The organism is Chryseobacterium sp. Y16C, assembly GCF_022488405.1.
Lineage (GTDB): Bacteria > Bacteroidota > Bacteroidia > Flavobacteriales > Weeksellaceae > Chryseobacterium > Chryseobacterium geocarposphaerae.
The window spans coordinates 979,336-1,037,006 of sequence record NZ_CP092711.1 but is presented as its reverse complement, the minus strand read 5'-3'; the positions used below and the strand labels follow the sequence as shown (position 1 = coordinate 1,037,006).

The window sequence follows — 57,671 nt, the reverse complement described above, 5'->3', positions numbered from 1 at the left end:
AGAATTGAAAGATATGGAACTGAATAAATTGGTAAAACGAACCGTTTACCCGGAAACTCCTGTTTTAATTGAATATGAACCAACCGAATACTGCAGAACATTTGGAAACATCATTCAGGAAATGATCAATTGGGGAAGAGAGCATAGAAAAGTAATTGTGGGAGATAGGTAATAGGTAATAGGTAATAGGTAATAGGTAATAGGTAATAGGTAATAGGTAATAGGTAATAGGTAATAGGTAATAGGTAATAGGTGCCGAGTTAAAATCCACGTAGTTTTATTATAAAAAATCTCTATAATTCCCCTCCTTTGGAGGGGTGGCAAATCTTTGATTTGACGGGTGGTAAATAAATTAAAGTGTACAAATTCTAATTTCAAACAAAAAAGCCCCTTTAAAAAGGAGCTTTTCATTTTTATATCAAAACCGAAAATTAAATTCCGTCGATGATTTCATTTAAAACAGTACTCGGTCTCATGGCTGCATACGTTTTGTATGTATCCGTTTTGTAGTAACCGTCAATATTTTGTGGTTTACCTTGAGCACCAATTAATTCAGCGTTGATCACTTCTTCGTTTTCTTTCATTGCTTCAGCAACAGGAGCGAACTGAGCTGCTAATTCAGCATCAGCAGTTTGGTTTGCCAGTGCTTCTGCCCAATACATTGCCAAATAGAAGTGAGAACCTCTGTTATCGATTTGTCCGACTTTTCTAGCAGGAGATTTATCCGTAGCTAAGAATTTAGCGTTTGCTTCATCCAATGCATCCGCTAAAACCTGAGATTTTGTATTCCCCTGAGTTTGTGCTAAATGTTCTAAAGAAGCCTGAAGTGCTAAGAATTCTCCTAAAGAATCCCATCTTAAATAACCTTCTTCAAGGAACTGCTCAACGTGCTTCGGAGCAGAACCTCCTGCTCCTGTTTCAAATAAACCACCACCGTTCATCAATGGAACGATAGAAAGCATTTTAGCAGAAGTTCCAAGCTCCAGAATTGGGAAAAGGTCAGTAAGATAATCTCTCAATACATTTCCTGAAACAGAAATCGTATCTTTTCCTTCTCTTGCTCTTCTTAGCGTTTCTGTCATTGCATCTTTTACATCAAGAATTCTGATATCTAGCCCGTTTGTATCGTGATCTGCTAAGTATTTTTCAACTTTTTTAATGATTTCTCTATCGTGTGCTCTTCCTTTGTCTAACCAGAAAATAGCAGGAGTATCAGAAAGCCTAGCTCTGTTTACTGCTAATTTTACCCAATCCTGAATCGGAGCATCTTTAGTCTGGCACATTCTGAAAATATCTCCCTTTTCAACTTTTTGAGAAAGAAGAACGTTTCCGTTTTCGTCCTGAACTTCAATAGTTCCTTCAGCAGAAGCCTGGAAAGTTTTATCGTGAGAACCATATTCTTCAGCTTTTTGAGCCATTAGACCAACGTTCGGAACAGAACCCATTGTTGTTGGATCTAATTTCCCATGAGCTTTCATATCATCAATTACAGCCTGATAGAAGCCTGCGTAAGAACGATCCGGAATAATTGCTACAGTATCTTCTTCTTTTCCTTCTTTGTTCCACATTTTACCTCCGCCTCTTACTAAAGCAGCCATAGAAGCATCAACGATGATATCAGAAGGAACGTGGAAATTTGTAATTCCTTTGTCAGAATTTACCATTGCCACTCTTGGTCCGTTTGCCAAAGCAGCTTCAATATCAGCTTTGATTTCAGCTTCCTGAGCATTTCCTTTGATTTTTTCGAAAAGATCAGCAAGACCGTTGTTTGGATTAATATCTAAAGATTTGAACGTTTCGGCATATTTAGTGAAAACGTCTTTGAAGAAGGTTTCTACGACAGCTCCGAAAATAATAGGGTCAGAGATCTTCATCATCGTAGCTTTCAGGTGAGCAGAAAGAAGTACGTTTCTGTTTTTAGCTTCTTCGATAGCTTCCTGTACAAAAGCTTTCAAAGCATTTAAGTTCATCACAGAAGAATCAATAACTTCTCCGGCCTGAAGTGCGGCGAAATCTTTTAATTGAGTTTCGGCACCGTCATTTCCTTTGAAAACGATTCTATATTTTGTAGCATTTTCCAACGTTGTTGAAGTTTCAGTTCCGTAGAAATCACCTCCGTTCATGTGAGCTACGTCTGTTTTACTGTCAGAAGCCCAGTCACCCATTCTGTGAGGGTTTGCTTTTGCGTAGTTTTTAACAGCTTTGGGAGCACGTCTGTCAGAATTTCCTTCTCTTAACACAGGATTTACGGCACTTCCCAACACTTTAGCATATTTAGCCTTAATCGCTTTTTCTTCATCATTTTTAGGTTCTGAAGGGTAGTTGGGAACTGCAAAGCCTTTAGCCTGTAATTCAGCGATTGCTGCGTCCAACTGAGGAACGGATGCTGAAATATTTGGTAATTTGATAATGTTTGCATCAGGTTGAGTAGCTAATTGACCCAATTCAGCCAAAGCATCACCGATTTTCTGATCATCTTTCAAAAATTCAGGAAAGTTGGCTAAAATTCTTCCAGCCAAAGAAATATCCGGAACTGCAATCTCGATGTTTGCTGATTTTGTAAAAGCTTTTACAATCGGTAAAAACGAGTGTGTTGCCAACATTGGAGCCTCATCCGTAAGGGTGTAATAGATTTTTGATTTGTCTGACATTATACTGTTATTTATTATTTGATTTTTTAAGACTCACAAATTTAGTTAAAAATTAAATTTTTAAGACTAATCCTAAATAAGATTTTCCACTTTAAGATTAATTTAACCTTCTGTAAGATTAAAAAGCCCGTCATTTTGATTAAATTTGAAAAACTTAAAAAATAAATTTATGTCAACGACGATTACTTTAAAAGGAAATGAGATACACACAATAGGAAGTCTTCCATCGGTAGGAACAACCATCAGGGATTTTGCTCTGGTAGATTCCGGGCTGAACGTGAAAACTTTGGAAAATTTTGATGGAAAGAAAAAAGTATTCAATATTTTTCCGTCTATTGATACAGGAATTTGCGCGGCTTCTGCAAGAAAATTTAATGAAGAAGCTTCGAATTTAGAAAATACTGTTGTCATTAACGTTTCTAAGGACTTGCCTTTTGCTTTAGGCAGATTCTGTGCAGCTGAAGGTTTGAATAATGTAGAAACGCTTTCAGATTTCAGAGGGAGCTTTGGAGATGATTATGAAGTGACCATTACTGATTCTCCAATGCAGGGGCTTTTGAGCCGTGCTGTAATTGTTACCGATGAAAATAATAAAGTGATTTATACGGAGCAGGTTTCAGAAATTGCACATGAGCCAAATTATGAAGCAGCTTTAGCAGCTTTAAAATAAGATAAGAAATAAAATTTCTACGAAGGTCCTGTGAAAATTTTTCGCAGGACTTTTGTTTAAGCATAAATGATGAAACTGTCATTTCGATAAATGGAAAAATATACATCAACTTGACAATTGCTGACTCAAATCAATAAAAATTAAAAACAATACGCCTACCTTTACAGAATGAAACGTTCCGGAACAGCAGATTTACCTTTACATTACGGCAAAGTACCGCCTTGGCTGTATGAACGTATGTCGATTCTCGGACTTTCGATCGTTGAGGTTATCCTGATGGATTATGGCAAAGATGAGGTTATTCGTCGCCTTTCAGATCCGTTCTGGTTTCAAAGTTTTGGTGCTGTAATGGGGATGGATTGGCATTCTTCCGGAATTACAACCTCTGTAATGGGAGCTTTGAAAAGATCGGTTAACCCGAATTCTCAGTCTCTTGGACTTTATATTTGTGGAGGAAAAGGCAAATTCTCAAGAGATACTCCTTCGGAATTGATTCAAATTGCAGATAAGACAGGCTTAAACGGAAATGACCTGGTAAGAGCAAGTAAACTTTCTGCAAAAGTTGATAATACGGCTATTCAGGATGGCTATCAACTGTATCTGCATAATTTTATTTTATCCGATACCGGAAGCTGGAGTGTCGTTCAGCAGGGAATGCACGAATCTGACGGAACCGCAAGACGTTACCATTGGCATTCAGAAAACATAAAATCTTTTATTGAAGAACCTCATACGGGAATCAATGGAATTTCAAGAGGTCAGATCTTGAATTTAACCGCTTCTGAAGCTTCAGAAAACAGGAAAGGAATTTTGGAAATTTCCCATACCGACTCTGCTGAGGTTATGCAGGATTTTTCAAGACTAATTCTTCCTAATCATCATGATGTTCAGGCTTCTGATGTTGATTTGAAACGCCTTGGAGCCCTTTTGTATGTGACAAGAGAACAGCAGCCGCAAAATTTTGAAGACTTATTGATGTTGGAAGGAGTTGGTCCGCGAACAATGCAGTCTTTGGCTTTGGTAAGTGAAGTGATTCACGGATCGCCATCAAGATTCAAAGACCCTGCGATATTTTCCTTTGCGCATGGAGGAAAAGACGGTCATCCTTTTCCTGTTCCGACAAAAGTGTATGATGAAAGTCTTCAGATTATTAAGTCAGGAATTGAAAAATCAAAGCTTGGAAATTCCGATAAATTAAAAACGTTAAATAAGCTTCATCAAATTATTGAGGCCACAGAAAAAGATTTTACCCCGGATTTTGATATTCAACAGGTTATTGAGGAGGAAAGACAAAATTCATGGCGTTTCGGCGGGAAAACTGTTTTTGGAGACGCGCAGAAACCTTCTCCTCCAAAACCGATACAGCTTTCTTTATTTTGATTTTTGAACAAAATTTTTGGTTAAATTGTTTGAAGATGAAATCGTAAAAGTCTAAACATTTTTCTGTTGTAATGACATTGTAATATTCCAACTTTGCTAGTACAATTGGTATAAACATTAATAAAACAAAACTAAATTGAACCGAAGTGATGAGAAAGTTCCATCTTTATAATATGTTTTTCGTTCTTACGTTTTTAATGTGCTGTAAAAATAAATCCGTGGACTGTAATAATGCAGATATTGAAATAGAAAACAGATGGTATGAGTACAACGGCGGATTAGATAATTTGAAAATAACAGATGCGAGAGATTTGACATTTATTTGTGATAGAATTAATCAATTCTCTGAAGGAAAAGAAGTCACTACCAGTTATAATCAGGGCTATCTTACCATATTTCTTAATGGTAGAAAAATAAATATGATTTTTACAGTTAAGAATGGTGTTGTTTACAATGTTGGTATTGGAGAATATGTTTATGATGAGGAACTTACAAATTATATTATGAAACGAATGATGATAAATAGTAGATGTTGGAGTGAAAACTGTAATTAAAAGTAAATCCAGACATAGTTTCGTTAGTTAGACTTCTTTAAATCAATCTTTAGAATAGCAGTATATTACTAAACGTGTTTAATTAATTTATAACCATTATAAATAGCTTATGGTATTAAAATGTAATGGATTACATTTGTTTTTGTTGTCGTATTTATTGTTTTGTTTAATATTCTCTTCATCATCTCAGATAAAAATTCTAAATTTAAAACCTTATAAAAACATTCGATTTGATGAGCAATAAAGCCTTGGAAATCTGCTATGATTTCCCGTTTTTTCTACAAGAAGAACTTGAAGAGATATTTCAGTCTCATGAAAAAGTATTTTTTCAGAAAGGAGATTTCATCCTGGAAGAAGGAAAAACAGCCAATGAATATTATATTTTAGAGAAAGGTCTTGCTCGTTCATTTGTCAATGATTTTAACGGAAATGAAGTGACAACCCACTTTTTTGTGGAAAATGAAATAATTATTGAAGTTTCTTCATTGTTTCAAAGAATTCCGACACAGGAAAATATTGTATGTATTATGGATTGTGAATGCTGGAAATTTGATTTCGAAACTTTTCAGGAATTATTTCACAAAATCCCGAACCTCAGAGAGTGGGGAAGAGCATGGATGTCTCAACAGCTTTTTGTATACAAACAGCGTTCGGTAGAAATGTTTACTCTTTCCGCTACAAAACGGTACCTTAATTTATTAGAACAAAAACCTCACGTTATACAATTCGCTCCATTGAAGCAAATTGCTTCCTATTTAGGCGTCACAGACACTTCTTTAAGCCGTATCCGTAAGGAATTGGTTTCCCATCCTAAGAAAATTTAAATCTTGCCTTATGGCAAGTTGATTCTCATTGCGACTTGGTAATTTTGATTTAAAGTTTAACACTTAAAAAATTAAAAAATGAAAATCAATCAAATTTATGTAAACCTTCCGGTAAAAGATGTTCAGAAGACGAGAGAATTCTGGACTCAGCTTGGGTTTTCGATCAACGAGCAATTCTCAGATGAAAAAGCAATTTGTGTAATTATGAAGGAAGATCATATTTATGCAATGTTTTTAAAAGAAGAGTTTTTTCAGACCTTTACAGATAGACCTATTGCCAAAGGAGATACCACTCAGACACTCCTTGCTATTGGCGTAAACAGTCGTGAAGAAGTTGACAATATGGTTAAAACAGCTATTGAAAACGGAGGTTCAAAATACAGCGAGCCACAAGATCACGGTTGGATGTACCAGAATGCTTTCTCGGATTTGAATGGTCATCAGTGGGAGGTTATGTTTGCGGATATGTCTAAACTTCCGACAGAATAAATTTCAATTCAAGTAACCCTAAAAAATTACAAAATGAAAGTCAATCAGATTTATGTGAATCTTCCGGTAAAAGATATTGAGAAAACAAAAGAATTCTGGACAAATGTAGGATTCTCAATCAATGAACAAATTACTGATGAAAAAGCAGTTTGTGTGATGTTGAATGACAATATCCAGGTGATGTTTTTAACAGAAGAATTCTTTGAAACTTTTTCGGAAAGACCGGTTCCGAAAGGAGATACAACACAGGTATTGGTAGCTATCGGTTTAGACAGTCGTGAAGAAGTGGATCAGGTGGTGAATGCTGCAGTAGCCAACGGAGCTTACCAGCAAGAAGAACCGCAGGATCATGGCTGGATGTATCAGAATTCTTTCTGGGATATCAACGGGCATGGCTGGAACGTTATATATGCTGATCCATCTCAACTGCCTACAGTATAAATTAATCTCACTCAGAATTATTGAAAGTACTCCCAATTCCCCTCCAATGGAGGGGTAGCGAAAATTCAAAGAATTTTTGACGGGGTGGTTAAAACATATCAGTTAAAAAAATCTCACAATAAGCATAATTATTGCAAAAAACTGTGGGAAAATTTAGACACCAAAATCTAAAAATATGAAAAATGATATTGAAATTATCAAGATCCAAATATCGAGCAACTATAAAGTAATTTCGATGAATATTGAAGGGATTACCAATGAGGAAGCTATGATCTTTCCCAATGGTGAAGCCAATTGTCTGAACTGGGTTTTAGGACATTTAATCTACATCAGAAATCCATTGCTGAATATTTTAGGTGAAGAACCAGTTTGGAACAGTGAAAAATTTTCCTGCTACAACAGGGGTGAGATTCCTTTAGAAAGAAAAGATGAGTTTGTTTCTTTCGATGAACTTAAATCTTATTTAAAAGTATCCCAGGACAGATTGGAATCCAAGCTTAATACGATAGATAGCTTTAATTCTGAACACATTAAAGATATTTCTACTCTTTGCTTTCACGAGATTTATCACAGTGGGCAATTAGGATATTTAAGAAGAATTCTGGGAAAGCCAGGGGCGATCAAATAATACAGCAACTAATAAAAATCAAACAAAATGGATACTCTGAAATCTAAAAAATTAGATATTATAATTCCTGCCTATCGGGGGCACAGCCAGACTTTCTTGCTTGTTCTTGACGGGATTTCTGAAGAAAACGCTTTAAAAAGAATTGAAGGAAGAACCAATCATATTATCTGGATGGTTGGGAATTTTCTGGATATGCGTTATGGACTTGGATTTGTTCTCGGCCTTACCGAAGAATTTAAATATAAAGATTTTTTCTTTCAGGGGAAAGCACTGGATGAGAGCTTTAATTACCCGACTTTACAGGAATTGAAAGAAGAATTTCATAAAATTTCACCTTTAGTGTATCAAAAACTGTTGGAAGCAACAGATGAAGAATTAGATAAGACTTTTCCTATGGGAATGAATATCGATTTTTTCCCGGAAACAGTGTTGAATTTCGTAGGAATGTGCATTGGCCGCGAAGACTATTTATGCGGACAAATCGGATTAATGCGAAGAATTCTTGGATATGAAGGAATGAAATATGATTTTGACAAAGACTTGAAATATTAAATCAATGAAGCCTGTAGACAAAGGATATAAAAAAGTGAACGGAATCAGAATGTATTACGAAATATATGGTTCCGGAAAACCTTTGGTATTGATTCATGGCGGAGGTTCTTCAATTTTGTTCGATTATAAGGAAATTATTTTAAGGCTTAAAAATCAGTTTCAATTAATCGGAATTGATCTTCAAAATCACGGAATGACTGAGCATCGTGATATTCCTGAAACTTTTGAACAGGATGCACATGACGTTACAGCTCTTCTGAAAGAGATCAACATCGAAAAAGCTTCATTTTGGGGGTTCAGTAATGGCGGAAGCACAGTAATGCAAATTGCTCATCTTTATCCGGAAATAGTTGAAAAACTTATCGTAGCATCTGCACTTTTCAAAAGAAGTGGCATGATGGATGGTTTTTTCGAGAGTATGGAGGAGGTAACATTAGATTCGATGCCGGAACCTTTAAAAATTAATTTCCTGAACTTGAATCCTGACTTTTCAGCACTTGAAAATATGTTTAATAAGGACAGCGGAAGAATGAAATCTTTTCAAGACTGGAACGAAAATATTCTGAAAGGAATAACATCTCCGACTTTGTTTATATCGGGAGATAAAGACGTGATAAAGCCTGAACATGTGGTCGAAATGTGGCGTTTGGTGGAAGGCTCTAAGTTGATGATTCTCCCCGCTACTCACGGTTCCTATATGATGGCTGACTTTAGCGGAAATGTAGATGAGAAACTGATTGATTTTACAGTAAGTGAAGTTGAAAAATTTTTGAATTAAAAAATCATAATTATTTAATAAGATATAATTGTCGTACTGTCATTCTGAACGAAACGGAGTGAAGTGAAGAATCTCTTCTTGAATACTTAAGATTCTTCCTTCGTCAGAATGACAAAAAATATGAAAAAAGAAAATCTCAACACTTTTCTGAGTGAAACGCCTTTGCGAACAAAAAGTATTTTCAAAAATTTAAAGAAAAACCTTTGTGCTCTTTGCGTTAAGAACAAAATATGAAAGCAAAATAAGCCAATTACTTTGCTTACAACGATTAAAAAACTTTAAAAAATAGAAATCATGGCTAAATTAAATCCTTATCTAAATTTTGACGGGAAAGCGGAAGAAGCTTTCAATTTTTACAAATCTGTTTTCGGGGGTGAATTTCTAGGAGAAGTTCACAAAATGGGAAATGCTCCGGGAACTGAAAACCTGTCAGACGAAGAAAAAAACAGAGTAATGCACATTGCCCTTCCGATTGGAGGAGATCTGTTAATGGCATCAGATATTGTCCCGAGTTTCGGACAGAAGCTGAATGTAGGAAACAATAATTACGTTTCCATTTTCCCGGAATCCAGAGAAGAAGCGGACAGACTTTTCAAAGGACTTTCTGAAGGCGGAAATATTGAAATGCCTATTGAAGACCAGTTTTGGGGAGACTATTTCGGTAGCTTTCAGGATAAATATGGTGTTCATTGGATGGTGAATTATAGCGAAGGATACGCAAAATAACCTTATCTTTAAACTAAATTATATATAAGAGGGTAACTGTTTTGGGTTGCCCTTTTCCTGACCACAAAAAAATAAATTTATATGGAACCTATTAAAATTGATATTACTATTCTTGCCCCTGTACAGAAGGTTTGGAATTACTATAACGATCCTAAACATATCACCAAATGGAATTTTGCCCACGAATCCTGGCAATGTCCAAGCTCTGAAAATGATCTGAGAGTGGGTGGAAAATTCAAAAACAGAATGGAAGCGAAAGACGGAAGCTTCGGTTTTGATTTTGAAGGAGTTTATGATGAAGTTATACCTGATCAGAAAATAAAATACCACATGGAAGATGGGAGAAATGTTGATATAGCTTTCAATAAAATTGATGAAAACACAACGAAAGTTAACATTAGTTTTGATCCTGAAAAGCAGAATTCAGTGGAAATGCAGAGAGATGGTTGGTATGCAATTCTGGATAATTTCCACAAGTATGTAGAAAATCATTAACAAAAAACTTTTCAGAATCATGATAAATTTAGTAATAATGGCAAAATGTTTAAGCTCCATTTGCGCTGTTAATCATGTTGTGGAAAGTGATTTTTTAAAAGGAATTATTCCTGCGTCTGCAAGAAAAGCTTTAGGAAAAGAAAAAATAGATTCTCTGGAAAAACTTTCCGGCTATTCCGAGACAGAAATCATGCAGCTGCATGGTTTTGGGAAAAATTCAATGGAAAAGCTTAAGAATTATATGAAAGAAAACAATCTTTCTTTTAATGAGAATTAAAACCAACTTAAAATTTAAAATTATGAATAACGATATTTTTCCGTGTCTTTGGTACGACGGAGATGCAAAAGAATCTGCAGACTTTTATTGTAAAATTTTTGAAGGGAAAATTACGGCAGATACTCCTGTTGTTATGAATATAGAGATCTTCGGACAAAAATTAATGCTTTTAAATGGCGGACCTCATTTTACAAAAAATGCTTCCGTTTCTTTTATGGTCATTTGTGATACCGAAGCTGAAGTTCAAAAATACTGGGACCAACTTCTGGAAGGCGGAATGGCTTTGATGCCTTTAGACTCTTATTCATGGAGTAAAAAATATGGGTGGGTACGGGATAAATATGGAGTGACGTGGCAGATTTTCTTAGGTGAGAAAGCCAGCGAGCAAAAAGTGGTTCCTACCTTAATGTTCATCCATGAAAATAATGGAAAGGCCATGGAAGCTATGGAATTATATACAGGTATTTTCCCTAATTCTAAAATCGGAAATATCTTGAGGTACGAAGAAGGAAGTGAAGGACATCCGACCCCGGAACCTGCTGAAAATATTCAGCATGCTCACTTTGAAATTGACGGTTACAGCTTTTTCTGCATGGATAATTCTTACGATCACCAATTCGATTTTAATGAAGGCATTTCAATGGTTGTAATGACCGATGATCAGGAGCAGACAGATCAATACTGGAATTCTCTGATTGCTAACGGGGGAAGAGAAAGTATGTGTGGATGGCTGAAAGACCGGTTTGGTTTCAGCTGGCAGATTGTTCCTAAAAGGTTAATCCAGTTAATGAGCGATCCTGATCAGGAAAAAGCTCAGAAAGTTGTGCAGGCGATGATGAAAATGCAGAAAATCATTATTTCAGATTTAGAAAATGCTTATAATTCATAGAGAAATGCCTTTCAGTTTTCGGCTTGTTGTTTGATGTAATATAAAATGGATTTGTTACGAAATGGAGGTAAATTAATCTTAAAATATTTGAACAATGGAAAAACTGGTTTTTGAAATACAAATAAATGCATCTCCTGAAAAAGTATGGAGCGTACTTTGGGACGATATTTCGTATAGACAGTGGACGACAGCTTTTGCAGAAGGTTCCTTTTACCAGGGTACTTTAGAAGAGGGAAACATTATCAAATTCCTAGATCCCAATAACAACGGAATGTTTAGCCGTGTAGAAAAAAACATTCCCGCAAAAGAAATTAAATTCCTGCATCTTGGAGAAATTTATAGTGGAGTAGAAGCTCCTCAGGATTGGGGAGAAGCGACGGAAGCTTATATTCTGGAAGAAAATGATGAAGGGACCAAACTGAAAAGTGAAATTCAGACACCGGCAGAATTTAAAGGCTTCTTTGAAGAAAAATTTCCGAAAGCTTTAGGGATTGTGAAGAATCTTTCTGAAAATCAGCTTTAAAGTTTAATTATTTAAATTTAAAATATGGAAACTTTATCTTACGAAAAAATAATCGATGCCTCGAAAGAGAAAGTTTGGGATATTCTTTGGGGCGCAGAAACGTACAGCGAGTGGACCCGATTTTTCAGTCCGGGCAGTATCATGAAAACCGATTGGAAAGTAGGAGGAAAGACCTACTTTTTAAATTCAGAAGGAGAAGGAATGGTTTCTACAATCGACAGCCTTGAAAAACCAGACCAGATTATCTTTAAGCATTTGGGAATGGTGGATAAAGATGGAAACGAAGATATTCATAGTAAAGAAGTAATGGAGTGGAGCGGTTGTTTTGAGAAATATATTCTAATCGATTTTGGAGATAAAACCAAACTTCATGTTGAGGTTCAGGTAGAAAAAGAATGGCGGGATCATCTGAATACAGGATTTATAAAAGGACTGGAAGTAGTGAAAGATCTTGCTGAAAAATAAAGAAGTATGAAGCTGTTAACAATTCTTTTTACTACATTTCTTCTGGCTTTGCTGGGAACCAAGATCTTTCAGGGAAGCTTGAATTTTTTATTTTCCGGAAATCTGGGGATGGCTGTTTTTATCATCTTTACTGGGCTTTCCCATTTTAAATTTCAGAAAGGAATGGCGATGATGATTCCTAATTTTATTCCTGCTAAAATCTTTTGGGTATACTTTACCGGAATTATTGAAATTGCAGCCGGAGTTGGACTGATGATTCCTTCAATACGTGAAATTACGGCAGTTTTACTGATTGTTTTCTATGTATTGGTTTTCGTAGCCAATATCAATGCTTCAAAGAAAAAGATCAATATCTTTAAAGCCGATTACACAGGGCCGGGAATGAATTATCTATATCGAGAAAGAATCCTAATGCAGCTTATTTTAATAAGCTGGACCTGGTATTTTGGAATCTACCTGAATTAAACTTAAGATAACAAGAAAATAAACCCCGGAAGTTAGCTTCCGGGGTTTTATATAAATATTATTTTCACAAATATTTGAAAAATATGTAACTTTTTGATCAGTTTAACTGTCTTATTGTTTAGATATTTATTTGTATGCACAATGAATATCATAAACCTAACCAAAATATAAGTTATGAACCTCAATCACAAAATCCTAACCACCGCTCACATTATAATATCTACGATTATGATTAATGCACAAAGCTCGACCGCAAAATTACCCGGTGATCCTACATTAGTATCTTCCAAGGCCACTTTAGAAAAGCTTATTTCTTATGATAAAGGAAACTTTAAATACAAGGTTGAAGATTATTTTGCAAGACCTAAAGCTTCACAGTTTAAAATTTCTCCGGACGGACAATACCTTTCTTACAAAGAGAAAGATAAAGACATGAAAAATCATGTGTATGTAAAAGATTTAAAAACAGGAAAAATTACAAAAGCGCTTGTTGAAAAAGAAGATCTTATCAGGAGCTATGGCTGGCTCAATAAAAGCCGTCTCTTCTATACTCAGGATAAAGGAGGAAATGAAAATATTCATTTGTATGCGGCAGATATTGATGGTAAAAACCTTAAAGATTTAACACCTTTTGAAGGAATTACTTTAGGTACTGTCAGGTTAATTAAGGACACTGATTTTGTTGTTGTAACAATGAATAAAAACAACAAACAGATCTTTGAACCCTATAAAATCAATTTCAAGACAGGGGAGATAACCCAGCTGTATGAAAATAAGGATACTAAAAGTCCTATAGATGACTATCTTTTTGATAAGGACGGAAATTTGAGAGGCTACACTGTTCTTGAAAATGGTTTAACGACAAAAACGTACTATAAAGATTTACAAACGGAGAAATTTAATCTTTTAAAATCAACCGACTGGAAAGATACTTTCAGTGTGATTAGTTTTAATTATAATTCCAAAAACAAGGATGAGGCTTATGTGGTGACCAATTTGGACAGTGATAAGGCAAGAATCGTTTTATATGATTTAAAGAAAAATGTGATCATTAAAGAAGTATATTCAAATCCGACATTCGATGTAAGTTCAATAAGTACCGCTGAAAAAAACAGGAATTACGAACTGGACTATATTAGTTATAACGGAATTAAAGATGAGGTGATTCCTGTAAGCGCATTTTACAAAGAAGTATATGCAAAGCTGAAATCAGAATTTGGAGACAAACAATATTACGTTGTTTCTTCAGATGATAACGAAAATAAACTTCTGGTAGTCGTAAGCAGCGATAAATTGTACGGGAAATACTACGAGTACGATACCAAATCAAAAAGCTTAAAACTTCTTTTCGATCTAATGCCACAGCTGAAAGAAGAAGATATGGCAGAAATGAGACCGATTGAATTTAAAAGCCGTGACGGTTTGACGATTCACGGATATATCACATTACCCAAAGCAGCTTTACAAGGTCAAAAAGTTCCGTTAATTGTAAATCCTCACGGTGGTCCGCAGGGAATCAGAGATAGTTGGGGATTCAACCCGGAAACTCAATTATTTGCAAGCAGAGGATATGCAACTTTGCAGGTGAATTTCAGAATCTCGGGTGGATATGGAAAAGAATTCCAGACTTCAGGATACAAACAAATCGGAAGAAAAGCTATGGATGATGTAGAAGATGGTGTAAAATATGTTATTCAGCAGGGTTGGGCAGATAAAGATAAAGTGGCTATTTATGGTGGAAGCCATGGCGGTTACGCAACTTTAATGGGGCTGATTAAAACTCCGGATTTATATTCTTGCGGTGTTGATTATGTTGGAGTTTCCAACATCTTTACCTTCTTCGATTCTTTCCCTGAATATTGGAAACCTTATAAAGAAATGGTAAAACAGATCTGGTATGATCTTGATAATCCTGAAGAGGCAAAAATCGCCAAAGAAGTTTCCCCTGTTTTCCAGATCGATAAAATCAAGAAGCCGTTATTTGTTGTTCAGGGAGCCAATGACCCGAGAGTCAATATCAATGAATCAGACCAGATTGTAAAAGCTTTAAGAAACAAAGGTTTTGAAGTACCTTATATGGTAAAATATGATGAAGGACACGGATTTGGAAAAGAACCAAACAGGCTGGAGCTATATAAATCCATGCTTGGTTTCTTTGCCGAGAATTTCAACAAATAAAAACTAATACTTTATATAAATGAAACGGAGGGTGATTTTTCACTTTCCGTTTTTTTGTTTTCAGATTTCAATATAAAACAAACTGTTTTTAAATCCGATGAATAAAAGAAAAATTGGAAATTCCAAAAAATATTTTAAATTTATTAAAGTAAAACAAAAATTTCAATCGTCATAGCAATATGGAGGTTGTCGAAAAAGTAATAATGCCACAGAAGGAGAAGGAAAATATCATCTCGCAAACCGTTTCAAAGTACGGAGGAAAGCTGATGTCTTATATTCGTCCGAAAGTGAAAAATACGGAAGATGCGGAAGATATTCTGCAGGAAGTGTGGTATCAGTTCAGTAGTCTCACGAACTTGTCTGAGATTGTGAATGTCGGCGGTTGGTTGTACAGGGTTACGGCTAATAAAATCACAGACAAATACCGAAAAAAGAAAACCGAAAATTTAGAAGATTTCGTTTATGAAGATGAAGACGGAGACTTTTCCATCAAAGATATTTTATTGATGGATGAAAGCGCCGGACCCGAAGTGAAAATGTTTCAGGATGAAATCTGGAAAAAGCTTTTTGAAGCGTTGGAAGAATTGCCTGAAAAACAAAGACTGGTTTACGTAGAAAACGAACTCAACGACAAAACACTCCAGGAAATTGCTGATGAACACGGCGAAAACATAAAAACAATTATCAGTCGGAAAAACTATGCCGTAAAGCATTTGAGAAACAGATTGAGAAAATTATACGAAGATTTAAATAGTTAGTAAAAAGAAAGATATGAATCATAAACATAAAAAAGGGTGGATTTTTTTAATTCTATGTCCCCCGTTGATTTTTTTAGGAGTCACTTGGATTGTCATGGCTCTGTGGAACTGTCTTCTTCCGGAGATTTTGGGAGCAAAATCAATAACATATTGGCAGGCAATGGGAATATTGATTTTAAGTAAGATACTTTTCGGAGGCTTCCATTTCGGAAAAGGGATGAAAGATTTTAAGGAAAGAAAAATGAGAGAAAAAATGATGCATTTATCTCCCGAAGAAAGAGAAAAATTCAAAGAAGTATGGAGAAACAAATGTGAAGGCGGTTTCTTCAACAGACATAATAGAACAAACGAATAATTAAATTTTAGAAGTAGTAAAGTAAAATTAAAAATTTATTCGTCTATATAAAAAACAAAGTAGTAAAATTTAAAATTTTGAAAAAATGAAAAATTCAGTATTAAAAGGAGCTTTGGGAGCATTAGCGGTTGCCGGAGTTGCCATAATCGCTAAAAAAGCGATCCAAAGAAAAAGATTTGTAAAAGGTATTTTTGAAGAATACGGAATCAAAGAAAAATCTCCTTTCGGATTAGCAGATAAAATCAGAGAAATGAATGAAGAAGAATATCAGGAGCTGAAAGGAAAATTCAAGAAAGAATTTGCTTCAAGATGCCATCACAGGGGTTTTGAGAAAAAAGAAAATATTGTGGAAGCATAATATAGAAAGTAACTAAATGAAATTGTTAGTTCCGGCGCGGGAAGCTTCGCTTCCTGCGCCGGAACTTTTTTATACATGACCAATTCCCCTCCAATGGAGGGGTGTCAAAAGTTCGTAAGAATTTTTGACGGGGTGGTTTTAAGACGTATGTAACAAATTTATGTCCTAATATAATAAACTACCCCATCTTTTTGCTTCGCAAAAATCCACCCCCTTCAAAGAAGGGGAATTTTAAAGCGTTTTATTGAAACTATGTAATTTAACACCACGCTTTGCTCGCAATAACAAAATTCTTATTTTTGTAGAGTTCAATGAAAGATTACTACTATTTTCTCGGTGTTTCCTACGATGCTTCAGAAGAGGACATCAAAAAGGCTTATAGAAAATTATCTTTAAAATATCATCCTGATAAAAATGAGAACGACGATTTCTTTGCAGACCGTTTTCGTGAAATTCAGGAAGCTTATGAAACATTAAGCGACAAAAGCAGAAGACATTCCTATGACCAGAATTTAGAAAGCCATCAGAAAAGCTTCAGATACAATGTTCCGCCTTCCATTAAAACGTTTACGGCAAATAAAATTCATGCAAAAAAAGGAGAGGAGATTATTATCAATTGGCAGACTCAAAATGCTGATGTGGTAAAGGTTTTACCTTTTGGCTTGGAAAAACCGTATGGAGAGAGAGTTTTTAAAATTACTGAATTCAAAGACGGAAAATTTCAGATCTTGCTTCATGCAACCAATTCCCTGTTGCATAAAACGGCAGTTCAGGGTATTACCATTACTGAAATGTTTGAAAACGATACGGAAAAATTCAAAGATAAAGCAGAAGAATTATTCAGGTCGCAACCGAGAACCGTTGCAAACCCGCATGGTCAGCCAAAAATTATAAGAATAATCGCGGGGATTTTACTGCTGATTTTGGCGATTTATTTTTTAATAAAAAGCTTGTAGCCCTTAAGCCATTTTCTTTCTTCCCGGGCACTTTTTACATCTTTTTCCTTTTTTAAATTTTTTGCAGCAAGATTTCTTATCGCCACAATACATTTCTTCAGTATTGATAGAAAAAGCTGGAGCTAAAGGTGCAACTTTGAATGGGACAATCATATTCATGTTGCAAATATATTAATTTAGAATAAATATAGATAATAAAATTTGTTAAAATATTATTGTGTTGATTGTTAGTTATTTAAATGCTTTTAGGGAATGCTTTGAAGTATAAAATTAAAAAATATTGGCCTAAAATCATTTGTGAACAATGAAAATGAAATTTTCAACTAAAATCTTTTCTTTTTACAAGAATCTGAAGTTTTTAAAAATAATGTTAATTTAATATTAACAGGTACTTTAACTGTTTTTATGATGTAAAATATAATGAAATGTTGTTAATATTGAATAAGATAGATTTATTTTGCAATTCGGTTAGGTTTTCGACTTACTTGTACAATTTTCCAAAAATTCGTAATTTTACCCATCTTTTTTACAAACAAAATCTAATAAATAAAAATGAATACAGAACAGTTTGTGAGCCGTCACATTTCCTTAAATGAAGCCGATAGACAGGCGATGTTGGAAAAAGTTGGCGTTTCAAGTATCGAAGAGTTAATTTCTCAAACCATTCCTTCTTCTATCCGTTTAGAAAAAGATCTTGAAATCTCAGAACCGCTTTCAGAATACGAAATGCTTAACCACTCTAAAGAGTTGGCATCAAAAAATACTGATTATACAAGCTATATCGGTTTTGGGTATCACAATACATTGTTGCCATCAGCAATTCAGAGAAATATTTTTGAGAATCCAAGTTGGTATACAGCGTATACTCCTTATCAGGCAGAAATTGCTCAGGGAAGATTGGAAGCTCTTCTTAATTTCCAGACTGTTGTGTGTGATCTTACAGGTTTTGCTTTGGCAAATGCTTCATTATTGGATGAATCTACGGCTGCTGCAGAAGCAATGCATATGTTTTTCAATAACAGAACTAAAGATCAGAAAAAAGCAGGTGCGAACAAATTCTTTGTTTCTGATCTTGTTTTACCTCAAACCATTTCAGTATTAAAAACAAAAGCTGAAGGTTTAGAGATTGAAATCGTAGAAGGTGACCACAAAACCCATGAGTTTGACAGCTCTTATTATGGAGTTTTATTACAATATCCTGGTAAAAACGGTATTGTTCTAGATTATACAGAGAACATTGTTGACTATAAGAAATTAGATCTTCAGGTGGTTGTAGCTTGTGATCCGATGGCTTTGGTAAAATTAAAATCTCCGGCTTCAATGGGGGCTGACTGTGCAGTTGGAACAACACAAAGATTTGGTATTCCATTAGGATACGGTGGTCCTCACGCAGCATTTTTCTCTTGCAGAGAAGAGTATAAAAGAGATATTCCTGGAAGAATCATCGGGGTTTCTCAGGACATGTACGGAAGACGTGCCCTAAGAATGGCTTTACAAACCAGAGAGCAGCATATCAAGAGAGAAAAAGCAACTTCAAACATCTGTACAGCACAGGTTTTACTAGCTGTAATGGCCGGAATGTATGCTGTTTATCACGGTCCGAAAGGATTAAATTATATCGCTGACCAGATTCATTTTAAAGCAAATGCTTTGAAAGGAGGTTTGAAAGCTTTAGGATATGAAATCGTTGAAGAGCCGATATTTGATACGGTAAAAATAACGATGAATGAAGATGAGAAAGGAAGATTGATGAGAATGATGCTTGATCACAGATTAAATCTTAACTACTTTACAGAAGGAGTTGTGAGCATCGCAATCAACGAAAGTACAACATTAGATAAATTAAATATTCTAATGGCTTCTTTTGCTCAGTTTAAAGATAAGCAGACTTTCAAATTAGAAATTAAAGAAGGATACAGTATTCCTGAAGAGAATTTAAGAAAAGACGAAATTCTTACGGAAGAAGTATTTAATAAATACCATACGGAAACAGAATTGATGCGTTACATCAAGCGTCTGGAAAGAAAAGATCTATCGTTGACACATTCAATGATTTCTTTAGGCTCTTGTACAATGAAACTTAACGCAGCAACCCAAATGTTACCGCTTTCTTGGGAAAACTGGGGAGCAATTCACCCTTTTGTACCGGTAAATCAGGCAGCGGGTTACCAGGAAATGATCCGTGAACTGGAGAAAGACTTAGCAGAAATCACTGGTTTTGCAGGTACTTCTCTTCAGCCAAATTCAGGAGCTCAGGGAGAATATGCAGGATTGATGGTAATCAGAGAATATCACATCTCAAGAGGTGAAGGTCACAGAAATGTAGTATTGATTCCTCAGTCTGCACACGGAACAAACCCGGCTTCTGCAGCAATGGCAGGAATGAAGATTGTTGTGGTTAAAAACCTTGAAAACGGAGAAATTGATTTTGAAGATTTAAAAGCTAAAGCAGAACAGCATTCTGAAAATCTTTCTTGTGTAATGATCACGTATCCGTCAACTTATGGATTCTTCGATGCCAACATTAAAGAAATCACAGCATTGATCCACCAGCACGGAGGACAGGTATATATGGATGGTGCTAACATGAATGCTCAGGTAGGATATACAAGTCCTGGAAACATCGGAGCAGACGTTTGTCACTTAAACTTACATAAAACTTTCGCAATTCCTCACGGAGGTGGAGGTCCTGGAGTTGGTCCGATCTGCGTGGCTAAACATTTGGTTCCTTTCTTACCTTCCAACGCCAATATCAGAATCGGGTCTAAAGATGCTATCGACGGTATTTCTGCAGCACCTTACGGTTCAGGATTAATCTTGAATATTTCTTATGCTTATATTAAAATGCTTGGAACTTCAGGATTGAAAAAAGCAACAGAGCATGCGATCTTAAATGCTAATTATCTGAAAGAAATTTTAGCTGAGCATTTCCCGATTTTATATTCAAACGAAAACGGAAAAGTGGCTCACGAATGTATCGTAGATTTCAGACAGTTCAAGTATTTAGGAATTGAAGTTGCTGATGTTGCAAAAAGATTAATGGATTACGGATTCCACGCTCCAACAGTATCTTTCCCGGTAGCAGGAACATTAATGATTGAGCCGACTGAATCTGAAAGCAAAGCAGAAATCGATCGTTTTGCAGAAGCTCTAATTGCCATTAAACAAGAGATTGAAGAAATTGCTAATGGAGAAGCTGATGCTGTAAATAACGTATTGAAAAATGCTCCTCACACAGAGCAGGTCGTGATTTCTGATTCTTGGGATAAACCATACAGCAGAGAAAAAGCGGCTTATCCGTTAGAATGGGTGAGAGACCACAAATTCTTTGCCTCTGTTTCAAGAGTGGATGAAGCTTACGGAGACAGAAACTTAGTTTGTACTTGTGAGCCGATTGAAGCTTATATGTAATTAAAGTTTTTTAAATATACAAAAATCCCTCTCATCACTGAGAGGGATTCTTGTTTGTAATACTACTGTAATAATTCGTTCTTTACTGTTGTTTTTCAAAAATTTGAATTTGATAACCAGTAACGGATGGAAGATTTAATTCTATTTTTTTATCCCTTAAAGTAAAATGAAGGTTGCTTCCAATTCCGGGACATTTGCTGGATTCGAGTGTAAATATTTTGTCTGTTCGATTATAATTTTTTATATAAAATTTTCCGGAAGAAGGTTCTTCTCTTTTAATCCCGTCAAAACAATATTCTCCATTAGAAGTGAATGTGCCATTTTTTTTAAAATTTATGATGGTATTACTTTTGATTTTTTGTGGAACTAAGGATGAGCGAGTTGCATACGGATCATTACTTTTGATTATTGCAGATAACCTCCATGTTCCAACAATTTGTTGTTGTATTGAATGGCAGCTGTTTAAAATAATCACGGTAAAACAAATAAATACTTTGTATTTTATTATTATGTATACTGGTAGATGTGCTTTCTTCATAATATTTAATTAATACTAAAGTATATTATAGAATTTTATTTCCACTCGTCAAGTCTAGTAATATTTTTTATTGATCCCCCAAACATTCCCATATGACCTTTTGTGTTCATGTCAAATTTTCCAACAATTATAACATATTTTTTAGTGAACTTTTGTAAGTCTTTCTTCTTCGCAAATTCATCATTAAAAGAAACCCACATTCCATTTCTTGAAGAACCATTTTCATAATCTTCTTTATGAAAATATATTGCATTACCTTCAAACTCAAGATTTAAATATCCTATAATCTGAACTGTTTTATTGTGATATTTTTCTGGTGTGACAATTAATCTTAACATTGAAATATCATATTCGTCAAATTTTGAGATTTCAAATATTTCATTGTCGTTATTTTTATTATTAATATTTGAATCTTTTTCCTGTGCACAATTCATAAAGAAAAATGATAAAAAAAATAATAAGTAAATATTTTTCATAGATGTTATTTTTTTAATAGCATGGTTTAGGGGCTTCTATTTATTCAGCAGAATATTTATACTTTCTAAAATTAAATAAATTTTGACTTAGACAATAGATCGATTAAGTGTAAATTTTAAAGTTTATATATTAAATATTAGGAAATTCATCTCTATATCAAATGATTTCAATGTATTGAAGCATTTTTTACTCAGTGTTAAAATTATGATTTGAATTGTAATTGATTGATACATAGTTTATAGCAGGATGCAACAGGATGCCAGTGTTTACGTTTGTGTTTAGATTAGTTAACACAAAATTAATCCTATGAAAAAACCATTACTCACTAAGCAAACTCTTACAGCTTCACTGTTTTGCGGGTTAACATTTTCTACTTTAGATCTGAATGCTCAGACATTGGCCTTTCCGGAAGCCACAGGTTTTGGTAGATATACTACGGGAGCCAGAGGTGCTGCCAATCCTCAGATTTATCTGGTTACTAATTTAAATGACAGTGGGCCCGGTTCATTCCGTGATGCGGTAAGTCAGCCCGGCCGATTTGTAATCTTTAGAGTCGGAGGTATTGTGAATTTACAATCGGTGGTTGCTGTGGCTGCTAATACAACGATTGCGGGACAAACAGCTCCCGGAGAAGGAATTGTATTCCTGGGACCAAGAGTATCATTTACCGGAGCCAATAATACGATTGCAAGGTATCTTCGGCTTCGCTATGGAGGAACTGCTCAAAATCAGGACGCATCAGGGATTGCTAATGGAGCTAATATCATTTTGGATCATATGACCTTTACATGGGGAACGGATGAGGTTTTTTCTGTTAACTGGGACGGCAACGGTACGAGTCCTGATAATATAACCATTCAGAATTCTATTATCGGACAGGGAATGCACCGTCATAATCATTCAGCAGGTGGATTGATGCAGCCACCTCCCGGAGGAAAAATAAGTTTGATCGGAAATTTATATATCTGTAATAAGACTCGGAATAATAAGATAAAAGGAATCAACGAGTTTGTTAATAATGTGGTTTACAACTGGGGTAACTATGGAAATATCTATGGGCATACACAATCCGGAGAAGCTTATATCATGGGCGGAGACTCTGCGGGACCTTCGTATGCTAATATTATCAACAATTATTTCATCGGAGGCCCTAATACAAGTACTACGGTTACAACGCCGTTCAGCGTGGGAAACGCCAACTTTAACTTATATGGCTCCGGAAATTATTTTGATAATAACAGAAACGGAGTGTTAGACGGAACTTTAGTTCCTCAGAATTTAACCGGATATCCTGTAGGAGATGTGGCGGCAATACAGACCGCTCCGTATGATTATCCAATGAAAAATACAACGGTAACGGCTCAAACCGCATATGATAACATTATCGCAAGCGCTGGAGCATCTTATCCCAGACGTGATCAGGTAGATCAGCTTATGATTTCGGATCTGATGTCAAAAGGAACAACGGCGACTTATGTTTATGTGCAAACGGATTTAACCACTCAATTTGGTTTCACTAATGGTGGAGCAGGTCATGTATATGGTGCTCCGGCTCCTTTAGATACGGATAACGACGGAATGCCGGATGCATGGGAAATTGCGAATGGGTTGAATCCGAATGTTTTTGATGCTTTAGCAGTAAGTACAACCCATGCTCCTTACCTGAATATTGAGGTATATATTAATGGCTTACATAATACACCTGCACCTGACTTTATTATTCCGCCGACAAATCTAAATTTTACCAATGTAGCCACGACAGGAACTCCGGCTTCAAGCTCTTTAACGGTAAACTGGAGTGACAATGCGACTAATGAAACCAATTATGTTTTAGAGCGTTCAAATGACGGAACTAATTTTACAGTGATTGCAACGCTTCCTGCCAATACGGTAAGTTATAACGAATCAGGTTTAACACCCAATACACAATATTATTATAGAGTGAAAGCGATCAGCGCTACGGAATCTTCTGTGTATACTTCAAATGCATCTGTAACGACACCGCCAGTTCCTTCAGCACCTACAAAACCAACCAGTCCAAACCCTACAAATGGCAATAATAATGTAGAACTTAGTAGTGGAAATCTTCTTTTAAAATGGAATGGAAGCTCAAATACCACAACCTATTCAGTTTACTTTGGAACAAATCCTCAAAGCTTAAGTAACATCGGTACTGTAGCTTATAGTGCGACTCCATCATATCAATTAACGAACTTAAATACAGGAACAGATTATTACTGGAGAATAGATGCTTCCAATGCTCTTGGTTCTGTAACTGGAGATGTGTGGAGTTTCCGAGCGTTAACACCAAGTCTTGTAGGAAACTGGCCGTTTTCAGAATTGCCTTTATCCGGAGAACAGATTACAGATATTTCACCTTACGCGAATCATGGAACATTAAATGTGGCTTATGATAATTCTAATGTAAGGGTTCCGGGAAAAGAAAACTTTGCTCTTGATCTGGCGACTGCTCCTAATACCTATATAGCGAGCATTCCTCATCAGGATCAGATTTTCTTTAATAATAATTCTTTTACCGTTTCTTTCTGGATGAAGGCTCCGACAACCATGATCCCATCGTCGTCTTCAACAAGTCTTTATGTATTATGTAAAGGATCATTTACTAAAAATACAACAACTGGTGCTACAGGAAAACGTTTTAATGTAGAGATAAAAGGAGGTCAGCTGCGATATGCAATCGATGATGATATCACGAAAAAAGAAATTACATCACCCATTGCCAATTATTTTACAGGAAATTGGGTGCATGTCGTGATCATGAGGGATATTGCAGCCCATAAAATGAGAATTTATACCAATGGTGTTTTATCAGCTGAAGGAGATGAAACAGCGGTTACAGGTATTGGTGAAACAAGTGATTTTATCATCGGAAACATCGGAGAGCTGGAATTTTTATCGACCGCCAATGCTCCGGCTCCTTACAAAGGTGCATTTGATGAGCTTAAAATGTACAATTATGCATTATCCCCGTCTGAAATAACCGCTTTGTATAATCAAAATGTGTTGCAAAATGACGAATTCAGCATCAGTAAAAATGTAGGAACTGTCTATCCGAACCCTGTAAAAGATCAGATTTTCATTAATCTTCCTGAGTATAAAAGATCAGATCTTACTGCTACCTTAATTGATATGACAGGAAAAGTGGTGATTAAAGAAAAAATAAAATCCGGTAAAGATGGAGTTTTTAATCTCAATATTTCTTATATAAAAGCGTCCGGAAATTATATATTGAATGTTTCAGGAGAAAATCTGAACAGCAATTTTAAAGTTGTTGTGAAATGAAATAAATAAAGTTAATTATTCATATTATACAAATTTTACGATGAATCCCTTTCAGTAATGAGGGGGATTTTTAATTTGTCATTGCGAGCGAAGCAAGTTCTTAACTTCTTTTGTTAATTATTAAGATATAGGAATTATAATTTCGACTGATAAAAAATAATAGGCAATATATTTTATAGTTGAATTTCATGCTTTCCTTCCAATTTTCTAATCAAGTTCCCTTTAACTACCGTAAAAGTATAATCCTTCGCCTCTGCAAAAGAAATCCCGTATTTACGTTCAAGTGTTCTTACATCTTCCGGAAATTTTGATAATAAAACATCATAAAACTGATCCAGAAAATCATTAGAAGGCATTGTGTAATTGATTTTCAGCTGAAAACGTCTGATCAAAGCCGTATCAATAATTTCAGGATGATTGGTAGCACATAGCAAAAGCGCGTTTTCGGGATAATAATCGATCAGTTGAATCAGTGTGTTCACCAGTCGTCTCATTTCTCCGACATCTTTATCATCGCTTCCTCTTGCTTTTCCTATCTGATCAAGCTCATCAAGAAAAAGAACCGATCTTTCACGAGCAGCTTTATCAAAGATCATTTTAATATTCTGTGAAGTCTCTCCGATTCTGGAGGAAACAATATTGCTTAAATTAAGAATGATAATACTTTTCCCCAAAGCATTAGCAACTGCTTTTGCAGTCATGGTCTTTCCGCAGCCGGAATTCCCTTCCAGAAGAACTTTATTGTTTACCGGGAGTCCATATTCCTGTAATTCTTTAGAATAGGTATTTTCTTTGATAAGCTGCACAATCTGCTCCTTGTTTTGAGGATCAAGAAAAACATCATCCAGGGTTACTTCTTCTTTATCTTGAATAATAAGGTTGTACAGGTTCATTTCGTTTAAATTTTTTAACAGATAATTTGGGTTACAATCACTTTAAATGTAGAAAGTAAATCTCTACAAAGATAAAACTTAAAGCTGTTTTTTAGATGAACGGAGTCTGTAAAATCGTGCTGAATTTTTCGAAGAAGTTACCTTCTGTGATGTTAATGAAGTAGGAAGTCTGCCAATCTTGTGTTTTCTCGGCTTGTTTGTTGGTTGGTATATCCCAATCCGGATAAATTCTAAAGCCTCGTTTTCCCGGTTTTGATGGAGTGGTTATAATGTGTTTTTCACACAAAATATTTTTGGGAAAGAGAAAAAGTCCCAATTGGTTACTGAATTCTGTTAAAATGATACAAAAATCAAAATGATCTTCAATTTCAAAAGGTTCTGTCTCCCGGGGTTCGAAATTTCTTTTCCATAGGGTTACAAATTGTCCTGTTTTTTTAGGGGTGATCTTTGCTTTCCTGAATTTTATGTGAAATTGACCGACTTGAAAATTATAGCCCAAATATTCCTCACATTCTGAATCTGGATGAATCTGTGAAATATTTAAGTGTAATGGTTGGAAAATAGTATTTTGAAGGATTTCAATTTCCTGTATCATTAGATTTTGGATTTATCTAAAAGCAAACATAAATATCTAAACCATATAAAGCAAAAAAGCCGAACATAAAGTTCGACCCTATCGGCTATTATAAAAATTAAAATTTGTTGCGTTGATTTTTTCTTACATTATGTTTTTTTTGCCCTTTTACTCTGTTGAGTAAAAGAGCGAACAATCTTTGAGATTGAAAACATATAACAATACAATTAGTAAATCTGCTCTATAAGATACTTATTCTTATATAAGATTTAATTAATTCCCTTCTTTTCTAACGGTCATGAAGTAAGATGAGAATACTATTAAACATGTTGCAATTCCGATGTAAGTTACCATTTGTTTTATTTTTAATTATTTGACTTTTTATTATCAATTTTACATTTGCAATATTACGGCAATTATATGGGAATATAAATTAAATTATAATGATGTTTATCAGTATTTTATGTTAATTTTCAGTGTCTTTTGATGGTTTTTAGATTCGTTTTATAGCACGTTTTTTATATTTTTAATATTATTTTTAATTATATTATTCTCAAAAAAATGTGAAATTATTAATATTTTGATATTGGTTGTTTGGAGATTCGCAATGTTAACAGTTGGTAATATTATGCAAAGACTAATAATTTTTATCACTCGATGATGAATTTATTTTGCTTCTTACGTTTCAAAAAATGATAGGATGATAAAGTTTTAATAAAATAAAAAAGTCTACCGAAATGGGTAGACTAAAGATTAAATATCAACAAGTTATACTATTGAATAGGAAACTGTTTATTTAGTTCTGGGCTTTCCAAAAGGATTATAAGATACACCGATATTGAAATAGAATGAAGTTTTGTATTTGGCTTCAAAAATATAATCTTTAAAAGATTCCTGCTTTTCGAAAACTCTTGCATTAGGTGTCGCTCTGATTCCAGTTTTTAAAGTGCCGATAAAATTTCCGCCTAAATTATGTTCATATATAGCTCCTGAATTAACTTCCACCTGTCTGTATTCATAGGTTTTTCCTGATAAGTAGTGGTAAAAAGAAGTATTATCCATTTCAGTTCCAAAAGAAATTCTTCCATTGGAAAACATATTTTTTCTGATCAGGACTTTTTTAGGTAAAAGAATATCTGCCATCCAGCCGTTCTCAAATTTATGCTCATAAGTAAAAATAGGAAGAGCCGGAACTTGTGAGCTAGGATCGATGAAAGCAGCAATTCCTACTGTCATTTTTGTTTTCTGATTGACTTTTAAAATTAGAGTTCCTGTTACAATCCCACGAATTCTTTCAAAATGCTGATCACTTCCGTCGACTGAAACTGAGGCGGAGTATACGGCGATTTTATTAAAGAGTTTAGAATAATAACTTGCATTAATTCCTTCCGAATGGTAATGAAAATCTTTTTTTTGAGGATAATTTAAAATTGAATTTTCCATATCCATCGAAGTATAGCGGTAGTTTAAGGAAGTACTTAATAACCAGCTTTTACTTTTAATAAAATAGATATTGGCATTTGCTTTTACCTGATAAAATTCTTTCATTTTATTTTCCGGTAAATCGTTTCCTTGTAACGCAGAAGAAAATTTATAAGGTGTAGTCTGAGTAAACTCAAGGTTAAAATCTCTTGTTTGCGGAAATTTGTAGGCTACAAATGCTCTCACTTTTAAAGGAATACTGTCTCTCTTTTGAGCATATACATGTTTTAAAGGAAGGATAGTAAATGGCAGAATTGCTTTTCTGAGTATTTTCATAATTATTTTAGTTCTTTAATGGTAGATTGGAAGAAATTGAAAAGGAAAATTTTGTCATAAAAAATTTCAATACAGTTTTCAATAATGAACCTGAAATATTTTTCAGAGTGAACAATAGCATCTTCTTCTACAAATACAAACCACATTTCTTTGAGGTGATTTTGTCTTTTAAATGCTTCAAAAAGATTAAAATCTAACGGAGTTGGGTGTTTTATATCGTAAAATAAAATTCCTTTTTTTATTCCATGCTCTTCTATAATATTGACAGGATGATTGATGTATTCAAGGATTTTAAAGTTAGAATGATAACACTCAATAAAGTGATGGAGGTCAATAAGCTGTATTACTTTTTCCTCCTGTTCACAATCGGTCATATAAAAACATTTTGTGGCGATTTCTTCTGTCAGTTCCTGAAAAGTGGTCAGTTCCATAATTTGAAAATTTTACATAGCAAAGGAATGGAGAATGGGTTTTGAAAAGTTATTTTTTATACAAATTGCCCGTTATTTTATACGAAATCCTGAACTTTAAAATTAGTATAATAAAATAGGGAGTTGGTATAATATTTTAAGTGAAACTTACGTTATTACCTATTTTTGTTAAGTTATTAAGCTATAAGTAAGACATGAAATATTCTTCTCAGAACTTTAAAGAAACCCTTGTCATGGATTTTCTGCTTGAAAACCGATTTAGGTTTTTGAGACATCTTTTGTTTCTGATTTTCTTTTTTCTGCTGATCTACAATGCAAGGTTTTGGAATTGGTACTCGGAAGATTCTAAGTATTATATTTTGTTTTTTGTATATAGTATACTGATTGGGATGGTCTATATTAATATATATGTACTGGTTCCTTTATTTTTCTTTAAAACCCGTTATGTAACCTATTTTATTTTATTGGTTGCACTTGGTGTTTTAGCTTTAAATGGCATTGGATATTGTTTCGACCGGTTTTTTTCAGAATATCGTGTGATTAATTTACCTCGTGAGAAAGGAGGAATTTATGAAGGAGTTTTAATGTGTATTCCTATTATTTTGACTACAACAACGGTTAAACTTTTACAGAAGTGGATTAAAGACAGTCAACGAATCACAGAGCTTAATGATCTTACATTAAGAATGGAATTGAATGAGTTGCGGAATCAGATCAATCCTCATTTTCTATTTAATATGTTGAACAACGTTAAAGCGTTGATCAGAACAGATCCTGGAAAAGCAACGGCTGTGATCATGAAGCTTTCAGAATTTCTGAGGTATCAGCTGTATGAAAATGATGAGGAAAAAACATTGCTTACTTCAGAAATTGATTTTCTTTCCAATTTTATAAACCTTGAAAAAATAAGAAGAGAAGATCTGTCTGTAGATATTCATATTGACATGGATAAACGAATATTGAACAGCATTTTTATTCCACCTAACTTGTTTACAACATTAGTGGAAAACGCTGTAAAACATAGTGTGAGTCTCAACAGGGAAGAAAATTATATTAACATTGAAATCAAAATGGAAGAAAACAAGCTTCATTTTACCTGTATCAATTCAAAAAACTCAGATTTTTCTGCTTTTGAGAATAAATACGGTGGTTTAGGTTTAGTCAATATTAAGCGAAGATTAGAATTACTTTACCAGAATACCCATGAATTAAACATTACTTCAACCGATAAAGAATATATTGTAACCTTAATTGTCCCCTTATGAATTGTATAATTGTTGATGACGAACCTTTGGCAAGAGCGGAAATGAAATCCTTAATCAATGAAGTTTCTCAGCTGGAAGTTCTGGGAAGTTTTTCAAATGCACCTGTTGCAATCGAATTTTTAAAAACTTCAGAGACAGATTTGATTTTTCTTGATATTGAAATGCCACTGATTTCAGGACTGGAATTCGCAGAAACGCTTCCGGAAAATACATTAGTGATTTTTACAACAGCCTATTCACAATATGCATTGAAAAGTTATGAACTGGATGCAGTAGATTATCTGTTGAAACCCATTGAAAAACAAAGGCTTAAAAAAGCAGTTGAAAAAGCTGTACTTTACAAGGAACTGCTTTCATCCAAAACCGTAAAAAACACGATAGAATCTAACACAGCCGATTTTTTATTCATTAAAGCAGATAGGAAATATTATAAAATATATTTTTCAGACATCAGATTTATAGAAGGATTGAAAGATTATGTGGTCATTCATACCCGGACTCAAAAGCTGATCACAGCAATGAATCTGAAAACAATCCACCAAAAAGTTCCGCAGAATATTTTCCTTCGGGTAAGCAAATCTTTTGTGGTTAATATTGACTATATTGAATCATTTGATAACCATAACATCTACATCGGTGATGCAGAAGTTCCTTTGGGAGAGGTATACAGATCGGAATTTTTTACAAAATATTCAGGAGGTTCTTTGAATATTGATTAATATAATTTCTGGTCATTAATGCAATAAAAACTTCTGCGTTTTCCCAAGCCGGTTTGTTTTTTAACCAATTTTTCGCCACATTTCGGACAGACTGATTTTGTGTGGACAAGCCAGTGTTTTTTCAGAACAAAATCCCGTTTCCATTTTAGAAAATCAAAGCTATAGTTTCGGGCTTCTGTAATTAAATCTTCCAGCTTTTCAGAAGGTAGATTTCCTAGTAAACTTTCAGGCTGCACACCAATTCTGAATAAAACTTCGTTTTTAATTATATTTCCGACGCCTGAGAAAATATCCTGGTTCATGAGTGCATCACAAGCCATTATTTTCGGATTGGCGAGCAGCTTTTGCTTTGCTTTTTCCGGATTCCATTGGTCGCTCATCACATCAGCTTCCCAATCAATTTTAGATAAGAATTCTGAATCTACAAGCTTTACACTGCAGCTATAAAAATAGATTGCTCCTTTTTTAAAAACTAATGATAACCGGAGGTTTTTATCGGGTTTCGTCTGTTCATCCACACTGTAGGAGCCAAACATGAGCAAGTGAATTCTGACTGCGACTTTACTGAAAATAAGATAAGTCTGTTTCCCGAAAGTCCGTATTTCTTTCAAAACATTATTTTCAAGAATTTCTTTGTCAAATTTTGCATTTCCCTGAGATTCCACAACTTTTTCACCTACAAATTTTTGCAGGCTTTCTTTCATTAATAGGATGGAAGGACCTTCAGGCATAAGAACTCGGTTTTCAATAAAAATTCAAATACTATTCCATAAAAATAAAATTTGGAGTAATTTTGAAAAATGATGAATTTAAACCAGATTTTCACCAATCAACGTACAGGAAACAATCCTCATACAAAGGCTTCAAGAACAGATTTTCAAAGAGATTTTGACCGAATTATATTCTCTTCGGCTTTCAGAAGACTGCAAAATAAAACCCAGGTTTTTCCGCTTCCGGGTAGTGTCTTTGTGCATAACCGTTTAACGCATTCTCTTGAAGTTTCGTCGGTGGGAAGAAGTTTGGGGAGTATCATTGGAGAATTTATTTATAATGATTTCAAAAACGATTTAACGGAAGATGCTAAAAGTTTTTACCTGCATAATTTAGGAAATGTAATTGCTGCAGCCTGTCTTTGTCATGATGTGGGTAATCCGGCTTTCGGACATTCCGGAGAAGATGCTATTGCAAGTTATTTTGAACGAAATGAAAATGATCTGAAGTCTAAATTCAATGAAAAAGAATGGGCAGATCTGGTGAATTTTGAAGGAAATGCCAATGCAATCAGGGTTTTGGCGCATCAACAACAAGGGAAAGATGAAGGAGGAATTCAGCTGACTTTTTCAACGCTGGCAAGTATCGCAAAATATCCGTGTGAAGCCATTGCTAAAAAGAAAGGAATTATCCATAGAAAGAAATTCGGATTCTTTCAAAATGAAAAAGATATTTTCTTAGAGATTGCAAAAGGAACCCATTTAATTTCAGAAAGCGAAGAACCTTATATTTTTAAAAGACATCCCTTTGTATGGCTGGTAGAAGCTGCCGATGATATTTGCTATAATATTATTGATATGGAAGATGCCCACCGATTGGGTATTGTTTCAACAGCAGACTGCAAAAACCTTTTCTTTGAACTGGTGAAATCTGAAACTGATGATGTGAACAGGGTAGAGCAAAAAATGAACTCTATAGGGAATGAAAACGAGCAGATTTCTTACTTAAGAGCAAAAGTTATTAATGCTTTAATTAATAAATCGATTCAACTTTATAAAAGCAACTTTGAGACTATTCTGAAGGGGAATTTAGATCACGGACTTCTTGATATTTATAAGTCTGAAAATAAAGCTTTGCAGGATATTGAAAGCTTTTCGATTGAAAAAATTTATAATCATAAAGCTGTGGTAGAAATAGAAAATGCAGGTTACAATGTAATGTATGAATTGCTGGATCATTTTATTCCTTCTATTCTAAAACATGAGGATGAAAGAAAATCTTACGATAAAAAAGCGTTGAAACTTCTTCCTAAGCAGTTTGTTTATCAAGACGGTACCGATTACCAGAAAGTTCTTGGGGTTATTGATTTTGTTTCCGGAATGACCGACAATTATGCTACCGATTTATACAGAAAAATTAAAGGAATTGATATTGGAATGACAGTTTAATATATGATTTGAAGTTGGAAGATGAATGCGGGAAATTTTTAATGTTTGAAGACTTGAACTTTTTATTTGAAGCTTTTTCCCGCTTTCGCTACTCGCTTTTTCAAGTTTCGGCGGCGGCTTTGCCGCCGCCGAAACTTGAAAAGAGCTCAAACATGCCGCTCAATCGGGGCTATTGTGGTTAAGCATTAGAAAATATTGAGAGCGTTTGTCATTCTGCAGGAATCTCAACATGAATCTTTCCGTCGTATTTTCTAATACTATGGAAAGATCCTTGACAGGGTGGCAAACCCTGCGATAATAAATTTGAATTAGTATAAAAATTAATTACAATAAAATTACCACTTCAATTGTAACTTCCATTTTCCAGGCTCCCAACCTAATCACCCCATCAGTTCGTTCGCTTCTTCTATTAAAGATTTCATTAAAGTTGAGGTTCTTTTATGTTTTAAGATTGGTGCAATCTGCCCAGACCAGAAGAAAACCAATTCGTGTTTTTTCTGTTCCAATGCTGCTTTTCTCATCGATGCAATAAAGGTTGTCTGCAAAGGAAAAGGCAATGTTTGATCGGTCGCAGTTAACAATTCTCTTGTAATTTCTGTAGTAATTCCGCGCCCCAATCTTCCGGTGTAAGCTCTGGAAAGGGTAGTGTATTTTGAAGCTTCCGAGAACAAAAATTCTTTATGAACCGGTAATGCTCCGGATTCTTCTGTTGCTAAAAATGCAGTTCCGATTTGCACGGCTTCTGCTCCCAAAGTCATTGCTGCTGCGATTCCACGACCGTTGGCAATTCCTCCTGCAGCTACAAGCGGAGTTTTAATCTTATCTTTAACCAATTGAATTAAAGCAAAAGTTCCCGTTGTTGAAAGTTCGGCTTTTTCCAAAAATGAAGGTCTGTGACCGCCACTTTCGAAACCTGAAGCTACAATGACATCTACGCCAATATTTTCTAAAGCAATTGCTTCATCGACTGTCGTTGCATTTCCGACCACGATTGTTCCCTGGCTTTTTAATCTTTCAATAATATCCTGATCCAAAAGTCCGAACATAAAGCTGAAAACCCTAGGTTTAATATCAAAAACGACCTGCAACTGGTTTTGAAATCTTGATTCAAAAGAAGGTGGAAGCGGTGGAACTTCAATGTTCAGTCTGTCATAATAAGGCTTAAAAATTTCAACCGCTTTTTGATATTGATTTTCAGTGTGCCCCTGATTGATAATATCGTGATCATTTACCCAGAGATTCAGATTATAAGGTTTATCCGTGATGGATTTTATCTGCTGATCCGCGTCATAAATTTCCTGAGGAGACAATGTATAAGCTCCGTAACCTCCCAATCCACCGAGTTTACTAACGGTTGTTGTTAATTCAACGGTTGATAGCCCACCTCCGAAAGGTCCCTGAAAAATTGGGTATTCTATACCGAGTAAATTTGTTATTCTGTTTTTATTCCACATGATTTTTGATTAAGGTTCTACATCGGTTAATGTTTTATTGACAATGAGCCATTTACCATCAATTTTATGAAAAGTTATAAAATTATAGTAATTGAAATCATACATTTTTACATTTAATTTGGCTGTAGCAATTGTATTTATCACATCAATCGAGATGATGGTTGGCTTAAAATCTTTTCCCGATTTTTCCGGACTTACCCTACTTCCAACCCCTTCAATATATTGTATAGCGGTTTTGTAATAGGGTACCCCTTTGATATCTCCGAAAAGCAAAGCATCTTTATGGAAAATTTCCTTTAAAAGTTCAGTATTTCCTTCATAAATTCCTTTCAAATACAATTGTTCAATCGCATTTTTTATGTTTGCTTCTTCTGTTTTGTATGTTTTCATGACATTTATTTTTTGAGCATAGCTGTTTATCGGTACCATAAACAGCCATGCCATTACCATTAAAACTTTCATTTTTATAAACTATGACCTGCACCCATTCCTCCGTCTACATTAATGATAGCGCCTGAAATAAACGAATTCTTAGCAATCGAGTGGATCATTTGTGCTACTTCCTTCGGCTCTCCAATACGGTTGATCAGGTGTATTCCGGCACTGTTGTCGATACTTTCATCATGCATGGGTGTTCTGATTAAACCCGGTGCAACGGTATTTACTCTGATATTATCTTTCCCAAATTCTGCTGCCAATTGCAGTGTCAAAGCGTGAATTGCTCCTTTGCTCGAAATCGGTGCAGTGGACGGAGATTGTGCGATCGCATGGTAAACAAGCGGTGTTCCGACATTGATGACAACCCCGTCTTTTTGCTTGATCATTTGTGGAATGATCGCCTGTGTTGTGAAGAATGTCCCTTTTAAATTCGTTGTTAAAAATTGATCCAAATATTCTTCCGTTACGTCTAAAAACGGCTTGTTATCGTAGATTCCTGCGTTATTTATGAGAACATCAATTGAGCCGAATTTTTCAAGAGCAATTTTTGCCAAAGCTTCTCCTGTTGATTTTTTTGAAACATCTCCTACAACCATTGCCAGATTTTCTCCCGCTCCCAATTCGTTGTAAATATCTTTTAATTTGGATGCTGTTTGTGAATTAATCACCACATTATCGCCCCTGTCTAAGAAATACCGGGCAACTTCCAAACCAATTCCTGATGATGCTCCTGTTACGATTACTGTTTGTTTTTTCATTTTAAATTAATTTTTGGGTGCTGTTGAAAATCCTTGTTCTTTCAATACGGAAACCTGTTCTCCGGCGTATCCCCAATTATCGTCCTCGATTTCATTGATGATAATGTGTGTTAAGTGAGGATCTTTATTTAAAACTGTAGTGACAACTTCACTTATTTTTCTGATTAATTCTTTTTTTGTTTCGCGGTTAATATCTTCGCGTAAAACATCTATTGTGATGAATGGCATGATGTTAAATTTTAAATTGTTGGTTAAATTGTTTCTGCAACCAGGTGGATATTCAAATCGAAATTATTGTAGATCAACGTGTCACCAAGATTGGCGAAGAAATTGGCTGATCTAAATTTGATATTGAACTTTGTTCTGTCAATGACAATTTTAGCATCTAAAACAGCAACGTTATCCGTTCTTACAATCTGTAAAGCTGTATCAATAGAATGTGTAATTCCTTTAATCGTAAGATCTCCTTTTACGTAATAAAGATTGTTGTCGCCTGGTTCTGTGTGAGTGATTTCAAAAGTTGCTTCAGGATATTGATCTGAATTAAAGAAGTCATCAGAAGCCAAATGACTTGCAAATTGTGCGTTGGTTTCTGCGTCCTCCACATCAATAATTGTAATTGATTTTGTATTAATTACAAATTTTCCTGTTAGAAGATTTTCGTTTTCAAAAGTGAAATTTCCTTCTTTCACTTCAATGGTTCCGTTGTGGGCTCCGGTTACTTTTCTTCCGATCCATTCAACTAAACTTTTTTCGCTGTTTACTTTAAAAATTTTTGTGTCCATTTTTAATTGGTTTTAAATTATAGGACAAAGTTCAGTCGATTTGAAGAAAAAGTTATGTGAGGTACATCACGAAATATGGGAAAGTTGAGTCTGAATTTTAGGGATATTAACCTGATTTGAAATTAAAGCGTACATATTTTTAACGCAAAGACGCAATGATTATTAAGAAAATGCTATAAATACTTTCGCAAAGGCGTTTCACTCAGTTAAGGATAGTTGTTGTGATATCACTTGCTGAAGAATTCCTAAGCGACATAGCGTTAAAGTACCTCTAATCTACAATGTGGTAGTAAATTATTGATGTAATCTACTCAAAGTTTCTCGTGTTACTCCTAAATAAGCTGCAATCAAATGTTTCGGTACCAGATTATATAATTGTGGATACAATGCCAAAAGCTCTTCATACCTGAATTTAGCATCGTTATTCATCAAAGAAAGAAGACGCTTTTGAGTGGCAACATAGCCTTTATTGGTTCGCCATCTGAAAAAATGTTCAACTTCATGAATTTTATTGCAGATCTTTTCACGGTCTTCATTAGAAATTGATAAAATACTGGAGTTTGTGATGCAATCAACATTGATTGTTGCTCTATTTTTACTGTATAGAGCATCAAAATCAGTTACCCACCAAGTCGGCATAGCAAATTGAAGGATAAACATCTTCATAGTATCGTTCAGGTAAAATGCTTTCAGACAGCCGTCTAAAACGAAATATTCATGATCTACAAAATCGCCTTCGGAGATCAGACTTTGCCCTTTCTTTAGATGAATCAGATTAAAATGTCCGAAAACATAATCAAACTGCTCATCAGAAAGAGAGGTGAATTTTGAAATATGCCCTTTTAGTATTTCTTTAGCATCAACCATAACGGAGAATTTTATAAATCAAAATTAATAATAATTGGCTGGAAGTAGGAAGGTGAATGACAGAAGTTCCTTTAATGACGAAATTTATTTGTTTTAGCTTTAATAATCTTATCAAGCTTTTAGCCCTTACTTTCTTACCTCGATAATTTTTATTATATTTAATGAAACACAACACATTCTATTGCGACATATTAATAAAATTAAAACACTATGAGTCTTTTTTTAGCACCCGTTATTTTTTTCGGATTAATTATTTTGTTCGCTTCGTTTTTTGTAGTAAAGCAGGAAACCGCAGCGATTATTGAGCGTTTTGGGAAATTCCGAGCCGTAAAGCATTCAGGGTTACATCTTAAGCTTCCGATTATCGATCAGATTGCCAAAAGGCTGAATTTGCGTATTCAACAGCTCGATGTAATTATTGATACAAAAACGCTGGATAATGTTTTCATTAAAATGAAAGTTTCGGTACAATATCAAGTGATTCGAACTCAGGTAAGTGATGCGTATTACCGTTTAGAAAATCCTGAAAACCAGATTACCTCTTTTGTTTTTGATGTGGTAAGAGCTGAAGTTCCTAAGTTAAAGCTGGATGATGTGTTCGTGAGAAAAGACGATGTGGCTATTGCTGTAAAAGGAGAGCTTCAGGAAGCGATGAACAGCTACGGATATGATATTATCAAAGCCTTGGTAACAGATATCGATCCGGATGAACAGGTAAAACATGCGATGAACAGAATCAATGCGGCTGAAAGGGAAAAAACAGCGGCAGAATACGAGTCTGAAGCACAGAGAATCAGGATTGTAGCCGTTGCAAAAGCTGAAGCTGAATCTAAAAAGTTACAGGGACAAGGGATTGCAGATCAGAGAAGAGAGATTGCCAAAGGTCTTGAGGAATCGGTAAGAATGCTGAATAATGTAGATATCAATTCACACGAAGCATCTGCTTTAATTGTCGTTACTCAGCATTATGATACTTTACATTCAGTAGGGGCAAATAACAGAAGTAATCTGGTGTTATTACCGAATTCGCCAACCGCTGCAAGCGGAATGCTGAATGATCTTGTTGCTGCCATGACCACTGCGAATACAATAGGAGAGGCAAGCAAAGGGAACTATCCGCCACCTCCGAAAGATCACGATCATAACAGACCTAATAAGTAATAAAAAACCTCCGAAACTTTCGGAGGTTTTTTATTATTTTTTCGTTTTTGAAATCTGTTTAATCAAGGTATATTTAATGGAAGATGCATCTGCAGGAACATTTTCTACTTTTTCAGTTTTTACTTTTATTACATATTCATACCCTGGTTCGTAAGTAAATCCTTCGATATTCGTGTAAAAATTACTCCAGTTATCGGTTGGCTTTTCTTTTACCTGTAAGCATTTCATAGGGGCTACTCCTGTACAATCTGCAGTTTGTGGTCCTACGATGAATGTTTTTTCATCAGCTGTGGATGCACCGGAAGTAGTTGTACATTGCGTCATTGTAAATAATGCCAATGCAGTTACCGTTCCTTTTAAAATTGTTACCATACTTTTCATAATACTTGATTTTGACATCATAGCTCACAATTACCATGCCGAAGTGCTTTTCATCAATTGTCGCAGTTTTTCTATTGCTTTACATTTTTTTTATCGTTTATTTTGGGCTATAAACATAATAAGTAAATACATTCGGGAACAGATCTGTAAAAAATGAATGTTCATACGTAAATAAAAATAAAACAGGATGAGAATATTACTTTCTTCACTCTCTATTTTAGTCTGTAGTAGTTTGGTAAATGCACAGAAACTGAAAAAAGAAGATGTTATAGGGTTTTGGAAGCTGAAAGAATCTGGTTTCTATGAAGGAAAAAATAAGATTGTGAAAGCTTTTAATCAATGTCGTTTAATGAGGAACTATTCCATACGAGAGGATGGTTTTGCGATTTACAATTATGTAGAAGGAGAGACCGGAAACTGTATTATATCAGAACCCAGACTTTCTTTTTGGAGAATAGTCGATAACAGAATTCAGTTTTATGCGCATGATAAGAACATTCTTGAAGAGGTGGTGGTAACTTTAAATAAAGATAAAACAACAACTTTTTCAAGTTATATTCCTGAGCAAATTAAAGATAAAGATGCAATAGTAGAAAAAATGCTGAATACTATTCATTATGATATTGTAGAAGCAGCCTATTAAATTTGGTAATTATTTTCTTTAGGCTTCATTTCTTTAAACTTTTGCTTACCTATCAAAAGCTCAAAAAATAATCTGAAATCTGAAATCAGCGACCATAACGGATATTTAAAGGTGGCCGGTTTATTTCTTTCAATTACGGCATGGCTGAACCAGGCAAAACCATAACCAAAAATAGGAACATACCAAAGGAATCTTTCTTTTCCGGAGCTGATAACATAACCGATCACTACAAATACGAGAAGAGTTCCTATAAAATGAAAAATCCGGGTCCCGGTTTTACTGTGTTCGGTAAGATAGAACTGATAAAATTCTTTGAAGGTTTTAATTCTTTCTGACATGGCGTTGATCTTTGTGGGAAAAGTAGCAATAAGTTCGCCATTTTTTAATAAGGATAAAAAAAGCAAAGCTGTAGGTACAACTTTGCTTTTTTTTGTTTTTATGTTTTTGAGAAATTAAGCCTTACCTAATTTACTGTTTTTGTATCCGTAGAAGAAATAAATAACTAATCCGATGGCAAACCATAATCCAAACCAGAACCAGTTTTCGTGGCTCATTCCTGTTAAAAGATAGAGACAGGAACTCAATCCGATTAATGGAATTAAAGATAGATTTTTAACGAAAGTCCAGATGCAAAGAGCTAGATTAATCAAAATAAAAAAGAAAATCGAAGCCCTGAACTCACCTTCTTTAGGATCTTTCCAATCCATTAAGTTTTGAAAAAATTCAGGTTGCCATTGATAAAAAGCAATTAATCCTCCGATGAAAATAACAGGGAAAATGATTTTTCCATTAATATAAGGTAAATGAAATCTTCCTTTTATCTTTTCTTTTGCCGGAAGCATTAATACTCCTGCACATACCAATACAAAGGCGAAAATGGTTCCGATACTTGTAAAGTCTAAAATGAATGTTTTATCTGTAAATAAGATAGGGATACCTACTACAATACCCGTTACAATCGTTGCAAAAGCCGGGGTTTTGTATTTGGGATGTACCTCCTGAAATTTCTGAGGCATTAATCCGTCACGGCTCATGGCGTACCAGATTCTCGGCTGTCCCATCTGGAAAACCAAAAGTACCGTTGTAATGGCAACAATGGCTATAAATGAAACAGTAAGCTCCATCCAGGCAACATTGGCATTTCCTTTTTCAAAGATAAATGAAAGTGGATCTCCTACACCGTCAAACTTTTTATAATCTACCATTCCGGTCAATACTAAAGTTAAAGCAATATAGATAACCGTACATAGAACCAGAGAAATAATCATTCCTTTCGGCAATGTTTTTTGAGGATTTTTAGTTTCTTCGGAAAGCACGCTTAATGCATCGAAACCAATGTAGGCAAAGAAAACTCCGGAAACGGCGCTCATCACTCCTACAAAGCCATTCGGCATGAAAGAAGGAGTTCCCGTTGCGGGGCTTATCGGTGTCCAGTTTTCAGTATTGATGTAAGAATAACCTACTAAAATGACCAAAACAATGACTGCTAGTTTTAAGATTACCAAAGAGTTGTTGAAATTCTTACTTTCTTTTACTCCAACATAACATAGCCAGGTAATCAATCCGTTAATAACCAAAGCCGGAACATCAACGATGAATTTTAAGCTTCCTAATAAAGGAGCGGTCTTCCAGGCATTCAAAAGTTCTTTGTTCTCAGAACCGTTCATGATGGCTTTTTTAGCTTCGGTATAACTGCAAGTCAGGTAATCCGGAATATGCATTCCCAAACGCTCTAAAAAGCTTGTAAAATAATCTGACCATGAAAAAGCTACATAGATATTACCGAAAGAATATTCCATGATTAATGCCCAACCGATGATCCAGGCTATTAATTCCCCGAAACTGGCATAAGCATAGGTATAAGCAGAACCAGCAGTGGGAATTCTGCTTGCAAATTCTGCATAGCAAAGTGCAGTGAAACCACAGGCAAAGCCGCAAATCAAATATAGTAAAATAACACCGGGACCTCCTCTGAAAACAGCTTCTCCCAAACTACTGAAGCTTCCTGCGCCGATAATGGCTGCAATACCGAAAAACACAATATCCCAAACACCCAAAACCCTTAAAAGGTTCGTCGATGTATCTGATTCTGAATAGATTTTCCTTCTAAAAAGTTGACTCATTCAATAACTATATTTGATTTGAAAAAAAGCAAATGTAATGATTTTTTATTTTGATGTTAACAGTTGTTAAGAACATTTGGACAAAAATACTCAAACAAAAGGCTTTACTCCTTATAAAAAGGGATTTCTACATAGCTGTCGTTGTACCATTTTACTTCCAGTGGCTCCCCGGAATCCTTTATCGTTTCATCACTTACATCTTTCCCCGATCCATAATTGATCTGCCAGTTAGGATTCTTATTAACACCGACGAGTAGAAGCAGTTTGCTTCCTTTTTCAATCTTTTTACTTATGAAATATAAATTGTTTTTAATCAGGTTTGTAAAAATGAATGCTAAAGTATCTTAAATTTCATGTATTGGTGTGTTTATGGTATGTTTTTGGCTGCTGTTGAAAAAGTATCAAATTAAAATAAGTTTTTGATAACTGTTTATTAAAATTGTTTACATTTTATCAGATGAAAGTAGTAAAATTGAATATGTGACGGTGAGAAAAAGTGTCATTGTTATAAAATTGTTATTTACAATCTTTAAATCTGTTAAAACTTGCTTAAACAATAAGTTTTTAATATTTTCGTTAACTTATTTAGACTAATTTTCTTATATCAAGAAGAATGAAATCAAAAAAAATACTTTTAGCGGCTGCAGTATTGTATTTCGGAATCTCCGATGCTCAACAGTCCCAATATTTTACCCAGAAAGAAAATTACAGGTTCAATCTAGCCGAAAATCTTTACCAGACCAAAATATATAATGCCTCGCAATTTGAATATGCGAGACAATATTTTTATAATCAGAACTTATCAAGATCCAGAAAAGAGGCTGCGCAGTTTTTCGATAATATAATAGGAGTAATCCTTCAGAAAAATCATGCTGAAGAAGGATTGACTGCTTTTATGAAGGAATATCCTAATTCTGCATACTTTGCACAGGCCAATCTTCCTTTGGCGGATTATTATTTGGCTAAAAAAGATTTTGAAAAGGCTCTGGAAACATTGAAGAAAGTAAATCAGTATCAACTTTCGAAAGAAGAAAATACGCAGTATATTTTAAAGCTAGGATATGCTAAATTTATGTTGGGAGACTCTAAAGGGGCAACAGATGCCCTGGAAGAAGCTTATAAAACAGCGGATGAATCTCAAAAAGGCGATATTGCTTATATGTTGGGACATCTGTACTATTCAAACAGACAGAATGATAAGGCATTCCAGTATTTTGATTCCGTAAAAGACCAATCGAAATATTCTAAACTGGTACGTCCGTATTATGTTCAGATGTATTATAATGATAAGGATTATGATAAGGCAATTACCGAAGGTAATGCTTTGCTGAATGAAGATATTTCTGATTCTTATAAAGCAGAGGTTCATAAGATCATTGGGGAAAGCTATTTTATGAAAAGCGATTATGACTCGGCTTATCCACATTTAAAAGAGTATTTGAGTGTTCAGCAGAATCCATCTGAAAATGATCTGTATGAAATGGGATTTGTTGCGGCTCAGCTTAAAAAATATGATGAAGCTGTTTCTTATTATAACCAGTTATTGAACAGTAATTCTGCGTTGGCCCAAAATGCATATTATCAGCTCGGAAATGCTTATTTGGCCGTTGATAAAAAACAGGAAGCACTTTCAGCATTCCGTTCATCTTACCAGATGAACTATGATCCGAAGGTGAAAAAACTAGCGCATGAGCAATATGCAAAACTGAGTTACGATATCGGTAATCCGTTTGAAAGCCCTTCTGCAGTTATTCAGAATTACATCAACGAAAATCAAAATGCAGGAAATGTATCGGAAATGAGATCACTTCTGGTGAAATCTTATCTGTATTCCGGGAATTTTAAAGAAACCCTGAATGCAATAGACAAACTGCAGAGTTCATCTCCCGATATAGATAAAGTAGATCAGGAAGTTTCTTATTTATTAGGAACAGAAGAGTTTAACAAAGGAAATTATGACGAAGCTGAAAAATATCTATTGAGAAGTCTGGAATTTGACATCAATAAAGAATTTCACAGCAGAGCTTTATATTGGTTAGGTCAGGTTTATTATCAGAAAGGAAATTATCCGTCTGCCATTGTTCGTTATGAAAAATTACTGAACGAAAGCTTCCCGGAAAAGCAGCAATTACCTTACGATTTAGGATATGCTTATTTTAAATCTAAAAAGTTTGATCAGGCGGCAACCTATTTTAAACAATATTTGACGAATCCGAAACCTGAATTTAAAAATGATGCAGAACTTCGTTTAGCGGATATTCATTATGCAAATAATGACCTGAATGAGGCGATTGCCATTTATGATAAAAATGAAGACGCTACAGATTATACCTTATACCAAAAAGCAATGGCTTTAGGATTTAAAGGAGATACTCAGGCGAAAATTACCAATTTAAATAGCCTTTTATCGAAATATCCGGGTTCTGAATACTATGACGATGCTCAATATGAAATCGGAACGGCTTATGCAGCCCAGGATGATTTTAATAATTCAAATGACTTCTTTAATAAAGTAATTAAAACTTCGTCTGACAAAGACCTGGTAGCTAATGCTTCCATTTACAGAGCACAAAATTATATTGATCTTAACCAGAATGATAAAGCATTATCAGAATTGAAATCTTTGGGCGAACAATATAAAAATACGCCTTATGCAGAGAAAATCGTTCAGGCTGCAAAACCGATTTTTACGAAGAACGGTGATGTTGCTGGATATGAAAATTTTGCAAAAAACATTGGTATCAATGTAGATGCAGCGGAAATTGATGAAATCAACCTGTCTACAGCAAAACAGTATTTCACGAAGAAAGATTATAAGAATGCCATTTCTTATTACGAGAAATATTTAACACAAAACCCAACAGGAGAGGGACTTTACCAGGCGAAATATGAATTGGGGGAAAGTTATTATCAAACCAATAATACAACAAAAGCATTGCTTGTTTTACAGGAAGTAGCGAATGTTCAGAATGATTATCAGGATGATGCACAAACCCGTTTAGCACAGATTTATGTGACACAGGGTGATACTCAAGAGGCTAAGAAATATCTGGAAAATATTAAGAATTCATCAAACGTAAGCATTAAAAACTATGCGAATGTAGAACTGATGAAAATTTATGCGGATGAAAAGAATTTCTCTCAGGCTGAAAAATTAGCAGATGCAGTCATTGCAAATACCAAAAACTCAGCAGCTGTTATTGAAACTGCAAAAGTGATTAAAGCAAGAAGTTTGATGAATTCAGGAAAAGACAAGGATGCACAGGCAGCTTATACTTCTCTTGAAAAATCGTCGAACACTTCTGTTGCGGCAGAATCACTTTATGCAAAAGCTTTCTATCAGAATAAAGGAAAGGCTTTCAAATCTTCTAATGAAACCATCTTTAAGCTTGCTAATAACTATGCTTCGGAAGAGTATTGGGGAGCAAAAGCATTGGTATTGATGGCGAAAAACTATCTGGGATTAAAAGACAATTATCAGGCAAGTTATACATGTGATCAGATTATTGAAAACTATAAAGATTTCCCTGAGATTGTAGCCGAAGCTAAAGAAGTTAAAAAACAGATTAAAAAGTAAAAGTGTACTAATGTATTAACGTAAAATGTATTTATATAACTGAAAATCATGAATACTTTTTACACAAATACTTAAATACAAAAAATAATGAACAGAAAAATTCAATTATTATCCATCATATTTTTAGGGTTTTCGTCCGTGGCGTTTTCCCAGATCAAAGAAGAAAAACTGATTCTTAATAAAAAAAGAGAACCGGAAGTAAAGAAGATCGAAAAAAAGAAAACCTCTGTGGAAACGATTAAAAATTATCCGCCGGAAGAGAAATCCCAGAATCCTGTAAAATATACCATTACAGATGTTCCTGCGGTCTCCGATTTCAAAACTTCAACCATTCAGGGAGCAGATGTAACCCCAAAATTTGACGGAACAGCCCAGAATAACTATATCCAGTTCGGAATGGGCAATTTCGGGAAAATTTTAGGTGATGCCAACATTTCTAAAACATTAGAAAATAAAATCGAAGTAGGAGCAGATGCACATTTCCTTTCTACTCAGGGATTGAAAAAAGAATATGCTTGGGATTCTAAACAAAGTGCTACAACGTTGGGAGCTTTTCTTAATTCTTATGGAGACAAAGGAAAATTCAATTTAAATGCAGAATATAATCTGAACAGTTATAATTACTACGGAATCTATGCATTAGAACCTGGGGATGTAGATTTGGATCAGCGGGTAAATCAGTTTAAAGTAAATGGATACTACGATTTCTATTCTAATGAAATATTAAATGATATCAGAGTAAAATCGTCTTTCTTAAAAGACCATTTTGATGCACAGGAAAATCAGGTTTCCGTTTTGGCTAATCTTTCCAAGCATGCTGTGGAGATCGGAAAATCCGGGATTAATCTGAATGCTGATTTAGGAGTAGGTTTAGAAGCTGTGAAGAGTGAATTTGCAATAAGGGATAAGAACTCAGCTAATTTTTTCAATACCAATTTAGCTCCGAAAGTAACATTCAGAAAAGGAGATTCTTATTTAATGTTGGGTTCTTCATTTGAGTTTTTGAATGCGAAAAATTCAAACGATCTGATGGCTGAACAGCTGAAAAATAATAAAACATACTGGTTTCCTCAAGCGGAATTTCAATATGCTGCCATCAACGGATTTAAATTCTATGGTGGAGTTGACGGAGGTTTAAAACTGAATACCTACGCAGATTTATTACAGCAAAATCCGTTCATTGTTTCAGACCAGTATTTGAGACCTACAGAAACAAAATACCATTTCTATGTAGGTTTAAGAGGAGATATCGACGAGACTTTCAAATACGATGTTTCTGCAGGATATGGAAAAATGAGAGACATTATGTTCTTCAAAGCAAATAGTTTATTCGATAATGACTATACTTTAAACCGTTCTGCTTATAACTTCGCGAATACATTCTCGGCAGTGTATGATGACGGAAATGTAAGTGATATCAAAGGTAGCTTACAGTACTTTCCATTGGCTAATTTAGTATTGGATGCTGAAGCTAAATTCACAAAGTTTGACTTGAAAAACTACTCGGATATCTATAATGTTCCTTTATTAACGGCAACGATTGGGGCAAAATATACGATGCTTGATCAAAAATTATTACTAGGTTTCAAAGGTATTTTTGCAAGCGACAGAACCACGAATTCATTTATGCTTGAGGGAGTTGGAAGTCCGATGATGTATCAGTCTACGGAAAGCACCAATGATAAAGTAGGTGGGTATGCAGATTTAAATCTTTCGGCAGAGTATAAAATTCACAAAAATTTCAGTATTTTCGCACTCGGAAATAACCTTCTAAGCTCAAAATACCAGACCTACAAAGGATATAAAGTTCTTGGTGCTCAGATTTTGGGTGGGGTGAAGATTACATTCTAAACAATTTTTATAAATGATAATAGATGGATGATTATCATATCAGCTATTATCATTTATAAAATGGCTCCGTAGTTCAACTGGATAGAATAACGGATTTCGGCTCCGTCGGTTGGGGGTTCGAATCCCTCCGGGGTCACTTTTTAATCAAGAGAGAACTTGTAAATATTTACAAGTTTTCTTTTTTGTTTTATCCTTGAAGTTTATAATAGAAATCCCCAAACCAAAAGTTCAGGGATTTACATTCAATTAATTTATAAACTTAATTATTGAATGAGTTTACTAATATTTTTTTTAATAAGAAACTCTTATCAGAATTTAAGCAGGATCAATCACTAAATAAGTAGCGTTTGCTGAAGGAATATAAAACCAAAATGCTTGGGTAACAGTTCCTATAACAGTAGGCGAGCTGCTCCATCCGCAATTCGGAAATGCAGAAGGATCGCCCATATTGAAGTCTACTGTATCATAGACTGTATTACCTGTAACGGGATCCATGGTTTGGTACCAGCAAAATTGCCACCGAGTAAGTGACGAAACGGTCGTTAGCAGGCCTGAAGGAACTGTTACATTCGTTGGACTGCCTGTTGGAGATAACCTCACAGACCAACCTGTAGCATACGGCAGTGAGTCATTGAAATTATTGATAACATCACTTGTTAAGGCCGGAAAATTCATACTGGTTATTACAGAGGGCAGACAATTGGCGGTGTTACCTGCTTCAACACGCATAGCAAGATCATAACTTGAATTGTTAAAAATGTTTAAGCTTCCTTGTGCAAATGCCATTGAAGAAAGAAGTATCGATGATATAATTAAAGTTTTTTTCATAGCTTTTAAAGTTGGGTTACAAAATAATGTTTGATCACTCATACAAATCAAAATGTCTGAAGGAGTGGTGTAAAGATTTAATTATTATTGCAGTACAAAATAGGTTTGTCCACCAGCAACAAACCAAAATGCCTCAAAAGGATATGGTGTTGTAGAAGTTGGCGTTAAAGTGCTGATCAAAGGAGCGCCACAGCTTAGCGTACCTATAGAAGCGCCGCTGTAGTATAGTGGAGCACCACTTGGGTCAGACACATAAAATTTATTCATCATCCAGTCTGTACTGGCTCCCAATGCGATAAGCAATGGAGAGGTACTGGGCTGCGTGCTGCCATTATTAGGCGCAAGTATTACATCCCAGCTATTAATACCAGGATTTTGAAGCTGGCTGTTGTAATAGCCTGTATAGCTTACAGCACCTAAAGGAGGTACCGGAATTGGGTAATTAGTTCCACTAATTGATGGGTAACAATTATTAGTTTGATCTGCACCAACTAAATAATTGATTAAATTATAATTAGTATAATTAAATATGTTAATCGTTTTCTGAGCATATATTTGTAATGTGCTCATGGCAAAAAGTGAGAGAAATATTTTTTTCATGACTTAAAAAATTTTAATTCTCTGCCTTTTGCTTAGCTTTTATGGCGTTCAGCTTAGAAAAATACAGCTCGGTAGCCTTTACAATTACTTGTTCTTTTTCTACTCTGCTGCTGTTTTCGCTTAGGTTATTATTGCCATTTTTACCTGTAAGTTTTAATGAAGCATTGAAAAGAATATTGAGTGCTCTGTCATTCAATTGAGCGCCCAATCGAGCTTTCTCCTCCGGGGTTGAAAGATTCTCTGGTTTCATGATGTCTTTCAGTGCTTTGTCAAAAGAAGACATTTCTGTTGATTTCATATCCTCGATTGAAGCTAAAGATGTTCTTTCTGTTGAACATGAAATAACTGCACAGAAAATGCTGGCAATAATTGCCGATAGAAAAGTTTTTTTCATAATTATTAATATTTAAAAATGTATTTAGTGTTGCGAATATAATAAATATTTCACTTTATTGTGTTTAATTTTGAAAAAAAAGCAAAATATTTTTATGTATGTGCATAATAGATCGATCGTAATGATGATTTGTCTTATTTTTATCAGGATATCATGAAAGAGCAGGATGCCAGGAGCAGGTAAAATATATACTTTTATTTTGTTAATTAGTTTAATTAAAATAAATTCAGGTTTTACTGAAAGATTATGAAATTTCAAAATATATCAAAGTTTTTCTTTACTTCATGCTTACTTTTTTTCTTTTCGATAAAAGTAAAAAGTCAGGACAAATTCCCGGACGGAACAGCCATTCCGAAATGGTTCAAAGAAAACAAACCAACAGACATCAATAAATTAGGCAAGAAATATATTATCACAGATTTTGGGGTGAAGAATGACAGTACAATTCTTCAGACCAAACAAGTTCAAAATATTATAGATGAAGCTTCAAAAAACGGAGGAGTAATTGTCGTACCGAAAGGAACCTTCCTCATCAGTTCACTTTTCTTTAAACAAGGGACGCATTTACATTTAGAAACCGGAGCAAAATTAAAAGGAAGCGATGATATCAACGATTTTCCTGTGGTGACAACGAGAATGGAAGGTCAAACCGTAAAATATTTTCCGGCTTTAATTAATGCAGACGGATTAGACGGTTTCACCATTTCAGGAAAAGGAACGCTTGACGGAAATGGCTTGAGATTCTGGAAATCATTCTGGAAAAGAAGAGAATGGAATCCTAAATGTACGAATATGGATGAAATGAGACCACGCATCATCTACGTTTCCAATTCAAAAAATATTCAGATTGAAGGAATTACGGTGAAAAACTCGCCATTCTGGAGTACACATTATTACAAGTCTCAATTTGTAAAATTATTAAACTTAACGATTTTAGCGCCTAAAGCTCCTGTAAAAGCACCAAGTACAGACGCCATTGATATCGATGCCTGTTCAAATTTCCTGGTGAAAAACTGTTATATGTCGGTGAATGACGATGCGATTGCTTTAAAAGGAGGGAAAGGTCCAAAAGCAGATGTTGACCCGAATAATGGCGAAAATAGAAACATTATCATCGAAGACAATACTTTCGGATTCTGCCATTCTGCGCTCACTTGCGGAAGCGAATCGATTCACAACTACAACATCATTTTCAGAAATTCTACCGTGAAAGATGCTTCAAGATTGTTGCACCTGAAAATGCGTCCCGATACACCTCAGCATTACGAATACATCACTTTAGATAACATTAAAGGAAACGTAAAAACTTTCATTTACGCAAAAGGTTGGAATCAGTTTTTTGATTTGAAAGGCGAAGCAAGACCGAGAAAAGGATTGGCAAATAATATTACCATCAAAAATATAGATTTAAGTTGCGAGACAGCGTTTTCAATTGAAAAATCTGATTTGTTTGATTTAAAAGATTTCACTTTTGAGAATTTAAAAATCAAAGCTTTAAAACCCGAAATGGAAAATTTGAGTAACATTCAAAATTTGAAGCAAACCAAAGTCAATGTGACGAAAGTAGCTACTCTTACGCAATCTTACGATAAAAAAGACGACTCCGACATCGCCGCAAAATAATGAGTTTTTCTTTCAAAATATTAGCTCTGTTATGTGTCTGTTCACAGTTTTTGTTTTCTCAGTCTAAAGAAATCCAATTCTTAACTGGGAAAGATGCTGAACACACCAAAGAATGGGATTTTTGGATAAACTCCGGTAGAAAATCGGGAAGCTGGAGCAAAATCAATGTGCCTTCACATTGGGAACAGCAAGGTTTCGGTTCCTATAATTACGGTAGGGATTATGTGACGTATGGTAAAAATTTCAAGTTTCACGACGAAATTGGTTTGTACAAACACAAATTCACCGTTCCCAATTCGTGGAAAGGAAAAACCGTCAACATCGTTTTTGAAGGTTCAATGACCGACACCGAAGTGAAAATCAACGGAAAATCAGCGGGAGCAATTCATCAGGGTGCTTTTTATGAATTCAAATATGATATTTCAGATAAAATTCAATTCGGAAAAGAGAATATTTTGGAAGTAAAAGTTTCCAAAATGTCGGCTGATAAATCCGTCAACAATGCAGAACGTCTCGCAGATTACTGGATTTTAGGTGGAATTTTCAGACCGGTTTATTTGGAAGCCATTCCAAAAGAACATATTTCTTGGACGGCGATTGAAGCCAAAGCAGACGGAACTTTTCGTTCAAATATTTATGTAAATGAAATCAATTCTGCCAACAATATAAAAGTACAATTATTTGATGTTAAGAATAATTTGGTTGTCGAATCTCAGGTTCAGATTCAGAAAGGAGATACTTTAAAACAGATTCATTTTTCCGTTAAAAATCCAAAACTTTGGACGGCCGAAACACCGAATTTATACAAAGCTAAATTCACTTTAAATAAAAACAAAAAAACAATCAGTCAAACCGAAGAAAAATTCGGTTTCCGAACGATTGAAATCCGCAAAGGTGACGGAATTTTCATCAACGGAACAAAAGTGAAAATGAAAGGCATCAACCGTCACGTTTGGTGGCCGGAAACGGGTAGAGCAGTTACAGAAAACATAGATTTAATGGATGTTCAGCTCGTCAAAGAAATGAATATGAATGCCGTTCGTTGTTCTCATTATCCGCCGAATAAATCATTTCTGAAAATTTGCGATTCGCTCGGTTTATACGTTTTGGATGAATTGGCGGGTTGGCAAAAAAAATACAGCACAGAAGCCGGAAAAAAGTTGGTGAAAGAAATGGTGACGAGAGATGCCAATCATCCTTCAATTATTTTCTGGAGCAACGGAAACGAAGGCGGACATAATTTTGATTTGGATGCAGAATTTGCAAAATACGACTTGTCGAATCGTTCCGTCATTCACGCACATCACAAACCTGGAAACGCTTTCAACGGAATCGACTGCAATCATTACGAAGATTATTACAGTACAAAAAACATTCTTGAAGGCGAAAATATTTATATGCCGACCGAGTTTTTACACGCACAAGACGACGGCGGTGGCGGAACTTCTCTCGCCGATTATTGGGAACTGCACTGGAATTCCAAAAAAGGAGCGGGAGGTTTTTTATGGGCATTTGTAGATGAAGGTTTGGTACGAACGGATTTCAATAATCAGATTGATGTCAATTCGATTAACGCTCCCGATGGAGTTTTAGGACCACATCGTGAGAAAGAAGGAAGTTTTTATGCCATCCGTGAAATTTACAGTCCTATAAAAATCGATTCGAAAACCTTGCAGAATGATTTTACCGGAATCATTCCTGTGGAAAACCGTTATCATTTTACGAATTTAAAGGATTGTCAGTTTGAATGGAAATTAATTAAGTTTAAAACTCCATTTTCTTCTGAATCAGGTTTTGATATTATTAAAACAGGAAAAGCAGAATCGCCAAATATTCAACCGACAGAAAAAGGAACCATCAATTTAAATCTTCCTTCAAACTGGAAGGAAAATGAAGGTTTATTACTAACCGCAACCGATGCTTTCGGAAAAGAAATTTATACCTGGACTTGGAAATTGAATTCGAATGAGGAAATTTCGAAGCAATTTTCTAAATCTTTAATTAGAGAATTTCCGGTTTCTGTGGCAGAAAATGATGCTGAATTTATTTTAAAATCAGACGAAAAAGAATTTGCCATTGGAAAAAAAGACGGCTTATTGAAATCAGTCATTGTTGATAAGAAAGGCAAAAAAATGACCTTCAAAAACGGTCCTGTTTTCGTGAACGGAACAATGGAATTATCATCCATAAAATCTTTTGCAGAAGGACAAAATCAACTGATTAAAGTCAATTACAAAAACGGAAATAAAATCATTTGGAAGCTCAATCCGAATGGGATTTTAGAATTGAATTATGAATATTCTTTGTCGGGAGATTACCAATTTTCAGGTGTAAGTTTCGATTATCCTGAAAATTATGTCATCAATGCAAAATGGCTTGGGAAAGGCCCTTATCACGTTTGGAAAAATAGAACTGAGGGGCAGACTTACAATGTTTGGCAGAATTTGAAAAATTCAACCAGAACCGGACAATCGCCGTGGATTTATCCTGAATTTAAAGGCTATTTTGATGATGTTTCGTGGTTACAATTGGATACCGCAGAAGGCAAAATTACAATAGGAACCAAAGAGGAAAAAATGTTCGTGAGACTTTTCGATTTTTACGGAATTTACGGAGCGGAAGGTTATCCGAAATTGCCAAGCGGAAATATTTCTTTCCTAGATGCGATTCCACCGTTGGGAACTGTTCTGGCGTTTAACATTAACGATAAAACCGAATCTTTAGGATTAGAAAGCGAACCCAATCATCTGAATGGAACATTCAAAAGAACTTTGTATTTCTACTTCGGATTGCCTGATTTGGGCGATGAAAATAAACAGTTCACAATGCCAAAAGAAAATATTTTAACGGATTAATGATGAAAAAAGTATTGTCATTTTTAATACTATTTATCTGTTCATTTTATTTTGGACAACAAACCAGTTTCAAATTTGATTTTGGTGGAAATAGAGTGGAAAAGGGTTTTATTCCCATTACTTCGACTTCAAAATTTGATAGAAAGGTAGGTTACGGATTTATGGATGTTTCCGGCTTAAAATCTGTTGACAATGGCGGAAATGCTTTGACGGGAGATTTTATCACAAGTGACAAACCTTTCTATTTTTCGGTCGCAATTCCGGAAGGAAATTATGATATTCGACTGAATTTAGGCGATACAAAAGGAACTTCGGAAACAACAGTCCGTGTAGAAAACCGCCGATTGATGTTGAATGATATCAAAACAAAACAGAGCGAAATTGTTGAAAAACAAATTTCAGTTCACGTAAAAGACAGCATCATCCGAAATCAAAACGGCGAAAAAATCGGAATTGTAAAATTAAAACCAAGAGAAACAAAATATTTACATTGGGACAATTTGTTGACAATTGAATTTAATGATAACGCTCCGAAAGTGTGTTCAGTCATCATTCAACCCAACAAAACGGCGAAAACTATTTATTTAACGGGAGATTCGACGGTTGTTGATGCGCAATATGAACCGTGGGCTTCTTGGGGACAGATGTTATCGTATTTTTTCGTTCCAAACAAAGTGGTGATTGCCAATTATGCCGAAAGTGGAGAAACTTTGAAAGCCTTTGAAGACCGCCACCGAATCGATAAAATTTGGACTCAAATAAAACCCGGAGATTATCTATTCATTCAATTCGGTCACAATGACCAAAAAGCGGGAAACAGTACAAAATCAGGTTACAGAAAAAGATTAAAAGAATGGATTCAAAAAGCAAAACAATTGGGAGTAATTCCGATTTTGGTCACTTCTATGAATCGCAGAGTTTTTGATGAAAACAATAAAATTGTCAACACTTTAGACGATTTTCCTGACGCGATGCGGGAAATTGCAAAAGAAGAAAAAGTGAATTTGATTGATTTAAATGCATTAAGCAAAATATTGTTCGAAGCGATGGGACCGGAAGCGGCGAAGAAAGCATTTGTCTATTATCCCGCAAACGCTTACCCAAACCAACCGAATGTTTTGGCAGACGATACGCATTTCAATCCTTACGGAGCTTATGAGTTGGCAAAATGTGTCGTAAAATCCATCGTTGACCAAAATTTGCCTTTAAAAAAATACATTTCAAAGAATTATAAAAATTTTAACCCCAATAAACCCGATGATGTTGAAAAATTCCATTGGCCGGAATCTGTTTTTATGGAATCTTTAAAACCTGATGGAAATTAAAATTTTTGTGAGTAATAATATGCAGCTTGTCATTCTGAACGAAACAAAGTGTAGTGAAGAATCTATCTATAAACAGATTTCTCGTTCCTCGAAATGACAAACGCCTAAATCATAGGTTTGAAAAAGAAAACCAATGTTTTCAAAACTTAAGTGTTCTTTTGAAAAGTAGAATCACAAACTTAGAATAACTAGTGTGCCAAAATCTTTTGTGACTTTTGTGGTTAATTTAAAGCGTGGTTAAAATAAAAAGTAAAAAATGAAAATTAAAAATATCATAAAACTCAGTGTCATCTATTTTGCCTTCGGAAATCTTTCCGCACAGAATCCGTGGCCAAAAGCAACGAACACCGCTCAACCTTGGACGCGTTGGTGGTGGATGGGAAGCGCCGTTGACGAAAAAGGTTTAGACAAACAACTGACAACCCTTTCCAATGCTGGTTTTGGTGGAGTAGAGATTGTCCCGATTTACGGAGCAAAAGGGTTTGAGAATAAATACATCAATTACCTTTCTCCGGAATGGATGAAGATGCTGCAGTTCACAACAAATAAAGCCAAAAGTCTGAAAATGGGTGTTGATATGGCAGTCGGAACAGGTTGGCCAATTGGTGGACCACAAGTTGATGAAAATGATGCGGCAACAAAAATGATTGTTCAGACTTATTACATTCAGCCGAATGAAAAATTTTCTGAAAATATTGTTTTAAAAGACGAAAAACAGAAGAATTTAAAAACTACAAAACTTGATATTGTCACAGCTTACAACGAGAAAAATGAAGCGGTAGTTATTACAGATAAAATCAATGCAGACGGAACTTTAAATTGGAAACCAACCTCTGGAAAATGGACAATTTATGCCATTTTTGTTGGCAAAACTTTACAGAAAGTAAAACGTGCCGCTCCGGGTGGTGATGGCTATACGTTAGACCATTTTTCTCCCGACGCGACGAAAGATTATCTGAAAACTTTTGATAAAGCTTTTGGGAATTCAAACTATGGAATCCGTTCGTTTTTCAATGACAGTTATGAGGTTTACGGCGCCGACTGGACTGCCGATTTTAAAGAACAATTTAAGAAAAGAAGAGGTTACGATTTAGCTCCTTACATCAAATATTTGGTAGAGGATAGTGAAAGTGAGATGGCAGGAAGAATAAAATCGGATTATCGTGAAACCATGAGCGAACTGATTTTGCATAATTTCACAGAAAGCTTTACTAATTGGGCACATTCCAAAAACTCAAAAAATACCAATCAGGCACACGGTTCTCCGGGGAATTTGCTGGATTTATATGCTGCAGTCGATATTCCTGAATCTGAAACTTTCGGAAGTACAAAATTTGATATTGAAGGTTTAAAACGAAATCTGGAAGACATTAATACAAAGGAAGTTCCCGATATCAATATGTTGAAATTTGCTTCTTCGGCGGCAAACATTACCGGAAAACCTTTGATTTCCAATGAATCTTTTACGTGGTTGACGGAACATTTCAAAACATCTTGGTCACAAGTAAAACCTGAAGCCGAACAGATTTTTTTGTCTGGAATCAATCACATTTTTTATCACGGAACGACGTACACGCCGGCTGATGTTCAGTTTCCGGGTTGGCTGTTTTATGCTTCGACGAATTTTGTTCCTGAAAATTCCTTATGGCCAAATATTAAAGGTTTAAATTCTTACATCGAAAGAACGCAATCTGTTCTACAAAGTGGAAAATCGGACAACGAAATCCTGATGTACTGGCCAATTTACGACCAATGGGCGAGTCCGAAAGGGAAAGATATGGCGTTCAAAATTCATAATATTGAAAAATGGTTGCATCCTACCGTATTTTACGAAAACCTTGAAAAATTAGGGAAATCCGGTTATTCTCTCGATATGATTTCAGATAAAATGATTTCTGAAGCGAAGTTTGAAAATCAGAATATCCAGGTTTCTGAAAATGGTGGTTCTTACAAAGTTTTAATGATTCCTCAACTGAATTATTTCTCTGAATCAACCTTGAAAAATATTTTAAATTTGGCTCAAAACGGAGCTTCGGTGATTTTCCAAAGTGAGCCGAAAGACGTTCAGGGATTTTTTGAATTTGAAAAAAGAAGGACTGAATTACAGTCTTTATGGTCTGAAATTCCTTTTCAGCAAGACGGAAATTTAAAATCATCAACATTCGGAAAGGGAAAAATCGTTTTGAGTTCTGATGTTGAAAAAGCTTTAGAATATTTAAAAATAGAAAGAGAAAAATTAACGGATACAGGATTGAAATTCGTCAGAAGAAAGTTCGAGGGCGGAAAATATTATTACATAGTCAATCATACTTCAAAGGAAATCAATCAAAATATTCCGCTGAATTTTGTTGGAAAACAAGTTGCTTTGATGAATCCTGAAAATGGTGATTTTGGAATTGCCGAAATTCAGAATAATTCAGTCAGGGTTCAGTTAAAATCAGGAGAATCTTTAATTATAAAAGCTTCAGAAACGCCAGATAATTCAATTTCAAAATGGAAATATATTGAAAAAATAGATACTCCGATTGTTTTAAATCAACCTTGGCAACTCACTTTCAAAGAAGGTGGTCCCGAACTTCCGAAATCCAAAACTTTGAACAAACTTCAACCTTGGACGAATTTCACAGAAGATGCTTCAACGCAGAGTTTTTCGGGAACCGGAGTTTATACAACTTCATTTAAATTAAATAAAAAAGCTGACGATTTTGTACTGAAATTCGACAAATTGTATGAAAGTGCAAAAGTAATCATCAACGGTCAGGATGCCGGAATTGTCTGGAGCCTTCCGTTTGAAATCAACGTCGGAAAATATTTGAAAAAAGGAAAAAATACCATTCAGATTGAGGTTTCCAACCTGATGGCAAACAGAATCCGTTATATGGACCAGAATAAAATCCAATGGCGAAATTACCACGAAATTAATTTTGTCAACATCGATTACAAGACGTTCGATGCTTCCAACTGGAAAGTACAACCTTCAGGTTTAGATGGCGAAATTCAATTAATTCCAATTCATTATTCAAAATAAATTAAAAAATGAAACATTATTTGTTGAAAAAGTGACAAAA

General features: G+C 34.9%; 57 protein-coding genes, 1 tRNA gene and 1 pseudogene (1 of these 59 running past the window's edge). 37 read left to right on the top strand and 22 right to left on the bottom strand.

What is annotated here, in order from left to right:
* On the top strand, positions 1 to 172 hold the 3' portion of the coding sequence (locus tag MKS83_RS04490) for a winged helix-turn-helix transcriptional regulator (protein WP_240582148.1). It extends 164 nt beyond the left edge of the window; the window shows 172 of its 336 coding nt (coding positions 165–336); its start codon lies beyond the left edge, outside the window; its stop codon occupies positions 170 to 172.
* Between the two features lie 259 nt (positions 173 to 431).
* On the opposite strand, the gene MKS83_RS04485 is transcribed toward MKS83_RS04490, so the two are convergent.
* A complete protein-coding gene (locus tag MKS83_RS04485) occupies positions 432 to 2,651 on the bottom strand; it encodes an NADP-dependent isocitrate dehydrogenase (RefSeq protein ID WP_240582147.1) in 2,220 nt (739 codons plus the stop codon).
* 169 nt (positions 2,652 to 2,820) lie between these two features.
* On the opposite strand from MKS83_RS04485, the gene tpx reads away from it, so the two are divergent.
* From tpx to MKS83_RS04380, 21 genes are all read left to right on the top strand, one after another.
* Positions 2,821 to 3,321 (top strand): thiol peroxidase, encoded by a 501-nt coding sequence (gene tpx, locus MKS83_RS04480; RefSeq protein WP_240582146.1) that lies wholly within the window; start codon positions 2,821 to 2,823, stop codon positions 3,319 to 3,321.
* Between the two features lie 168 nt (positions 3,322 to 3,489).
* The gene (locus MKS83_RS04475; RefSeq protein ID WP_240582145.1) at positions 3,490 to 4,701 is read left to right on the top strand and encodes a DUF763 domain-containing protein; all 1,212 of its coding nucleotides are present in this window, start codon (positions 3,490 to 3,492) and stop codon (positions 4,699 to 4,701) included.
* Between the two features lie 149 nt (positions 4,702 to 4,850).
* Positions 4,851 to 5,255 (top strand): hypothetical protein, encoded by a 405-nt coding sequence (locus MKS83_RS04470; RefSeq protein ID WP_240582144.1) that lies wholly within the window; start codon positions 4,851 to 4,853, stop codon positions 5,253 to 5,255.
* Positions 5,256 to 5,488: 233 nt separating this feature from the next.
* Entirely contained in the window at positions 5,489 to 6,079 is a 591-nt protein-coding gene (locus tag MKS83_RS04465; protein WP_240582143.1) for a Crp/Fnr family transcriptional regulator, read from the top strand.
* A gap of 78 nt (positions 6,080 to 6,157) precedes the next feature.
* Positions 6,158 to 6,568 (top strand): VOC family protein, encoded by a 411-nt coding sequence (locus MKS83_RS04460; protein ID WP_240582142.1) that lies wholly within the window; start codon positions 6,158 to 6,160, stop codon positions 6,566 to 6,568.
* Positions 6,569 to 6,601: 33 nt separating this feature from the next.
* The gene (locus MKS83_RS04455; protein ID WP_240582141.1) at positions 6,602 to 7,009 is read left to right on the top strand and encodes a VOC family protein; all 408 of its coding nucleotides are present in this window, start codon (positions 6,602 to 6,604) and stop codon (positions 7,007 to 7,009) included.
* Positions 7,010 to 7,184: 175 nt separating this feature from the next.
* Positions 7,185 to 7,637, top strand: coding sequence for a hypothetical protein (locus tag MKS83_RS04450; RefSeq protein ID WP_240582140.1), 453 nt, complete (start codon positions 7,185 to 7,187; stop codon positions 7,635 to 7,637).
* Between the two features lie 27 nt (positions 7,638 to 7,664).
* Positions 7,665 to 8,189, top strand: a complete 525-nt coding sequence (locus MKS83_RS04445; protein WP_240582139.1) for a DinB family protein — start codon at positions 7,665 to 7,667, stop codon at positions 8,187 to 8,189.
* Positions 8,190 to 8,193: 4 nt separating this feature from the next.
* Positions 8,194 to 8,967, top strand: a complete 774-nt coding sequence (locus MKS83_RS04440) for an alpha/beta fold hydrolase (protein WP_240582138.1) — start codon at positions 8,194 to 8,196, stop codon at positions 8,965 to 8,967.
* Positions 8,968 to 9,261: 294 nt separating this feature from the next.
* Positions 9,262 to 9,693 carry a VOC family protein gene (locus MKS83_RS04435; RefSeq protein ID WP_100375920.1) on the top strand — a complete coding sequence of 144 codons (432 nt, stop codon included), beginning with the start codon at positions 9,262 to 9,264 and terminating at the stop codon, positions 9,691 to 9,693.
* 81 nt (positions 9,694 to 9,774) lie between these two features.
* Positions 9,775 to 10,188 carry an SRPBCC family protein gene (locus tag MKS83_RS04430; protein ID WP_240582137.1) on the top strand — a complete coding sequence of 138 codons (414 nt, stop codon included), beginning with the start codon at positions 9,775 to 9,777 and terminating at the stop codon, positions 10,186 to 10,188.
* A gap of 37 nt (positions 10,189 to 10,225) precedes the next feature.
* On the top strand, positions 10,226 to 10,465 hold the full coding sequence (locus MKS83_RS04425) for a hypothetical protein (protein ID WP_240582136.1): 240 nt from the start codon (positions 10,226 to 10,228) through the stop codon (positions 10,463 to 10,465).
* 22 nt (positions 10,466 to 10,487) lie between these two features.
* Positions 10,488 to 11,354, top strand: coding sequence for a VOC family protein (locus tag MKS83_RS04420; RefSeq protein WP_240582135.1), 867 nt, complete (start codon positions 10,488 to 10,490; stop codon positions 11,352 to 11,354).
* Positions 11,355 to 11,448: 94 nt separating this feature from the next.
* On the top strand, positions 11,449 to 11,877 hold the full coding sequence (locus MKS83_RS04415) for an SRPBCC domain-containing protein (RefSeq protein WP_240582134.1): 429 nt from the start codon (positions 11,449 to 11,451) through the stop codon (positions 11,875 to 11,877).
* 24 nt (positions 11,878 to 11,901) lie between these two features.
* Positions 11,902 to 12,342 (top strand): SRPBCC family protein, encoded by a 441-nt coding sequence (locus MKS83_RS04410; protein WP_240582133.1) that lies wholly within the window; start codon positions 11,902 to 11,904, stop codon positions 12,340 to 12,342.
* Between the two features lie 6 nt (positions 12,343 to 12,348).
* Entirely contained in the window at positions 12,349 to 12,807 is a 459-nt protein-coding gene (locus tag MKS83_RS04405; protein ID WP_240582132.1) for a hypothetical protein, read from the top strand.
* A 174-nt stretch (positions 12,808 to 12,981) separates the two neighbouring features.
* Entirely contained in the window at positions 12,982 to 14,985 is a 2,004-nt protein-coding gene (locus tag MKS83_RS04400) for an alpha/beta hydrolase family protein (RefSeq protein WP_240582131.1), read from the top strand.
* Between the two features lie 203 nt (positions 14,986 to 15,188).
* Positions 15,189 to 15,743 carry an RNA polymerase sigma factor gene (locus MKS83_RS04395; protein WP_225689370.1) on the top strand — a complete coding sequence of 185 codons (555 nt, stop codon included), beginning with the start codon at positions 15,189 to 15,191 and terminating at the stop codon, positions 15,741 to 15,743.
* A gap of 13 nt (positions 15,744 to 15,756) precedes the next feature.
* A complete protein-coding gene (locus MKS83_RS04390) occupies positions 15,757 to 16,098 on the top strand; it encodes a hypothetical protein (protein ID WP_240582130.1) in 342 nt (113 codons plus the stop codon).
* 85 nt (positions 16,099 to 16,183) lie between these two features.
* A complete protein-coding gene (locus tag MKS83_RS04385; RefSeq protein ID WP_240582129.1) occupies positions 16,184 to 16,456 on the top strand; it encodes a hypothetical protein in 273 nt (90 codons plus the stop codon).
* 311 nt (positions 16,457 to 16,767) lie between these two features.
* Positions 16,768 to 17,412 carry a J domain-containing protein gene (locus tag MKS83_RS04380; RefSeq protein WP_240582128.1) on the top strand — a complete coding sequence of 215 codons (645 nt, stop codon included), beginning with the start codon at positions 16,768 to 16,770 and terminating at the stop codon, positions 17,410 to 17,412.
* A gap of 3 nt (positions 17,413 to 17,415) precedes the next feature.
* On the opposite strand, the gene MKS83_RS04375 is transcribed toward MKS83_RS04380, so the two are convergent.
* Positions 17,416 to 17,571, bottom strand: a complete 156-nt coding sequence (locus MKS83_RS04375; protein ID WP_240582127.1) for a hypothetical protein — start codon at positions 17,569 to 17,571, stop codon at positions 17,416 to 17,418.
* A gap of 393 nt (positions 17,572 to 17,964) precedes the next feature.
* Between MKS83_RS04375 and gcvP the strand changes: the two genes are divergently transcribed.
* A complete protein-coding gene (gene gcvP / locus MKS83_RS04370) occupies positions 17,965 to 20,823 on the top strand; it encodes an aminomethyl-transferring glycine dehydrogenase (RefSeq protein WP_240582126.1) in 2,859 nt (952 codons plus the stop codon).
* An 82-nt stretch (positions 20,824 to 20,905) separates the two neighbouring features.
* Here gcvP and MKS83_RS04365 read toward each other — a convergent pair whose 3' ends face one another.
* A complete protein-coding gene (locus MKS83_RS04365) occupies positions 20,906 to 21,361 on the bottom strand; it encodes a lipocalin family protein (protein ID WP_240582125.1) in 456 nt (151 codons plus the stop codon).
* 35 nt (positions 21,362 to 21,396) lie between these two features.
* Positions 21,397 to 21,837 (bottom strand): hypothetical protein, encoded by a 441-nt coding sequence (locus MKS83_RS04360; RefSeq protein ID WP_240582124.1) that lies wholly within the window; start codon positions 21,835 to 21,837, stop codon positions 21,397 to 21,399.
* 307 nt (positions 21,838 to 22,144) lie between these two features.
* Between MKS83_RS04360 and MKS83_RS04355 the strand changes: the two genes are divergently transcribed.
* Positions 22,145 to 25,141 carry a LamG-like jellyroll fold domain-containing protein gene (locus tag MKS83_RS04355; protein ID WP_240582123.1) on the top strand — a complete coding sequence of 999 codons (2,997 nt, stop codon included), beginning with the start codon at positions 22,145 to 22,147 and terminating at the stop codon, positions 25,139 to 25,141.
* Positions 25,142 to 25,314: 173 nt separating this feature from the next.
* Here the strand turns inward: MKS83_RS04355 and MKS83_RS04350 are convergent, their stop codons facing one another.
* The 4 genes from MKS83_RS04350 to MKS83_RS04335 form a co-directional block, all read right to left on the bottom strand.
* Positions 25,315 to 26,034: an AAA family ATPase gene (locus tag MKS83_RS04350; RefSeq protein WP_240582122.1), complete on the bottom strand. Its 720-nt coding sequence runs from the start codon at positions 26,032 to 26,034 to the stop codon at positions 25,315 to 25,317.
* A 91-nt stretch (positions 26,035 to 26,125) separates the two neighbouring features.
* Positions 26,126 to 26,629: a MepB family protein gene (locus MKS83_RS04345; protein ID WP_240582121.1), complete on the bottom strand. Its 504-nt coding sequence runs from the start codon at positions 26,627 to 26,629 to the stop codon at positions 26,126 to 26,128.
* A 771-nt stretch (positions 26,630 to 27,400) separates the two neighbouring features.
* Positions 27,401 to 28,366 (bottom strand): hypothetical protein, encoded by a 966-nt coding sequence (locus MKS83_RS04340; protein ID WP_240582120.1) that lies wholly within the window; start codon positions 28,364 to 28,366, stop codon positions 27,401 to 27,403.
* Positions 28,367 to 28,368: 2 nt separating this feature from the next.
* Entirely contained in the window at positions 28,369 to 28,797 is a 429-nt protein-coding gene (locus MKS83_RS04335) for a hypothetical protein (protein ID WP_100375902.1), read from the bottom strand.
* A gap of 194 nt (positions 28,798 to 28,991) precedes the next feature.
* On the opposite strand from MKS83_RS04335, the gene MKS83_RS04330 reads away from it, so the two are divergent.
* Positions 28,992 to 30,062: a sensor histidine kinase gene (locus MKS83_RS04330; protein WP_240582119.1), complete on the top strand. Its 1,071-nt coding sequence runs from the start codon at positions 28,992 to 28,994 to the stop codon at positions 30,060 to 30,062.
* Complete coding sequence (locus MKS83_RS04325) at positions 30,059 to 30,781, top strand: LytR/AlgR family response regulator transcription factor (RefSeq protein ID WP_240582118.1); 723 nt, start codon at positions 30,059 to 30,061, stop codon at positions 30,779 to 30,781. Before MKS83_RS04330 ends, MKS83_RS04325 begins: the two co-directional genes overlap by 4 nt.
* Here MKS83_RS04325 and MKS83_RS04320 read toward each other — a convergent pair.
* A complete protein-coding gene (locus tag MKS83_RS04320) occupies positions 30,778 to 31,512 on the bottom strand; it encodes a DNA-formamidopyrimidine glycosylase family protein (protein WP_240582117.1) in 735 nt (244 codons plus the stop codon). The genes MKS83_RS04325 and MKS83_RS04320 overlap by 4 nt on opposite strands.
* A 72-nt stretch (positions 31,513 to 31,584) precedes the next feature.
* On the opposite strand from MKS83_RS04320, the gene MKS83_RS04315 reads away from it, so the two are divergent.
* Positions 31,585 to 32,940, top strand: a complete 1,356-nt coding sequence (locus tag MKS83_RS04315) for a deoxyguanosinetriphosphate triphosphohydrolase (protein ID WP_240583166.1) — start codon at positions 31,585 to 31,587, stop codon at positions 32,938 to 32,940.
* A gap of 8 nt (positions 32,941 to 32,948) precedes the next feature.
* Positions 32,949 to 33,122, top strand: a complete 174-nt coding sequence (locus MKS83_RS04310; protein WP_240582116.1) for a hypothetical protein — start codon at positions 32,949 to 32,951, stop codon at positions 33,120 to 33,122.
* Positions 33,123 to 33,320: 198 nt separating this feature from the next.
* Here MKS83_RS04310 and MKS83_RS04305 read toward each other — a convergent pair whose 3' ends face one another.
* The 6 genes from MKS83_RS04305 to MKS83_RS04280 form a co-directional block, all read right to left on the bottom strand.
* Positions 33,321 to 34,394 (bottom strand): NAD(P)H-dependent flavin oxidoreductase, encoded by a 1,074-nt coding sequence (locus MKS83_RS04305; protein ID WP_240582115.1) that lies wholly within the window; start codon positions 34,392 to 34,394, stop codon positions 33,321 to 33,323.
* Between the two features lie 9 nt (positions 34,395 to 34,403).
* Complete coding sequence (locus MKS83_RS04300; protein WP_240582114.1) at positions 34,404 to 34,784, bottom strand: nuclear transport factor 2 family protein; 381 nt, start codon at positions 34,782 to 34,784, stop codon at positions 34,404 to 34,406.
* A gap of 74 nt (positions 34,785 to 34,858) precedes the next feature.
* On the bottom strand, positions 34,859 to 35,590 hold the full coding sequence (locus MKS83_RS04295; RefSeq protein ID WP_240582113.1) for an SDR family NAD(P)-dependent oxidoreductase: 732 nt from the start codon (positions 35,588 to 35,590) through the stop codon (positions 34,859 to 34,861).
* Positions 35,591 to 35,596: 6 nt separating this feature from the next.
* Positions 35,597 to 35,818, bottom strand: coding sequence for a tautomerase family protein (locus tag MKS83_RS04290; RefSeq protein ID WP_240582112.1), 222 nt, complete (start codon positions 35,816 to 35,818; stop codon positions 35,597 to 35,599).
* Positions 35,819 to 35,841: 23 nt separating this feature from the next.
* Positions 35,842 to 36,375, bottom strand: coding sequence for a YceI family protein (locus tag MKS83_RS04285; RefSeq protein WP_240582111.1), 534 nt, complete (start codon positions 36,373 to 36,375; stop codon positions 35,842 to 35,844).
* A 294-nt stretch (positions 36,376 to 36,669) separates the two neighbouring features.
* Positions 36,670 to 37,242 carry a Crp/Fnr family transcriptional regulator gene (locus MKS83_RS04280; protein ID WP_240582110.1) on the bottom strand — a complete coding sequence of 191 codons (573 nt, stop codon included), beginning with the start codon at positions 37,240 to 37,242 and terminating at the stop codon, positions 36,670 to 36,672.
* A gap of 210 nt (positions 37,243 to 37,452) precedes the next feature.
* Here MKS83_RS04280 and MKS83_RS04275 point away from each other — a divergent pair, with 210 nt between their 5' ends.
* Positions 37,453 to 38,403, top strand: a complete 951-nt coding sequence (locus MKS83_RS04275) for an SPFH domain-containing protein (RefSeq protein WP_240582109.1) — start codon at positions 37,453 to 37,455, stop codon at positions 38,401 to 38,403.
* A gap of 33 nt (positions 38,404 to 38,436) precedes the next feature.
* Here MKS83_RS04275 and MKS83_RS04270 read toward each other — a convergent pair whose 3' ends face one another.
* The gene (locus MKS83_RS04270) at positions 38,437 to 38,784 is read right to left on the bottom strand and encodes a DUF4377 domain-containing protein (RefSeq protein ID WP_240582108.1); all 348 of its coding nucleotides are present in this window, start codon (positions 38,782 to 38,784) and stop codon (positions 38,437 to 38,439) included.
* 187 nt (positions 38,785 to 38,971) lie between these two features.
* Between MKS83_RS04270 and MKS83_RS04265 the strand changes: the two genes are divergently transcribed.
* Entirely contained in the window at positions 38,972 to 39,427 is a 456-nt protein-coding gene (locus tag MKS83_RS04265) for a lipocalin family protein (protein ID WP_240582107.1), read from the top strand.
* On the opposite strand, the gene MKS83_RS04260 is transcribed toward MKS83_RS04265, so the two are convergent.
* The 3 genes and pseudogenes from MKS83_RS04260 to MKS83_RS22290 form a co-directional block, all read right to left on the bottom strand.
* The gene (locus MKS83_RS04260; RefSeq protein WP_100375889.1) at positions 39,424 to 39,765 is read right to left on the bottom strand and encodes a DUF962 domain-containing protein; all 342 of its coding nucleotides are present in this window, start codon (positions 39,763 to 39,765) and stop codon (positions 39,424 to 39,426) included. The two genes, MKS83_RS04265 and MKS83_RS04260, sit on opposite strands and share 4 nt — an antisense overlap.
* Positions 39,766 to 39,879: 114 nt before the next feature.
* Positions 39,880 to 41,550, bottom strand: coding sequence for an APC family permease (locus MKS83_RS04255; protein WP_240582106.1), 1,671 nt, complete (start codon positions 41,548 to 41,550; stop codon positions 39,880 to 39,882).
* A gap of 104 nt (positions 41,551 to 41,654) precedes the next feature.
* Positions 41,655 to 41,855 (bottom strand): annotated as a pseudogene (locus MKS83_RS22290) (peptidase S15); the annotation flags it as partial.
* A gap of 308 nt (positions 41,856 to 42,163) precedes the next feature.
* On the opposite strand from MKS83_RS22290, the gene MKS83_RS04250 reads away from it, so the two are divergent.
* The 3 genes from MKS83_RS04250 (at position 42,164) to MKS83_RS04240 (ending at position 47,114) form a co-directional block, all read left to right on the top strand.
* On the top strand, positions 42,164 to 45,127 hold the full coding sequence (locus MKS83_RS04250; RefSeq protein ID WP_240582105.1) for a tetratricopeptide repeat protein: 2,964 nt from the start codon (positions 42,164 to 42,166) through the stop codon (positions 45,125 to 45,127).
* Between the two features lie 87 nt (positions 45,128 to 45,214).
* Positions 45,215 to 46,978, top strand: coding sequence for a TonB-dependent receptor (locus MKS83_RS04245; protein WP_240582104.1), 1,764 nt, complete (start codon positions 45,215 to 45,217; stop codon positions 46,976 to 46,978).
* A gap of 62 nt (positions 46,979 to 47,040) precedes the next feature.
* Positions 47,041 to 47,114, top strand: a tRNA-Arg gene (locus MKS83_RS04240).
* A gap of 179 nt (positions 47,115 to 47,293) precedes the next feature.
* Here the strand turns inward: MKS83_RS04240 and MKS83_RS04235 are convergent.
* The 3 genes from MKS83_RS04235 to MKS83_RS04225 all read right to left on the bottom strand — a co-directional run bounded on the left by MKS83_RS04235 (position 47,294) and on the right by MKS83_RS04225 (position 48,800).
* Entirely contained in the window at positions 47,294 to 47,806 is a 513-nt protein-coding gene (locus MKS83_RS04235) for a hypothetical protein (protein WP_100375885.1), read from the bottom strand.
* An 84-nt stretch (positions 47,807 to 47,890) separates the two neighbouring features.
* Positions 47,891 to 48,406, bottom strand: coding sequence for a hypothetical protein (locus MKS83_RS04230; protein WP_240582103.1), 516 nt, complete (start codon positions 48,404 to 48,406; stop codon positions 47,891 to 47,893).
* Positions 48,407 to 48,419: 13 nt separating this feature from the next.
* A complete protein-coding gene (locus MKS83_RS04225) occupies positions 48,420 to 48,800 on the bottom strand; it encodes a hypothetical protein (RefSeq protein ID WP_100375883.1) in 381 nt (126 codons plus the stop codon).
* 246 nt (positions 48,801 to 49,046) lie between these two features.
* Here MKS83_RS04225 and MKS83_RS04220 point away from each other — a divergent pair, with 246 nt between their 5' ends.
* The 4 genes from MKS83_RS04220 (at position 49,047) to MKS83_RS04205 (ending at position 57,631) form a co-directional block, all read left to right on the top strand.
* On the top strand, positions 49,047 to 50,423 hold the full coding sequence (locus MKS83_RS04220; RefSeq protein WP_240582102.1) for a glycoside hydrolase family 28 protein: 1,377 nt from the start codon (positions 49,047 to 49,049) through the stop codon (positions 50,421 to 50,423).
* Positions 50,423 to 53,278 carry a glycoside hydrolase family 2 protein gene (locus tag MKS83_RS04215; RefSeq protein WP_240582101.1) on the top strand — a complete coding sequence of 952 codons (2,856 nt, stop codon included), beginning with the start codon at positions 50,423 to 50,425 and terminating at the stop codon, positions 53,276 to 53,278. Before MKS83_RS04220 ends, MKS83_RS04215 begins: the two co-directional genes overlap by 1 nt.
* Positions 53,278 to 54,603 (top strand): rhamnogalacturonan acetylesterase, encoded by a 1,326-nt coding sequence (locus tag MKS83_RS04210; protein ID WP_240582100.1) that lies wholly within the window; start codon positions 53,278 to 53,280, stop codon positions 54,601 to 54,603. Before MKS83_RS04215 ends, MKS83_RS04210 begins: the two co-directional genes overlap by 1 nt.
* A gap of 256 nt (positions 54,604 to 54,859) precedes the next feature.
* Positions 54,860 to 57,631 carry a glycosyl hydrolase gene (locus MKS83_RS04205; RefSeq protein WP_240582099.1) on the top strand — a complete coding sequence of 924 codons (2,772 nt, stop codon included), beginning with the start codon at positions 54,860 to 54,862 and terminating at the stop codon, positions 57,629 to 57,631.
* Positions 57,632 to 57,671: the final 40 nt, after the last annotated feature.

Bases quoted from the DNA above. Each gene is read 5' to 3' on its own strand.
- MKS83_RS04335 (WP_100375902.1), bottom strand. From the start codon at position 28,797: ATGGAACTGACCACTTTTCAGGAACTGACAGAAGAAATCGCCACAAAA.
- MKS83_RS04330 (WP_240582119.1), top strand. From the start codon at position 28,992: ATGAAATATTCTTCTCAGAACTTTAAAGAAACCCTTGTCATGGATTTT.
- MKS83_RS04305 (WP_240582115.1), bottom strand. From the start codon at position 34,394: ATGTGGAATAAAAACAGAATAACAAATTTACTCGGTATAGAATACCCA.
- MKS83_RS04230 (WP_240582103.1), bottom strand. From the start codon at position 48,406: ATGAAAAAAATATTTCTCTCACTTTTTGCCATGAGCACATTACAAATA.
- MKS83_RS04260 (WP_100375889.1), bottom strand. From the start codon at position 39,765: ATGTCAGAAAGAATTAAAACCTTCAAAGAATTTTATCAGTTCTATCTT.
- MKS83_RS04290 (WP_240582112.1), bottom strand. From the start codon at position 35,818: ATGCCATTCATCACAATAGATGTTTTACGCGAAGATATTAACCGCGAA.
- MKS83_RS04430 (WP_240582137.1), top strand. From the start codon at position 9,775: ATGGAACCTATTAAAATTGATATTACTATTCTTGCCCCTGTACAGAAG.
- MKS83_RS04455 (WP_240582141.1), top strand. From the start codon at position 6,602: ATGAAAGTCAATCAGATTTATGTGAATCTTCCGGTAAAAGATATTGAG.
- tpx (WP_240582146.1), top strand. From the start codon at position 2,821: ATGTCAACGACGATTACTTTAAAAGGAAATGAGATACACACAATAGGA.
- MKS83_RS04485 (WP_240582147.1), bottom strand. From the start codon at position 2,651: ATGTCAGACAAATCAAAAATCTATTACACCCTTACGGATGAGGCTCCA.
- MKS83_RS04355 (WP_240582123.1), top strand. From the start codon at position 22,145: ATGAAAAAACCATTACTCACTAAGCAAACTCTTACAGCTTCACTGTTT.
- MKS83_RS04245 (WP_240582104.1), top strand. From the start codon at position 45,215: ATGAACAGAAAAATTCAATTATTATCCATCATATTTTTAGGGTTTTCG.
- MKS83_RS04235 (WP_100375885.1), bottom strand. From the start codon at position 47,806: ATGAAAAAAACTTTAATTATATCATCGATACTTCTTTCTTCAATGGCA.
- MKS83_RS04295 (WP_240582113.1), bottom strand. From the start codon at position 35,590: ATGAAAAAACAAACAGTAATCGTAACAGGAGCATCATCAGGAATTGGT.
- MKS83_RS04460 (WP_240582142.1), top strand. From the start codon at position 6,158: ATGAAAATCAATCAAATTTATGTAAACCTTCCGGTAAAAGATGTTCAG.
- MKS83_RS04410 (WP_240582133.1), top strand. From the start codon at position 11,902: ATGGAAACTTTATCTTACGAAAAAATAATCGATGCCTCGAAAGAGAAA.
- MKS83_RS04415 (WP_240582134.1), top strand. From the start codon at position 11,449: ATGGAAAAACTGGTTTTTGAAATACAAATAAATGCATCTCCTGAAAAA.
- MKS83_RS04280 (WP_240582110.1), bottom strand. From the start codon at position 37,242: ATGGTTGATGCTAAAGAAATACTAAAAGGGCATATTTCAAAATTCACC.
- MKS83_RS04315 (WP_240583166.1), top strand. From the start codon at position 31,585: ATGAATTTAAACCAGATTTTCACCAATCAACGTACAGGAAACAATCCT.
- MKS83_RS04375 (WP_240582127.1), bottom strand. From the start codon at position 17,571: ATGAATATGATTGTCCCATTCAAAGTTGCACCTTTAGCTCCAGCTTTT.
- MKS83_RS04380 (WP_240582128.1), top strand. From the start codon at position 16,768: ATGAAAGATTACTACTATTTTCTCGGTGTTTCCTACGATGCTTCAGAA.
- MKS83_RS04325 (WP_240582118.1), top strand. From the start codon at position 30,059: ATGAATTGTATAATTGTTGATGACGAACCTTTGGCAAGAGCGGAAATG.
- MKS83_RS04425 (WP_240582136.1), top strand. From the start codon at position 10,226: ATGGCAAAATGTTTAAGCTCCATTTGCGCTGTTAATCATGTTGTGGAA.
- MKS83_RS04475 (WP_240582145.1), top strand. From the start codon at position 3,490: ATGAAACGTTCCGGAACAGCAGATTTACCTTTACATTACGGCAAAGTA.
- MKS83_RS04285 (WP_240582111.1), bottom strand. From the start codon at position 36,375: ATGGACACAAAAATTTTTAAAGTAAACAGCGAAAAAAGTTTAGTTGAA.
- MKS83_RS04345 (WP_240582121.1), bottom strand. From the start codon at position 26,629: ATGATACAGGAAATTGAAATCCTTCAAAATACTATTTTCCAACCATTA.
- MKS83_RS04440 (WP_240582138.1), top strand. From the start codon at position 8,194: ATGAAGCCTGTAGACAAAGGATATAAAAAAGTGAACGGAATCAGAATG.
- MKS83_RS04395 (WP_225689370.1), top strand. From the start codon at position 15,189: ATGCCACAGAAGGAGAAGGAAAATATCATCTCGCAAACCGTTTCAAAG.
- MKS83_RS04450 (WP_240582140.1), top strand. From the start codon at position 7,185: ATGAAAAATGATATTGAAATTATCAAGATCCAAATATCGAGCAACTAT.
- MKS83_RS04300 (WP_240582114.1), bottom strand. From the start codon at position 34,784: ATGAAAACATACAAAACAGAAGAAGCAAACATAAAAAATGCGATTGAA.
- MKS83_RS04275 (WP_240582109.1), top strand. From the start codon at position 37,453: ATGAGTCTTTTTTTAGCACCCGTTATTTTTTTCGGATTAATTATTTTG.
- MKS83_RS04225 (WP_100375883.1), bottom strand. From the start codon at position 48,800: ATGAAAAAAACTTTTCTATCGGCAATTATTGCCAGCATTTTCTGTGCA.
- MKS83_RS04210 (WP_240582100.1), top strand. From the start codon at position 53,278: ATGATGAAAAAAGTATTGTCATTTTTAATACTATTTATCTGTTCATTT.
- MKS83_RS04365 (WP_240582125.1), bottom strand. From the start codon at position 21,361: ATGAAGAAAGCACATCTACCAGTATACATAATAATAAAATACAAAGTA.
- MKS83_RS04215 (WP_240582101.1), top strand. From the start codon at position 50,423: ATGAGTTTTTCTTTCAAAATATTAGCTCTGTTATGTGTCTGTTCACAG.
- MKS83_RS04320 (WP_240582117.1), bottom strand. From the start codon at position 31,512: ATGCCTGAAGGTCCTTCCATCCTATTAATGAAAGAAAGCCTGCAAAAA.
- MKS83_RS04390 (WP_240582130.1), top strand. From the start codon at position 15,757: ATGAATCATAAACATAAAAAAGGGTGGATTTTTTTAATTCTATGTCCC.
- MKS83_RS04465 (WP_240582143.1), top strand. From the start codon at position 5,489: ATGAGCAATAAAGCCTTGGAAATCTGCTATGATTTCCCGTTTTTTCTA.
- MKS83_RS04220 (WP_240582102.1), top strand. From the start codon at position 49,047: ATGAAATTTCAAAATATATCAAAGTTTTTCTTTACTTCATGCTTACTT.
- MKS83_RS04420 (WP_240582135.1), top strand. From the start codon at position 10,488: ATGAATAACGATATTTTTCCGTGTCTTTGGTACGACGGAGATGCAAAA.
- MKS83_RS04470 (WP_240582144.1), top strand. From the start codon at position 4,851: ATGAGAAAGTTCCATCTTTATAATATGTTTTTCGTTCTTACGTTTTTA.
- MKS83_RS04250 (WP_240582105.1), top strand. From the start codon at position 42,164: ATGAAATCAAAAAAAATACTTTTAGCGGCTGCAGTATTGTATTTCGGA.
- MKS83_RS04400 (WP_240582131.1), top strand. From the start codon at position 12,982: ATGAACCTCAATCACAAAATCCTAACCACCGCTCACATTATAATATCT.
- MKS83_RS04205 (WP_240582099.1), top strand. From the start codon at position 54,860: ATGAAAATTAAAAATATCATAAAACTCAGTGTCATCTATTTTGCCTTC.
- MKS83_RS04405 (WP_240582132.1), top strand. From the start codon at position 12,349: ATGAAGCTGTTAACAATTCTTTTTACTACATTTCTTCTGGCTTTGCTG.
- MKS83_RS04435 (WP_100375920.1), top strand. From the start codon at position 9,262: ATGGCTAAATTAAATCCTTATCTAAATTTTGACGGGAAAGCGGAAGAA.
- MKS83_RS04255 (WP_240582106.1), bottom strand. From the start codon at position 41,550: ATGAGTCAACTTTTTAGAAGGAAAATCTATTCAGAATCAGATACATCG.
- MKS83_RS04350 (WP_240582122.1), bottom strand. From the start codon at position 26,034: ATGAACCTGTACAACCTTATTATTCAAGATAAAGAAGAAGTAACCCTG.
- MKS83_RS04340 (WP_240582120.1), bottom strand. From the start codon at position 28,366: ATGAAAATACTCAGAAAAGCAATTCTGCCATTTACTATCCTTCCTTTA.
- MKS83_RS04445 (WP_240582139.1), top strand. From the start codon at position 7,665: ATGGATACTCTGAAATCTAAAAAATTAGATATTATAATTCCTGCCTAT.
- MKS83_RS04270 (WP_240582108.1), bottom strand. From the start codon at position 38,784: ATGAAAAGTATGGTAACAATTTTAAAAGGAACGGTAACTGCATTGGCA.
- gcvP (WP_240582126.1), top strand. From the start codon at position 17,965: ATGAATACAGAACAGTTTGTGAGCCGTCACATTTCCTTAAATGAAGCC.
- MKS83_RS04385 (WP_240582129.1), top strand. From the start codon at position 16,184: ATGAAAAATTCAGTATTAAAAGGAGCTTTGGGAGCATTAGCGGTTGCC.
- MKS83_RS04265 (WP_240582107.1), top strand. From the start codon at position 38,972: ATGAGAATATTACTTTCTTCACTCTCTATTTTAGTCTGTAGTAGTTTG.
- MKS83_RS04360 (WP_240582124.1), bottom strand. From the start codon at position 21,837: ATGAAAAATATTTACTTATTATTTTTTTTATCATTTTTCTTTATGAAT.